The organism is Citrobacter sp. wls829 (assembly GCF_005280825.1).
GTDB lineage: Bacteria > Pseudomonadota > Gammaproteobacteria > Enterobacterales > Enterobacteriaceae > Citrobacter > Citrobacter gillenii.
The window spans coordinates 1-57671 of record NZ_SZWP01000050.1; the positions used below are offsets into that span (position 1 = coordinate 1).

General features: G+C 54.9%; 53 protein-coding genes and 1 pseudogene (1 of these 54 running past the window's edge). 22 read left to right on the forward strand and 32 right to left on the reverse strand.

The annotated features are described in order from the left end of the window. Window positions 1–1577 (forward strand): autotransporter outer membrane beta-barrel domain-containing protein (locus FDW88_RS07430; RefSeq protein ID WP_137362300.1); only part of this gene is annotated, 1577 nt, incomplete at its 5' end. Between the two features lie 81 nt (window positions 1578–1658). On the opposite strand, the gene FDW88_RS07435 is transcribed toward FDW88_RS07430, so the two are convergent. Next, complete coding sequence (locus FDW88_RS07435; protein ID WP_096758704.1) at window positions 1659–1940, reverse strand: YjcB family protein; 282 nt, start codon at window positions 1938–1940, stop codon at window positions 1659–1661. Window positions 1941–2488: 548 nt separating this feature from the next. On the opposite strand from FDW88_RS07435, the gene FDW88_RS07445 reads away from it, so the two are divergent. Then, window positions 2489–4075, forward strand: a complete 1587-nt coding sequence (locus tag FDW88_RS07445; protein ID WP_137362302.1) for an EAL domain-containing protein — start codon at window positions 2489–2491, stop codon at window positions 4073–4075. A 2-nt stretch (window positions 4076–4077) separates the two neighbouring features. Here FDW88_RS07445 and soxS read toward each other — a convergent pair whose 3' ends face one another. After that, entirely contained in the window at window positions 4078–4401 is a 324-nt protein-coding gene (soxS, locus tag FDW88_RS07450) for a superoxide response transcriptional regulator SoxS (protein WP_096758702.1), read from the reverse strand. Between the two features lie 86 nt (window positions 4402–4487). Between soxS and soxR the strand changes: the two genes are divergently transcribed. The 4 genes from soxR to FDW88_RS07470 all read left to right on the forward strand — a co-directional run bounded on the left by soxR (window position 4488) and on the right by FDW88_RS07470 (window position 9415). Continuing rightward, entirely contained in the window at window positions 4488–4946 is a 459-nt protein-coding gene (gene soxR, locus FDW88_RS07455; RefSeq protein WP_096758701.1) for a redox-sensitive transcriptional activator SoxR, read from the forward strand. A gap of 599 nt (window positions 4947–5545) precedes the next feature. After that, on the forward strand, window positions 5546–6895 hold the full coding sequence (gene ghxP, locus FDW88_RS07460; RefSeq protein ID WP_096758700.1) for a guanine/hypoxanthine transporter GhxP: 1350 nt from the start codon (window positions 5546–5548) through the stop codon (window positions 6893–6895). 158 nt (window positions 6896–7053) lie between these two features. After that, entirely contained in the window at window positions 7054–8700 is a 1647-nt protein-coding gene (locus tag FDW88_RS07465; protein WP_096758699.1) for a Na+/H+ antiporter, read from the forward strand. A 223-nt stretch (window positions 8701–8923) separates the two neighbouring features. Continuing rightward, on the forward strand, window positions 8924–9415 hold the full coding sequence (locus tag FDW88_RS07470) for a transposase (RefSeq protein WP_137362303.1): 492 nt from the start codon (window positions 8924–8926) through the stop codon (window positions 9413–9415). Window positions 9416–9483: 68 nt separating this feature from the next. On the opposite strand, the gene FDW88_RS07475 is transcribed toward FDW88_RS07470, so the two are convergent. Continuing rightward, complete coding sequence (locus tag FDW88_RS07475; RefSeq protein WP_115259695.1) at window positions 9484–10374, reverse strand: LysR family transcriptional regulator; 891 nt, start codon at window positions 10372–10374, stop codon at window positions 9484–9486. A gap of 101 nt (window positions 10375–10475) precedes the next feature. Here FDW88_RS07475 and FDW88_RS07480 point away from each other — a divergent pair, with 101 nt between their 5' ends. Continuing rightward, on the forward strand, window positions 10476–10886 hold the full coding sequence (locus FDW88_RS07480; RefSeq protein ID WP_117343598.1) for a CidA/LrgA family protein: 411 nt from the start codon (window positions 10476–10478) through the stop codon (window positions 10884–10886). Further along, window positions 10879–11568 (forward strand): LrgB family protein, encoded by a 690-nt coding sequence (locus FDW88_RS07485; RefSeq protein WP_115259693.1) that lies wholly within the window; start codon window positions 10879–10881, stop codon window positions 11566–11568. Before FDW88_RS07480 ends, FDW88_RS07485 begins: the two co-directional genes overlap by 8 nt. A gap of 45 nt (window positions 11569–11613) precedes the next feature. Here FDW88_RS07485 and actP read toward each other — a convergent pair whose 3' ends face one another. The 3 genes from actP to acs form a co-directional block, all read right to left on the reverse strand. Continuing rightward, complete coding sequence (actP, locus tag FDW88_RS07490; RefSeq protein ID WP_096758694.1) at window positions 11614–13263, reverse strand: cation/acetate symporter ActP; 1650 nt, start codon at window positions 13261–13263, stop codon at window positions 11614–11616. Next, window positions 13260–13574, reverse strand: coding sequence for a DUF485 domain-containing protein (locus FDW88_RS07495; protein WP_096758693.1), 315 nt, complete (start codon window positions 13572–13574; stop codon window positions 13260–13262). The genes actP and FDW88_RS07495 overlap by 4 nt, the downstream gene beginning before the upstream one ends. Before the next feature lie 238 nt (window positions 13575–13812). Continuing rightward, complete coding sequence (acs, locus tag FDW88_RS07500) at window positions 13813–15771, reverse strand: acetate--CoA ligase (RefSeq protein ID WP_115259691.1); 1959 nt, start codon at window positions 15769–15771, stop codon at window positions 13813–13815. 436 nt (window positions 15772–16207) lie between these two features. On the opposite strand from acs, the gene nrfA reads away from it, so the two are divergent. The 7 genes and pseudogenes from nrfA (at window position 16208) to gltP (ending at window position 24387) form a co-directional block, all read left to right on the forward strand. Continuing rightward, complete coding sequence (nrfA, locus tag FDW88_RS07505; protein WP_096758690.1) at window positions 16208–17644, forward strand: ammonia-forming nitrite reductase cytochrome c552 subunit; 1437 nt, start codon at window positions 16208–16210, stop codon at window positions 17642–17644. A gap of 44 nt (window positions 17645–17688) precedes the next feature. Next, window positions 17689–18255, forward strand: coding sequence for a cytochrome c nitrite reductase pentaheme subunit (gene nrfB, locus FDW88_RS07510; RefSeq protein ID WP_137362304.1), 567 nt, complete (start codon window positions 17689–17691; stop codon window positions 18253–18255). Then, a complete protein-coding gene (gene nrfC / locus FDW88_RS07515; RefSeq protein WP_096758688.1) occupies window positions 18252–18923 on the forward strand; it encodes a cytochrome c nitrite reductase Fe-S protein in 672 nt (223 codons plus the stop codon). Before nrfB ends, nrfC begins: the two co-directional genes overlap by 4 nt. Next, complete coding sequence (gene nrfD / locus FDW88_RS07520) at window positions 18920–19876, forward strand: cytochrome c nitrite reductase subunit NrfD (RefSeq protein WP_137362305.1); 957 nt, start codon at window positions 18920–18922, stop codon at window positions 19874–19876. Before nrfC ends, nrfD begins: the two co-directional genes overlap by 4 nt. A gap of 13 nt (window positions 19877–19889) precedes the next feature. Further along, window positions 19890–22119, forward strand: a pseudogene (nrfF, locus tag FDW88_RS07525) (heme lyase NrfEFG subunit NrfF). Beyond that, window positions 22116–22733, forward strand: coding sequence for a heme lyase NrfEFG subunit NrfG (nrfG, locus tag FDW88_RS07535; protein WP_096758684.1), 618 nt, complete (start codon window positions 22116–22118; stop codon window positions 22731–22733). Before nrfF ends, nrfG begins: the two are co-directional and overlap by 4 nt. Window positions 22734–23076: 343 nt before the next feature. Continuing rightward, window positions 23077–24387, forward strand: a complete 1311-nt coding sequence (gene gltP, locus FDW88_RS07540) for a glutamate/aspartate:proton symporter GltP (RefSeq protein WP_096758683.1) — start codon at window positions 23077–23079, stop codon at window positions 24385–24387. An 81-nt stretch (window positions 24388–24468) separates the two neighbouring features. On the opposite strand, the gene yjcO is transcribed toward gltP, so the two are convergent. Together yjcO and fdhF are read right to left on the reverse strand one after the other, a co-directional pair. Then, complete coding sequence (gene yjcO / locus FDW88_RS07545) at window positions 24469–25152, reverse strand: Sel1 family TPR-like repeat protein YjcO (protein ID WP_117343592.1); 684 nt, start codon at window positions 25150–25152, stop codon at window positions 24469–24471. 182 nt (window positions 25153–25334) lie between these two features. Further along, a complete protein-coding gene (fdhF, locus tag FDW88_RS07550) occupies window positions 25335–27482 on the reverse strand; it encodes a formate dehydrogenase subunit alpha (RefSeq protein ID WP_115259684.1) in 2148 nt (715 codons plus the stop codon). 288 nt (window positions 27483–27770) lie between these two features. On the opposite strand from fdhF, the gene FDW88_RS07555 reads away from it, so the two are divergent. Then, window positions 27771–28502, forward strand: a complete 732-nt coding sequence (locus FDW88_RS07555) for a response regulator (protein WP_115259683.1) — start codon at window positions 27771–27773, stop codon at window positions 28500–28502. Between the two features lie 87 nt (window positions 28503–28589). On the opposite strand, the gene FDW88_RS07560 is transcribed toward FDW88_RS07555, so the two are convergent. The 6 genes from FDW88_RS07560 to FDW88_RS07585 form a co-directional block, all read right to left on the reverse strand. Next, window positions 28590–29594, reverse strand: coding sequence for a carbohydrate kinase family protein (locus tag FDW88_RS07560; RefSeq protein ID WP_135912718.1), 1005 nt, complete (start codon window positions 29592–29594; stop codon window positions 28590–28592). Then, on the reverse strand, window positions 29591–30451 hold the full coding sequence (locus FDW88_RS07565; protein ID WP_117343589.1) for a ketose 1,6-bisphosphate aldolase: 861 nt from the start codon (window positions 30449–30451) through the stop codon (window positions 29591–29593). Before FDW88_RS07565 ends, FDW88_RS07560 begins: the two co-directional genes overlap by 4 nt. A gap of 14 nt (window positions 30452–30465) precedes the next feature. Further along, window positions 30466–31149, reverse strand: a complete 684-nt coding sequence (locus tag FDW88_RS07570; protein WP_137362308.1) for a D-lyxose/D-mannose family sugar isomerase — start codon at window positions 31147–31149, stop codon at window positions 30466–30468. Between the two features lie 120 nt (window positions 31150–31269). Continuing rightward, window positions 31270–32211: an ABC transporter substrate-binding protein gene (locus FDW88_RS07575; protein WP_096758671.1), complete on the reverse strand. Its 942-nt coding sequence runs from the start codon at window positions 32209–32211 to the stop codon at window positions 31270–31272. A gap of 32 nt (window positions 32212–32243) precedes the next feature. Further along, window positions 32244–33239, reverse strand: a complete 996-nt coding sequence (locus FDW88_RS07580) for a ribose ABC transporter permease (protein WP_115259679.1) — start codon at window positions 33237–33239, stop codon at window positions 32244–32246. Beyond that, complete coding sequence (locus FDW88_RS07585; protein WP_096758669.1) at window positions 33232–34755, reverse strand: sugar ABC transporter ATP-binding protein; 1524 nt, start codon at window positions 34753–34755, stop codon at window positions 33232–33234. Before FDW88_RS07585 ends, FDW88_RS07580 begins: the two co-directional genes overlap by 8 nt. 114 nt (window positions 34756–34869) lie before the next feature. Here FDW88_RS07585 and FDW88_RS07595 point away from each other — a divergent pair, with 114 nt between their 5' ends. Further along, window positions 34870–37134: a hybrid sensor histidine kinase/response regulator gene (locus tag FDW88_RS07595; protein WP_137362309.1), complete on the forward strand. Its 2265-nt coding sequence runs from the start codon at window positions 34870–34872 to the stop codon at window positions 37132–37134. Window positions 37135–37202: 68 nt separating this feature from the next. Beyond that, window positions 37203–37532 carry a DDRRRQL repeat protein YjdP gene (gene yjdP, locus FDW88_RS07600; protein WP_096758667.1) on the forward strand — a complete coding sequence of 110 codons (330 nt, stop codon included), beginning with the start codon at window positions 37203–37205 and terminating at the stop codon, window positions 37530–37532. On the opposite strand, the gene FDW88_RS07605 is transcribed toward yjdP, so the two are convergent. The 17 genes from FDW88_RS07605 to FDW88_RS07685 form a co-directional block, all read right to left on the reverse strand. Continuing rightward, a complete protein-coding gene (locus FDW88_RS07605) occupies window positions 37529–37816 on the reverse strand; it encodes a type II toxin-antitoxin system RelE/ParE family toxin (RefSeq protein ID WP_137362310.1) in 288 nt (95 codons plus the stop codon). The genes yjdP and FDW88_RS07605 overlap by 4 nt on opposite strands. Further along, window positions 37813–38064, reverse strand: coding sequence for a type II toxin-antitoxin system Phd/YefM family antitoxin (locus FDW88_RS07610; protein WP_006688247.1), 252 nt, complete (start codon window positions 38062–38064; stop codon window positions 37813–37815). The genes FDW88_RS07605 and FDW88_RS07610 overlap by 4 nt, the downstream gene beginning before the upstream one ends. 83 nt (window positions 38065–38147) lie before the next feature. Beyond that, complete coding sequence (gene phnP, locus FDW88_RS07615; protein WP_137362311.1) at window positions 38148–38906, reverse strand: phosphonate metabolism protein PhnP; 759 nt, start codon at window positions 38904–38906, stop codon at window positions 38148–38150. A gap of 72 nt (window positions 38907–38978) precedes the next feature. Continuing rightward, on the reverse strand, window positions 38979–39524 hold the full coding sequence (gene phnN, locus FDW88_RS07620) for a ribose 1,5-bisphosphokinase (protein ID WP_096758664.1): 546 nt from the start codon (window positions 39522–39524) through the stop codon (window positions 38979–38981). Between the two features lie 2 nt (window positions 39525–39526). Next, window positions 39527–40663: an alpha-D-ribose 1-methylphosphonate 5-triphosphate diphosphatase gene (gene phnM / locus FDW88_RS07625; RefSeq protein WP_096758663.1), complete on the reverse strand. Its 1137-nt coding sequence runs from the start codon at window positions 40661–40663 to the stop codon at window positions 39527–39529. Next, on the reverse strand, window positions 40660–41340 hold the full coding sequence (gene phnL, locus FDW88_RS07630; protein WP_117343579.1) for a phosphonate C-P lyase system protein PhnL: 681 nt from the start codon (window positions 41338–41340) through the stop codon (window positions 40660–40662). Before phnL ends, phnM begins: the two co-directional genes overlap by 4 nt. Before the next feature lie 107 nt (window positions 41341–41447). Beyond that, window positions 41448–42206: a phosphonate C-P lyase system protein PhnK gene (phnK, locus tag FDW88_RS07635; protein WP_115259672.1), complete on the reverse strand. Its 759-nt coding sequence runs from the start codon at window positions 42204–42206 to the stop codon at window positions 41448–41450. Further along, window positions 42203–42994: an alpha-D-ribose 1-methylphosphonate 5-phosphate C-P-lyase PhnJ gene (locus FDW88_RS07640; RefSeq protein ID WP_249354878.1), complete on the reverse strand. Its 792-nt coding sequence runs from the start codon at window positions 42992–42994 to the stop codon at window positions 42203–42205. The genes phnK and FDW88_RS07640 overlap by 4 nt, the downstream gene beginning before the upstream one ends. Window positions 42995–43040: 46 nt before the next feature. Further along, window positions 43041–44108 carry a carbon-phosphorus lyase complex subunit PhnI gene (locus FDW88_RS07645; RefSeq protein WP_096758659.1) on the reverse strand — a complete coding sequence of 356 codons (1068 nt, stop codon included), beginning with the start codon at window positions 44106–44108 and terminating at the stop codon, window positions 43041–43043. After that, window positions 44108–44704 carry a phosphonate C-P lyase system protein PhnH gene (gene phnH / locus FDW88_RS07650; RefSeq protein ID WP_137362313.1) on the reverse strand — a complete coding sequence of 199 codons (597 nt, stop codon included), beginning with the start codon at window positions 44702–44704 and terminating at the stop codon, window positions 44108–44110. The genes FDW88_RS07645 and phnH overlap by 1 nt, the downstream gene beginning before the upstream one ends. Then, entirely contained in the window at window positions 44701–45153 is a 453-nt protein-coding gene (gene phnG / locus FDW88_RS07655) for a phosphonate C-P lyase system protein PhnG (RefSeq protein ID WP_137362314.1), read from the reverse strand. Before phnG ends, phnH begins: the two co-directional genes overlap by 4 nt. After that, the gene (gene phnF / locus FDW88_RS07660) at window positions 45154–45879 is read right to left on the reverse strand and encodes a phosphonate metabolism transcriptional regulator PhnF (protein WP_115259669.1); all 726 of its coding nucleotides are present in this window, start codon (window positions 45877–45879) and stop codon (window positions 45154–45156) included. Between the two features lie 20 nt (window positions 45880–45899). Further along, window positions 45900–46679 (reverse strand): phosphonate ABC transporter, permease protein PhnE, encoded by a 780-nt coding sequence (phnE, locus tag FDW88_RS07665; RefSeq protein WP_137362315.1) that lies wholly within the window; start codon window positions 46677–46679, stop codon window positions 45900–45902. Window positions 46680–46790: 111 nt separating this feature from the next. Next, entirely contained in the window at window positions 46791–47807 is a 1017-nt protein-coding gene (phnD, locus tag FDW88_RS07670) for a phosphonate ABC transporter substrate-binding protein (protein ID WP_096758654.1), read from the reverse strand. Between the two features lie 23 nt (window positions 47808–47830). Next, complete coding sequence (gene phnC / locus FDW88_RS07675) at window positions 47831–48619, reverse strand: phosphonate ABC transporter ATP-binding protein (protein ID WP_137362316.1); 789 nt, start codon at window positions 48617–48619, stop codon at window positions 47831–47833. Window positions 48620–48751: 132 nt separating this feature from the next. Beyond that, on the reverse strand, window positions 48752–49201 hold the full coding sequence (yjdN, locus tag FDW88_RS07680) for a VOC family metalloprotein YjdN (protein ID WP_096758652.1): 450 nt from the start codon (window positions 49199–49201) through the stop codon (window positions 48752–48754). A gap of 117 nt (window positions 49202–49318) precedes the next feature. After that, window positions 49319–49654 carry a zinc ribbon domain-containing protein YjdM gene (locus tag FDW88_RS07685; RefSeq protein WP_117343575.1) on the reverse strand — a complete coding sequence of 112 codons (336 nt, stop codon included), beginning with the start codon at window positions 49652–49654 and terminating at the stop codon, window positions 49319–49321. Window positions 49655–50990: 1336 nt separating this feature from the next. Between FDW88_RS07685 and crfC the strand changes: the two genes are divergently transcribed. Together crfC and FDW88_RS07700 are read left to right on the forward strand one after the other, a co-directional pair. Continuing rightward, on the forward strand, window positions 50991–53345 hold the full coding sequence (crfC, locus tag FDW88_RS07695) for a clamp-binding protein CrfC (RefSeq protein WP_137362317.1): 2355 nt from the start codon (window positions 50991–50993) through the stop codon (window positions 53343–53345). Next, a complete protein-coding gene (locus FDW88_RS07700; RefSeq protein ID WP_137362318.1) occupies window positions 53342–54235 on the forward strand; it encodes a diguanylate cyclase regulator RdcB family protein in 894 nt (297 codons plus the stop codon). Before crfC ends, FDW88_RS07700 begins: the two co-directional genes overlap by 4 nt. A 26-nt stretch (window positions 54236–54261) precedes the next feature. On the opposite strand, the gene kdgT is transcribed toward FDW88_RS07700, so the two are convergent. After that, complete coding sequence (kdgT, locus tag FDW88_RS07705) at window positions 54262–55260, reverse strand: 2-keto-3-deoxygluconate transporter (RefSeq protein ID WP_096758648.1); 999 nt, start codon at window positions 55258–55260, stop codon at window positions 54262–54264. Window positions 55261–55959: 699 nt separating this feature from the next. On the opposite strand from kdgT, the gene proP reads away from it, so the two are divergent. Both proP and pmrR read left to right on the forward strand, forming a co-directional pair. Continuing rightward, on the forward strand, window positions 55960–57462 hold the full coding sequence (proP, locus tag FDW88_RS07710; RefSeq protein WP_096758647.1) for a glycine betaine/L-proline transporter ProP: 1503 nt from the start codon (window positions 55960–55962) through the stop codon (window positions 57460–57462). Between the two features lie 157 nt (window positions 57463–57619). Further along, a protein-coding gene (pmrR, locus tag FDW88_RS07715; protein WP_096758646.1) for an LpxT activity modulator PmrR crosses the window boundary here: on the forward strand, window positions 57620–57671 show its 5' portion. It continues 38 nt past the right edge of the window; only the first 52 of its 90 coding nucleotides appear in the window; the start codon lies at window positions 57620–57622; its stop codon lies off the right edge, out of view.

The window sequence follows — 57671 nt, forward strand, 5'->3', positions numbered from 1 at the left end:
TGACCTGCTTATTCGCACCTTCCTTAGGTAACCTAGACTTCGGTGATAAGCTTTATTCTAATACAAGTCAGATGAATATTACGCTTAATGGGGCAGATTCATACTGGCATGGTCATGAAGCAAACTTCTTTGACGCAACAACCGGAAAATGGAGCGGCGATCTCAACCTTACGCTGGCGAATAACGCCCACTGGATCCCCGATGGTAAAGATGCGGAAATCAGTGCCATCACCCTGAAAGACGGCGGTACGGTAAACCTGCATGGTTTTAACCTGCACACCAATCAGAGTATCAACGAAACCGTTAAAATTCATGATTTGAAAGGGAACAACGGTATTTTCCTGATTGATGTCAATACCAATAAAACGGATGAGCAGCGACGTAACGGCAGCGACTTCATTGAAGTTGTTAAAAGTAGTACCGGCGGTACACATGCGATTGAAGCGTTGAATATCAACAAGCTCACTGATTTGAAGGAAGATATCTGGGTTGCCGATGCGGCAAGTAATGTGACATTCGAAGCGTACGATAAAGTCGATATTACGAACGAGTATGTGTATGACTATAAACCACTGCTGCGTTCTGATATCCGTGAAGGCGATCCGCAAAGCCAGTACGGTACCAACTGGTATATCACGGGTGTTTCGACGAAAGCCAGCGCAGGTAGTAACACCGTGATCGCCAATGCTGGGCTGAACTACGCAATGGCGACCGCCCGTCTTGAAATCGACAGCCTGAATAAGCGTTTAGGCGAACTCCGCCAGGATCAGCAGCAAAATGGTCTGTGGATACGCTATAAAGGTGGTGAAATAGAGAGTGATACTGGGAGCTACTTCAAAAACCTGTATAGCTTCTGGCAACTCGGTTATGACAACAAAGACGAAGGCGAATCGTCTGTCTGGACGCGAGGGATTGCCGCGCATTACATGAGAGGCAATGCCGACTTCACTTATGGTACTGGCGATAACAAGAACTACGGTGGTTCACTTTATGCTGCATGGAATCGCCCAGAGAAACAAGATTACCTGGATCTGGTGTTGAAATATAGCCGCCATGAAAGTGACTTCAATTACAGGAACACATACGGCAACTCTGGCTTTGCAGATAGCAGCACATGGTCAATCAGTGCCAGCGCAGAATACGGTCGCGAGTTTAGCTTAGGAAACTCTACGTTTATCGAACCGCAAGGTCAGCTCGTGTATACCTATCTGGATGAGGCCAGTTACACCACCAGTAGTGGGTTGAAAGTCCGTCAAAACGATATAGACAGCGTTATTGGCCGTGTCGGATTGCGCGGAGGTTATCGGTTTGAATCGCGCCCGGATAGCGATATTTACGTGAAGCTGGATTTGCTGCATGAGTTTGCTGGCGATCGTGATGTCACCGTTTGGGGTAAAGATGCCGCACTGAAAGTGAGCGAAGGGGGAAGTGACTCCTGGATCAACTATGGTATAGGTACCAATATCCATCTCACTCAGAACAATAACTCCCGGTTGTATGTTGATCTGGAAAGATCGGCGGGAGGTGACATTGATATGAACTGGCAGGTTAACGCGGGTTTCCGTATGGAGTGGTAGTTCATAGCTTTGAATGGGTTCACTTAACCTAAAAATAAGCGTCCGATTGAAATTTTAGTTCAGTCGGACGCTTTCTTTTGATCAGTTTAATACCATCGGCCACTCTGGCGGCGTATGGCTCATCACTTCTACCATCACAGACTGGATGTTATTCCAGATAGCGGACACGTCCATCAGGGTGATGCCGAGCAATCCGGTTGCAAACCAGCAGGCGAAAACCAGCCCTAAACCGCTGCTGATAACGGCCAGGCCAATATAATCTGATTTACGAAAACGGATATTGAGCGTGCTGGCTAAAAACATCAGCACTGCGCTCAGCAGTTGCCACCGCAGAAGAACTACGCCAGTTGTTATTGTTGCCATGAAAAACGTCCTCAAAAAGTCTTGATGCCCAGGACAGCACGGGGTTGTTCACAACAGGTGTGGCACTCTGGCTATCGGCGGGCATGCACATCAATGAAACACTGTTTCTGTTACATGATTTTTGTGAACTATATCACATCTGTTCGTTTGTTCACCAGTGCGGGACGCTCTTTTTATTGGTTAATAACCTTTATTGAATTGTGGTTATAGGATGTGGTGAGCGAATGCATCATTCGTAATAGAAGGTGTATTTACGCTGCTTGTTATCTTTATCCTAAATTAATCTTTAAAAAAATTTATGTATTTTTTATGCGAAGCCCGTATAACGCGTATAAAACATTACGACTTTTACAGTGTGCTATTTTCAAATAAGCTTAACTTTAAGTTTGCCTTACGGAAAAAGAATATCATCATCCGCTATTATCAGACTTTTACATAGAGACGGCGGTTGCGAATGTTGATAGATTCATACAACTTAACTAGCCGGCGTTTATAGCATCCTGCCTTGATGGGTACTGGCATATACGATACAGGGAAATAGGGCTGACATGACTCACAGTGCGCGACGTAAGACGCTGAGGTTCCTTGGAACACTCACGGTGGTATTGCTCCCCGTGGTACTGGCGTTATGGTTTGCTCATGTCAGGGCGACGTCCGAAACCCGCAATCAACTCCGCACTTTTGCGCAGCTGGCCCTCCATAAAACGGAGCTGGTGATCCAGCAAGCCGATCTCGCGCGTGATATGGCACAACTGTATCAAGGGGAGATGTGTACCCCGGCGCATCAAAAAAGTATGCTGAATATTATTCGTGGGCGTTTATATATCAGCGATCTCATTTATGCGCAGGGCGATCATTTTTTGTGCTCAACGTCGATGGTGCCGCCAGCCTCATATATTATGCCCACCGCTGACTATAAGCGGACGCCGGACATCTCCATTTATTACTATCGCGATACGCCGTTTTTTTCTGGCTACAGAATGACGTATATGCAAAGAGGAAACTACGTTGTCGTTATCAATCCTTTATCCTACAGCGAGGTCATGTCTGATGATCCGGACCTCGCCTGGGGTGTCTATGATACGGTAACGGATAGCTTTTTCTCTGCCAGTGAAGGGTCAAACGTTGCGCAATTACTGCCGCTGGTACGCGGCGATGCCCCGACATTCCAGCAAGACGATCGTTTCTATACCATCGTGCATTCAGAAAAGCGGCCCATTGCGGTTATTGTGTCGACCACGGACGATCGCGTTGATCAGAATTTCTATCATGAAGCTGTATTAACGCTCCCTTTCGGCGTGATCTGTAGCATCCTGATCCTACTGATGTGGTGGCGTACGCGCCAACAATACTATTCTCCTCGCCGTCTGTTAAAACGCGCGCTCAAAAAACGCCAGCTTTGCCTGCATTACCAGCCGATCATTGATATCAAAAATGGTCAATGCGTTGGGGCCGAGGCGCTGTTGCGCTGGCCCGGTTGCAAAGGTGAGGTCATGAGTCCGACAGAATTCATTCCGCTGGCGGAAAAGGAAGGGATGATTGAGAAGATAACGGATTATGTGGTCGAAGAAGTGTTCAACGATTTGGGCTATTTTCTGTCAGCACACCCTCAGCTTTACATCTCAATAAATCTCTCTGCCTCCGACTTTCATTCATCCCGGCTGATCGCGCTGATTGCTGAAAAATCACGCGACTACTCTGTACGTTCGCAGCAAATTAAGGTTGAAGTCACCGAGCGCGGATTTATTGATTTGCAGAAGATGACCCCGGTTATTCAGGCATTTCGTCAGGCGGGTTATGAAGTCGCGTTTGATGATTTTGGGACTGGGTATTCCAATCTGCACAATCTGTCTTCGTTGAATGTGGATATTCTGAAGATCGATAAATCGTTTATCAGTACGCTGACCACCAACAGTACCAGCCATATGATTGCCGAACATATCATCGAAATGGCGCAAAGTTTACACCTGAAGACAATTGCAGAAGGGGTCGAAACAGCGGATCAAATCAGCTGGCTGCTGGAGCGCGGCGTACAGTTTTGTCAGGGATGGTACTTTGCGAAAGCATTGCCGCCGCAGGAGTTCATGCACTGGGTTAAGCGCTCGCCCGCCATACTGACGCAGGGCGGGCAATAATTCTACAAACGATGGCGATAGTCGCTGGGGGTTCGATCAAACTCGCGGCGGAACACACGTGAGAATGTTTGTTGCGATACATAGCCGAGATCCATCGCAATATCAAAAATAGGTCGCTCAGTATTGCGTAGCTCAACGGCGGCCAGCAGCAGTCGACGCTGACGAATATAGTCGCCTAACGTCTGGCGCATCACCGTACGGAACATTCGCTGTAAATACCACTTTGAATAACCTGATTTTTTCGCGACCGCTTCGATATTCAGCGGTTGGTCGATATGTTCATCAATCCATTCAATAAGTGTCTGAATAATTTGCTGATGGGACATATGGCAGCCTCTTTCTCAGTATTCGATTCGTCGTTTTGTCTGTCGGCGAGTATAATTCCTCAAGTTAACTTGAGGTAAAGCGATTTATGGAAAAGAAATTACCCCGGATTAAAGCGCTGCTCACCCCTGGTGAAGTGGCAAAGCGTAGCGGCGTGGCAGTATCGACCCTGCATTTCTATGAAAGCAAAGGGTTAATCAGCAGTATGCGCAATAGCGGTAATCAGCGTCGATACAAACGAGATGTGCTGCGTTATGTGGCCATCATCAAGATTGCTCAACGGATTGGTATTCCGCTGGCAACAATTGGTGATGCGTTGGGCGTATTACCCGAAGGCCACTCGCTCAGTGCGAAGGAGTGGAGGCAGCTTTCTTCACAATGGCGCGAAGAGCTTGACCGACGCATTCATACTCTGGTGGCACTACGCGATGAGCTGGACGGCTGTATTGGCTGCGGCTGTTTGTCACGCAGTGATTGTCCGTTGCGTAACCCAGGCGATCAGCTTGGTGAGCAGGGGACTGGGGCGCGATTGCTGGAAGATGATTGATGAGTTTGAAACCGGTGATGGGTATAAAACTAAAGCGCCACAACTGGGCGCTTTAGTTTGGTTCCGGTCTTTGTCTTTCACTCTATCCCGCTGGTTCACGGGAGGGTTTCCCCCGACATCAACACCCCTCAGTCGAGCACGTAGTGGAGGTTCCGGTCTGTGTTGATAAAGTAATTGTAAGTCACCCCAGGACAATTGCCAGTCAATTGGCGGTTTTTTAGCCGAAATTTTTCCTGCATCTTCACCTGTTTTCCTGTGCGACTTTGCGCCTGAAATAGTAGCGCATGTTGCAATAACACAGCGAAATTTGTTGCCAGATTGCGCATTAACGATAACGTTTGCGCATCGGTTGGCTATTTCTTGTGCGCTATAAGAAGAAATGCATAAAAAGCGGCAAAGTTCTGTTGAAAACCGCCGTATGATCGCAGGATAATCGTTTGCTTTTTTTTACCACCCGTTTTTTATGCGTGAAGCTAAACGTTTGCTTTTTTGCGACACCCCTTTTGGCGCAAACCTGGCACATGGAGAAAACGTTTAGCAGGCAGTGGATTGTCCATCACGCATATTGACGAAAAATAAACTCTCAGGGGATGTTTTCTATGTCTACGCCTTCAGCGCGTACCGGCGGCTCACTCGACGCTTGGTTTAAAATTTCGCACCGCGGCAGTACCGTTCGTCAGGAAGTCGTTGCCGGATTAACGACGTTTCTGGCAATGGTCTACTCCGTCATTGTGGTTCCGGGGATGTTGGGTAAAGCCGGGTTCCCACCGGCTGCAGTTTTCGTAGCGACCTGCCTGGTAGCAGGCGTGGGTTCTATTGTAATGGGCCTGTGGGCAAACCTGCCGCTGGCGATTGGTTGCGCTATCTCGCTGACGGCGTTTACCGCATTTAGCCTGGTGCTGGGGCAGCATATTAGCGTGCCAGTGGCGCTGGGTGCGGTGTTCCTGATGGGCGTCCTGTTTACCATTATTTCTGCGACCGGTATTCGTAGCTGGATCCTGCGCAACCTGCCGCAGGGCGTTGCGCACGGCACGGGGATTGGTATCGGCCTGTTCCTGCTGCTGATTGCGGCAAACGGCGTTGGGCTGGTGATTAAGAACCCACTGGACGGCCTGCCGGTTGCTCTGGGCGATTTCGATACCTTCCCGGTGATCATGTCGCTGATTGGCCTGGCGGTCATTATCGGCCTTGAAAAACTGAAAGTACCGGGCGGCATCCTGCTGACCATCATCGGTATTTCTGTTGTTGGCCTGATTTTCGACCCTACCGTGCATTTTTCCGGTATTTTTGCCATGCCTTCTCTGAGCGATGCGGAAGGGAATTCCCTGATCGGCAGCCTGGACATTATGGGGGCGTTGAACCCGATCGTCCTGCCGAGCGTATTGGCGCTGGTGATGACCGCCGTCTTCGATGCGACCGGGACTATCCGTGCCGTGGCGGGGCAGGCGAATCTGCTGGATAAAGACGGACAGATTATTGATGGCGGTAAAGCGTTAACCACCGACTCCCTGAGCAGCGTGTTCTCTGGTCTGGTAGGGGCGGCTCCTGCGGCAGTGTATATTGAGTCCGCAGCGGGTACGGCGGCGGGTGGTAAAACCGGTCTGACCGCGATCACCGTCGGCGTGCTGTTCCTGTTGATCCTGTTCCTCTCTCCGCTCTCTTATCTGGTTCCTGCTTACGCGACCGCACCGGCGCTGATGTATGTCGGCCTGCTGATGCTGAGCAACGTAGCGAAAATTGACTTCGCAGACTTTGTGGATGCGATGGCGGGTCTGGTGACTGCTGTGTTCATCGTGCTGACCTGTAACATCGTTACCGGCATTATGATCGGCTTTGCTACGCTGGTGATTGGACGCATTGTTTCCGGTGAATGGCGTAAACTGAACATCGGTACCGTGGTCATTTCTATCGCGCTGGTGGCCTTCTATGCCGGCGGCTGGGCAATCTGATTCTCACATCATGATGATCCTGAAAACGGGTGGCTTTTGCCGCCCGTTTTTATTTTCGGAACACATCCCGTTGTCTTTTGCGTTACTCTGAGGAAGATAGAATTGAGGCACGACGCCTCTCGTCGCATATCATAAGAAACATCGCAAACAGGGAACGCATGGAAATCTTTTTTACCATACTCATCATGACCCTTGTGGTCTCGCTGTCGGGGGTAGTGACTCGCGTATTGCCCTTCCAACTCCCTTTACCCCTTATGCAGATCGCCATCGGCGCCTTGCTGGCGTGGCCGACGTTTGGTTTGCATGTGGAGTTCGACCCTGAACTGTTTTTGGTTCTGTTTATCCCGCCGCTGCTGTTTGCCGATGGCTGGAAGACGCCAACGCGTGAGTTTCTCGAGCATGGGCGAGAGATTTTCGGCCTTGCGCTGGCGCTCGTGCTGGTCACGGTGGTCGGAATAGGCTTTATGATTTACTGGCTGGTGCCGGGCATTCCGCTGATCCCGGCTTTTGCGCTGGCCGCCGTGCTGTCGCCAACTGACGCCGTGGCACTTTCTGGCATTGTCGGTGAAGGCCGCATCCCGAAGAAAATCATGGGCATCCTGCAGGGCGAAGCGTTAATGAACGACGCCTCCGGCCTGGTTTCACTCAAGTTTGCTGTCGCGGTGGCGATGGGCACGATGGTGTTTACCGTCGGCGGCGCGACGGTTGAATTCTTCAAGGTTGCAATCGGCGGTATCCTGGCTGGGTTTGTTGTCAGCTGGCTGTACGGTCGCTCCCTGCGTTTTCTCAGCCGCTGGGGTGGCGATGAGCCAGCCACGCAAATCGTCCTGTTATTCCTGCTGCCGTTTGCCTCTTATCTGATTGCGGAACATATCGGTGTTTCCGGGATCCTCGCGGCGGTGGCGGCCGGGATGACGATTACCCGTTCAGGTGTCATGCGCCGTGCTCCGCTGGCGATGCGCTTACGTGCAAACAGTACCTGGGCCATGCTCGAGTTCGTGTTTAACGGCATGGTCTTCCTGCTGTTAGGGCTGCAGTTACCGGGTATTCTGGAGTCTTCGCTGGCGGCGGCAGACGCCGATCCGAATGTCGAAATGTGGATGCTGTTTACCGATATCGTGCTGATCTATGCGGCACTGATGCTGGTGCGTTTTGGCTGGCTGTGGACCATGAAAAACTTCAGCATGCGCTTTCTGAAGAAGAAGCCGATGGAGTTTGGCTCGTGGACCACGCGCGAAATCCTGATCGCATCCTTTGCAGGTGTGCGCGGGGCGATCACGCTGGCCGGTGTCCTTTCTATTCCGCTATTGTTGCCTGACGGCAGCGGCTTCCCTGCACGTTATGAGCTGATCTTCCTTGCCGCCGGTGTGATTCTGTTTTCGCTGTTTGTTGGCGTGGTGATGCTGCCGATCCTGCTGCAGCATCTTGAAGTGGCGGATCACTCGCAGCAGCAAAAAGAGATCCGCATTGCCCGCGCCGCGACGGCGGAAGTGGCGATTGTGGCCATCCAGAAAATGGAAGAGCGTCTGGCTGCGGATAGCGAAGAGAATATTGATAATCAGCTGCTGACCGAGGTGAGCTCGCGGGTGATTGGTAACCTGCGCCGTCGTGCCGATGGGCGAAACGACGTGGAAAGCTCGATGCAGGAAGAAAACCTCGAACGGCGTTTCCGTCTGGCGGCGCTGCGCTCGGAGCGTGCAGAGCTGTATCATCTGCGCGCCACCCGTGAAATCAGCAATGAAACGCTGCAGAAACTGCTGCACGATCTGGATTTGCTGGAAGCACTGCTGATAGAGAATCAATAAACGGTAGCGCCTGATGGCGCTACGCTTATCAGGCCTACGGAACGCAATTGTAGGCCGGATAAGGCGGTTACGCCGTATCCGGCGAAGGATGTACCCGATAGCGCACAGCTTTCCAGACCGAAAAAAATTATTCCTCGTGTAATTTGCGAGCGGCTTTCCTGAATGAATCCGTCCTTCTTGTTGATTCCCTCTTTTTTCCTTACGGTTGAGGAAAGGAGGCCACATGTCTGATTATCGGCGTAATTACATCAACGGTGGAACATGGTTTTTTACGGTGAATCTACAAGACCGCGGAAGCCATCTTCTGACATCAAAAATCTATCATCTTCGCAGTGCTATTTCCGAGGTAAACAAGGTTAAACCTTTTTATATCAATGCGTGGGGCGTTTTGCCTGAGCATATGCATTGTATCTGGACGTTGCCTGAAAATGACGCTGATTTTTCGTCCCGCTGGCGGGAAATTAAAAAGCATTTCACCCGATCGTTATCCGTCAGGCATATCTGGCAACCTCGCTTTTGGGAACATACCATTCGTGATGAGCGCGATTATTGCCAGCATGTGGATTACATTTATATTAATCCTGTGAAACATGGTTGGGCGCAGCAGGTGAAGTCATGGCCTTTTTCAACGTTTCATCGTGATGTTAAATTGGGGTTGTATCCGGAGAACTGGGCAGGTGAGATAACGGACCTCCGTGCTGGTGAACGTGCCTGATGGCGCTACGCTTATCAGGCCTACGGAACGCAATTGTAGGCCGGATAAGCGTAGCGCCATCCGGCAACTTACGTCTCCTGCGTTAACCAAAACCCTTCGCAGCATTTTAGCCATGCCTGTGCGCTGTGCGACAGATACACGCCTTCGCGCCAGATCATGCCCAACTGCCAGCGTAAATGGCTTTCCAGCGGGATCCAGCGTAGCGTCTGCTTATCCAGTTTTTCGCAAATGGGTTCTGGTAAAATGGCGATCCCAACCCCGGCTTGTACCATCGCAGCGAGGAAATCCCACTGTCCGCTGCGTACCGCAATGCGTGGCTTGACGTGGTGCTGGCTAAACAACTCCAGCAACTGACGGCTTAGGGCGAAATCTTCGTTGTAGATTAGCAGCGGGTGCTCGGCCAGCGCCTCGGGGGAAATAGAATCGCAGGTTGTCCACTGGCCGGAGCGCGGCACCAGCACGCAAAGTGGATGACTGAAAAGCGGCAAGGTCGCCAGACCGCTCTCTTCTTCGACCGGTAGCGCCGTCATCGCCACATCCAGATCGCCGTTCATCACTGCCTGCTGGACGGTTAAGCCACCAAATTCTGATATTTTCAGCTCAACGCCGGGATAACGCTGGCGAAACAGGCTGATGGGGCCGGCCATTAACATGCCGACCATCGGGGGGATACCGAGTCGCAGGATCCCCTTATTCAGATGGTTAATATCGCTCAGTTCTGCCTCAAGCTGGCGGAATTCGGCGAGGATTGCCAGGCCGCGTTCAAAGACGATACGTCCGGTATCGGTCAACAACAATCGCCGCCCGTCGCGGATTAGCAGCGTGCAGTTCAGCTCGTCTTCAAGGTTCTTCAACATTTTGCTGATGGTCGGCTGGGTGACAAACAGCTTCTCTGCCGCGCGGGTAAAGCTCTGCTGGCGAACCACCTCAACAAAATATCGCAGCGTTCTGATATCCATGATTATTCCTTAAGACTATGCCTGCAATGAGTTTAATTCATTTCAGTCCTTGGGGGAGGGTCTCTATACTGGCGCTCTCTCTTTTTTACGGACATTCCCTCATGGCTGTGGCGATTAGCCGCGTGACGCCTGCGGTTATTCATCGACTCCAGGTCCCCGTTCAGGTTCTGTTGTACGCAGGTTTATTTGTTTTTGCTCAATATCTTGTCTCCTGGCTACATCTGCCGCTTCCCGCCAACCTGGTCGGGATGGTACTGATGCTGGTGCTGATTGTGTGCAGGGTGATCCCGCTTAGCTGGATACGCGCAGGCGCCCGTTGGCTGCTGGCTGAAATGCTGCTGTTTTTTGTCCCGGCGGTTGTTGCCGTGGTGAACTATACGCACCTGTTGCTGGTGGATGGCTGGCGCATTTTTGCCGTTATTGCCATCAGCACGCTGATGGTGCTCGGTGCCACTGCGTGGGTGGTTGATAAAGTTTATCGCTATGAAATGAGCAGGTTAAACCGTGAGTAATTTCCAGTTAAGCGTATTGTGTCTGGTGATTACGCTGGGTATCTATTTTGCCAACAAGCGCCTGTATCGTCGTTTTCGGACATTGCCGCTGATGCCGCTGGTCCTCACGCCCGCGCTGCTGGTGCTGATGCTGGTGTTCGGGCATATCTCCTGGCAAAACTATATTGGTGAATCGCACTGGCTGATGTGGCTGCTGGGCCCGGCGACCATCGCATTTGCCGTGCCGGTTTACGATAATCTCGCGGTCATTAAGCGTCACTGGATGTCGCTGACGGCAGGCGTGGTGACGGCAACGCTGGTGGCCGTCACCAGTTCGGTATGGCTGGCGCGTCTGTTTATGTTACCCGATGAAATCCAGCGCAGCCTGGCGGTGCGCTCGGTGACCACGCCATTTGCACTGGCAGCGGCCGAGCCGCTGGGCGGGCAACCTGATCTGGTGGCGCTGTTTGTGGTGATCACCGGTGTATTCGGTATGGCGGTGGGCGACATGCTGTTTTTGCGCCTTTCCATCCGTGAAGGGATGGCGAAAGGGGCCGGATTTGGGGCGGCGTCGCACGGTGCAGGCACCGCGCGCTCCTATGAGCTTGGCCAACAGGAAGGGGTGATTGCCAGCCTGGTAATGATGCTTTCCGGCGTGGTGATGGTGCTGGTGGCACCGCTGGTCGCGAGGCTGATGTTCTGAGATAAGATGGAACCCTCCAGCCTGAAAGCTGGAGGGAAGACGAGATTAGTGCGCGCGACCTTGTTCTACGCCGTACCCGGTCTGGGAACGGATGAACTGAGCACGGAACTGCTCACGCTCGCGATTACCTTCTGCGGAATTATCGGTGGCAGAGAAGAACCAAATACCGAGGAACGCCACGCTAATGGAGAACAGCGCCGGGTATTCATACGGGAAAATGGCTTTTTCGTGACCGAGAATTTGCACCCATACCGTTGGGCCAAGCACCATCAGCACCACTGCCGTTATCAGACCTAACCAGCCGCCCAGCATGGCACCACGCGTGGTCAGTCGTGACCAGTACATGGAAAGCAGAATGATCGGGAAGTTACAGCTTGCCGCGATAGCGAACGCCAGGCCGACCATAAAGGCGATGTTCTGGTTTTCAAACAGCACGCCGAGCAGGATGGCAATCACGCCCAGTACCAGTACGGTGATTTTCGACACGCGCAGTTCTTCACGCTCGGTAGCACCTTTACGGAACACGTTAGCGTACAGATCGTGAGAGACCGCCGAGGCACCCGCCAGCGTCAGACCAGCAACCACGGCCAGAATGGTGGCAAAGGCCACTGCGGAGATAAAGCCGAGGAACAGGTTACCGCCCACCGCGTTGGCCAGATGCACCGCCGCCATGTTATTGCCGCCAATCAGCGCGCCAGCCGCGTCTTTATATGCCGGGTTTGCACCGACCAGCATGATTGCGCCAAAACCGATGATAAAGGTCAGGATGTAGAAATAACCCATAAAGCCGGTGGCGTAGAACACACTCTTACGCGCTTCGCGGGCATCGCTGACCGTGAAGAAACGCATCAGAATGTGCGGCAGACCCGCGGTTCCGAACATCAGTCCGAGGCCTAACGATAGCGCCGATATTGGGTCTTTCACCAATCCGCCAGGACTCATAATCGCCGAGCCTTTCGGGTGTACCGCCATCGCTTCGGTGAACAGGTTGTTGAAGCTGAAGCCGACGTGCTTCATGACCATGAAGGCCATAAAGCTGGCGCCGAACAGCAGCAGCACGGCTTTGATGATTTGCACCCACGTAGTGGCCAGCATGCCGCCGAACAGCACGTACATCATCATCAGTACGCCAACCAGCACCACAGCAATGTGATAGTTCAGACCGAACAGCAGTTGGATAAGCTTCCCGGCACCCACCATCTGGGCGATCAGGTACAGCGCGACCACCACCAGTGAACCACAGGCCGACAGAATACGGATAGGCCCCTGCTTCAGACGGTAAGAGGCGACGTCCGCAAAGGTGTAGCGACCGAGGTTACGCAGACGTTCGGCAATCAGGAACAGAATGATTGGCCAGCCGACCAGGAAGCCGAGTGAGTAAATCAGCCCGTCATAGCCAGAGGTAAAGACCAGCGCGGAAATCCCGAGGAACGACGCCGCCGACATATAGTCGCCCGCAATCGCCAGCCCATTCTGGAAACCGGTGATGTTACCGCCCGCGGTGTAATAGTCGTTACGCGAACGCACGCGCTTAGACGCCCAGTAGGTAATGCCGAGCGTAAAGATGACGAAAATCAGGAACATAACAATCGCCTGCCAGTTGGTTGGCTGGCGTTGGACTGCACCGCTAATAGCATCCGCCGCATTTGCGGCGAAGGGCAGCGTGGCGGCTAGCGCCGTCAGGACTCTCTTCATGATGCTTTAACCTCGTGCAGAACCGCATTGTTAAGACGATCGAATTCACCGTTGGCCCGCCAGATATAGATTCCGGTCAGGAGGAAGGAGATGAGGATCACGCCCACCCCAATTGGAATACCTCGGGTGACGCTGGTTCCCGCATGTAGCGGCGTCCCCAGCCAGCCAGGCGCAAAGGCAATCAGTAAAATAAAGCTGATATAAACCACCAGCATGATGATGGATAGTACAGCGGCAAACCGTTGCCTTTTTTCAACTAACTCCCTGAAACGCGCACTGTCTTCTATCCGCTGATAAATATTGTCATTCATCGCAGAGCTCTCCAGAGGTCCCCTTTGTCTTTCACGCTGCAGGCATGACCTGTTAGCTGTCGCAGTCCGGCAACACGAAATCCTTTGGGGGAGGTTTTATAATTTCCCTCCCGATGAAGAGAGGGTAGGGGGATTTTTTATTTTGCCGGATGGCGGCTAACGCCTTATCCGGCCTACAAGGGATGCTGAACCTGTAGGCCCGATAAGCAGCGCGCCATCGGGCATTTCACGGTTAGGGTTATGATGGCATCGCGATAGCCTGCTTCTCTTCGAGCAGTTTCTCTACCACGCCAGGATCGGCGAGGGTCGAGGTATCGCCCAGATTGCTGGTATCGCCCGCCGCAATTTTGCGCAGAATACGGCGCATAATTTTGCCGGAGCGGGTTTTTGGCAGTGAGTCGGTCCAGTGCAGCACGTCTGGCGTTGCCAGCGGGCCAATTTCTTTACGCACCCAGTTGCGTACTTCAGCGTACAGCTCAGGTGTCGGCTCTTCACCGTGGTTCAGCGTGACGTAGGCGTAGATGGCCTGGCCTTTAATATTATGCGGAATACCCACTACCGCGGCTTCGGCAATCTTCGGATGCGACACCAGCGCCGACTCGATTTCAGCCGTCCCCAGACGGTGGCCGGAAACGTTCAGCACGTCGTCCACGCGTCCTGTTATCCAGTAGTAGCCGTCTTCGTCACGACGCGCGCCGTCGCCGCTGAAGTACATATTCTTGAAGGTGGAGAAGTAGGTCTGCTCAAAACGATCGTGATCGCCAAACAGGGTTCTCGCCTGACCCGGCCAGGAATCGGTGATCACCAGGTTGCCTTCGGTCGCGCCTTCCAGCGGGTTGCCTTCGTTATCGACAATCGCCGGCTGCACGCCGAAGAACGGACGTGTTGCCGAACCGGCTTTCAGTTCGGTAGCGCCCGGCAGTGGGGTGATCATGAAACCGCCGGTTTCGGTCTGCCACCAGGTATCGACGACCGGGCATTTTTCGTTGCCAATCTTCTTCCAGTACCATTCCCAGGCTTCCGGGTTAATCGGCTCGCCGACAGAGCCCAGAATACGCAGTGACGAACGGTCGGTGCCTTCAATCGCTTTATCGCCTTCTGCCATCAGGGCGCGGATCGCGGTGGGTGCGGTATAGAGAATATTAACCTGATGCTTATCCACGACCTGCGACATACGCGCAGGCGTTGGCCAGTTGGGTACGCCTTCGAACATCAGCGTGGTAGCGCCGCAGGCCAGCGGGCCGTACAGCAAATAGCTGTGCCCGGTTACCCAGCCGACGTCAGCGGTACACCAGTAGATATCGCCCTGATGATAATCAAACACGTATTTGAAGGTGGTCGCCGCGTAAACCAGATACCCGCCGGTGGTGTGCAGCACGCCTTTTGGCTTACCGGTTGAACCGGAGGTATACAGAATAAACAGCGGATCTTCCGCGTTCATCTCTTCCGGTTGATGCTCAGGACTCGCTTTCTCAATAAGGTCGGACCACCACAGGTCGCGGCCTTCCTGCCAGTCTGTTTTTCCGCCGGTACGTTTGAGGACCACCACGTGCTCAACGGTCTTCACGTTCGGGTTTTTCAGCGCATCATCCACGTTCTTTTTCAGCGGGATGCCGCGTCCAGCACGCACACCTTCATCGGCGGTGATCACCAGGCGCGAGTTTGAGTCGATGATACGTCCGGCAACGGCTTCCGGCGAGAACCCGCCAAAGATCACCGAATGCACCGCACCAATACGGGCGCAGGCCAGCATCGCCACCGCAGCTTCCGGGACCATTGGCATATAGATCGCCACCACATCGCCTTTTTTAATGCCTAAATCCAGCAATGTATTGGCAAAACGGCAAACGTCGCGATGCAGTTCGCGATAGGTAATATGTTTACTTTGAGTTGCGTCATCGCCTTCCCAGATGATGGCGGTGCGATCGCCGTTTTCCTGTAGATGACGGTCAAGGCAGTTCGCTGCCAGATTCAGCGTGCCGTCTTCGTACCATTTAATGGACACATTGCCGGGTGCAAAAGAGGTGTTCTTTACCAGGCTATAAGGTTGCATCCAATCGAGAATTTTTCCCTGCTCGCCCCAAAATGTGTCGGGGTCGGTAATAGATTGTTGGTATTTCGCGTCGTACTGCTCCGGGTTTATCAGGCAACGATCCGCAATATTTGCGGGAATAGCGTGTTTATGTATTTGGCTCATGGCTTTTGTTCTCCTTGTAGGATGTTAATAATATGTCTCATAAACGTTAAATGTAGGGGCATTTGGAGTTTTGTTTGGGATTTGAGCGGCAGATCACGCAATAAGCGAATTGTGCAAATTAGCGGCAAACTGATTTTTGAAGAGAACTAGCAAAAATTGATTAAATCTCGCGATAACATGCAGTTATATGAAGAAGTTTGAAAAAGGTGATCGGTGTCGGGAATAGACCAAAGAGTGAGAGGCTGGAGGGGGTTGCTAACTCTAAAGTGGTATTTTACATGCACTTACAATTGATTAAAAACAACATTCTAAGTGTGGTTTTTTGTTAAAAAGAGGGTGGAGCAATGTCATGACAGTATACGTGTGGTTGCTGTTATGGAAAACAATAAAAGAATCGCCATTGCAGACAATGGCGTCATCTGGATGAGACCCCCCTATGGCAAGGACAAAATCACCCGTACTCCGTTTCTTCAGCCTGATATTACCGTTTTTATTTATCTCTGCCGTTCACGCTGAACAAACCCCAGTACCCGCAAAAACCGTCACCGTTGAAGCGAAGAATGAAACCTTCGCCCCTCAGCATCCCGATCAATACCTCTCATGGAAAGCCACGTCGGAGCAGTCCGCACGTGAAGATGCGCTGGCAGAGGATCCACGACTGGTGATTCTGTGGGCGGGATATCCTTTCTCGCGTGATTACAACAAACCGCGTGGGCATGCCTACGCGGTGACCGATGTCCGTGAAACATTACGTACCGGCGCGCCAAAAACTGCAGAAGATGGTCCGCTGCCGATGGCCTGCTGGAGCTGTAAAAGCCCTGACGTGGCGCGTCTGATCCAGAAAGACGGCGAAGACGGTTATTTCCACGGTAAATGGGCGCGCGGCGGCCCGGAAATTGTTAACAATTTAGGCTGTGCGGATTGCCATAACACCGCCTCGGCAGATTTCGCCAAAGGGAAGCCTGAGCTGACGTTGTCCCGTCCTTATGCAGAACGCGCGATGGAAAGCATCGGTAAACCGTTTGATAAAGCCGGTCGCTTTGACCAGCAGTCCATGGTCTGCGGCCAGTGTCACGTGGAGTACTACTTCGACGGTAAAAACAAAGCCGTTAAGTTCCCGTGGGACGAGGGGATGAAAGTTGAGAACATGGAGAAATACTACGACGCCATTGCGTTCTCCGACTGGACCAACTCCCTGTCTAAAACGCCGATGCTGAAAGCGCAGCACCCGGAATATGAAACCTGGACTGCGGGAATTCACGGCAAGAATAATGTGACCTGCATCGACTGTCATATGCCGAAAGTGCAAAACGCTGAAGGCAAGATCTACACCGACCATAAAATTGGTAACCCGTTCGATAACTTCCCTCAGACCTGCGCCAACTGCCACACCCAGGACAAAGCGTCCCTGCAAAAAGTGGTTGCCGAGCGTAAACAAGCGATTCATGACCTGAAAATCAAGGTTGAAGATCAGCTGGTACATGCCCACTTCGAAGCGAAGGCTGCATGGGATGCGGGTGCAACGGAAGCTGAAATGAAGCCGATTCTGGAAGATATTCGCCATGCGCAATGGCGCTGGGATCTGTCTATCGCCTCGCACGGGATTCACATGCATGCGCCGGAAGAAGGTCTGCGTATGTTGGGTAGCGCGATGGATAAAGCGGCCGATGCCCGTACCAAACTGGTCCGTCTGCTGGCGACCAAAGGCATCACCCATGAAATTCCGCTGCCGGATATCTCGACGAAAGAGAAAGCCCAGAAGGCGATCGGTTTGAACATGCAGCAAATCAATGCTGAGAAGCAGGACTTCATCAAAACGGTGATTCCGCAGTGGGAAGACCAGGCGCGTAAAAACGGTCTGTTAAGCCAATAACCCCTTTCCGCCTCGCAAGGGGCGGATAACTCAACGGAGTGAATATGAGCGTATTACGTTCGTTATTAACTGCTGGGGTGCTGGCGTCAGGCCTGTTCTGGAGCCTGTGCGGGAATGCCGCGACCCCCACGCCACAGGAATCGGATCAACGCTTTACGGTCACCCAACAGCGTAATCCGGATGCCGCCTGTCTGGATTGTCACAAGCCGGACACCGAAGGCATGCATGGTAAACATGCCGAAGTCATCAACCCAAATAATAAACTGCCGGTTACCTGCACCAACTGTCACGGCCAGCCGTCACCCAATCACCGCGAAGGGGTGAAGGATGTGATGCGCTTTAATGAGCCGATGTACAACGTGGAGCAGCAGAACAGCGTCTGTATGTCCTGTCACCTGCCTGAGCAGTTGCAAAAAGCGTTCTGGCCGCACGATGCCCACGTGACGAAAGTAGCGTGTGCCAGCTGTCACTCACTGCATCCGAAGCAAGACACGATGCAGACGCTAAGCGATAAAGGACGGATTAAGATTTGCGTCGATTGCCACAGCGATCAGCGTAACAATCCAAACTTTAATCCGGCGTCGATTCCCTTGCTTAAGGAGCATCCATGAGTTGCTCTCGTCGCCAGTTTATCACCGGCGTCGGCGCGCTGGTGGCTGTTAGCGGGACGGCGGGACGCGTCGTGGCGAAGACGTTAAACATTAACGGCGTGCGTTACGGCATGATACATGATGAATCATTATGCATCGGCTGTACCGCCTGCATGGATGCCTGTCGGGAAGTGAACAGCGTGCCGGAAGGCGTATCGCGTCTGACGATTATTCGCAGCGAGCCGCTGGGGACGTTTCCTGATGTGAAGTACCGCTTCTTCCGCCATTCGTGCCAGCACTGCGATCACGCCCCCTGTGTTGACGTCTGCCCGACGGGGGCATCGTATCGCGATGCTGCCACCGGCATTGTGGATGTGAACCCGGATCTGTGCGTCGGTTGCCAGTATTGCATCGCCGCCTGCCCGTATCGCGTGCGCTTTATTCATCCGGTCAACAAGACGGCAGATAAGTGCGACTTCTGCCGTAAAACCAACCTGAAAGCGGGCAAGCAGCCTGCTTGCGTTGAGTCATGTCCGACGAAAGCGCTGACGTTTGGTAATCTGGACGATCCCAACAGCGAGATCTCTCGTCTGTTGCACCAGAAAAATACCTACCGTTACAAGCTGGCGTTAGGCACCAAACCGAAGGTCTACCGCGTTCCCTTTAAATACGGGGAGGTGAGCCAATGACACCCGCTTCTGCATTCCATTTTGAATCACTGGTGTGGGACTGGCCCATCGCCATCTATCTGTTCCTGATCGGTATTTCCGCCGGACTGGTGACGCTGTCGGTATTGCTTCGACGGCTGCATCCGGAAGCGGGCGGTTCAGACAGTACGTTACTGCGTACCACGCTGGTACTCGGGCCGGGAGCGATTATTCTCGGCCTGCTGATCCTGGTCTTGCACCTGACGCGTCCATGGACCTTCTGGAAACTGATGTTCCACTACAGCTTCACCTCGGTGATGTCGATGGGGGTCATGCTATTCCAGTTGTATATGGTGGTGCTGGTGCTGTGGCTGGCAAAAATCTTTGATAAAGAGGTTATTGCCCTGCAACAGCGCTTCGTGCCTCGTCTGACGATCGTGCCAAAACTGCTGGCGCTGATCGCGCCGTTCCATCGTCTACTAGAAACTGTGATGCTGGTGCTGGCGGTGCTGCTCGGGGCCTACACCGGGTTCCTGCTGTCGGCGCTGAAATCCTATCCGTTCCTGAATAACCCGATCTTGCCAGTGCTGTTCCTGTTTTCCGGGATCTCGTCCGGTGCGGCGGTGGCGCTGATCGCCATGGCATTGCGCCATCGCGGTAACCCGCACACCACCGAGGCACATTTTGTACACCGCATGGAAACCCCGGTAGTGTGGCTGGAAATCTTCCTGCTGGCGGCGTTCTTTATCGGGCTGGCGCTGGGCGATGACGGCAAAATGCGCGCGCTGGTTGCGGCATTGGGCGGTGGTTTCTGGACCTGGTGGTTCTGGCTGGGCGTGGCCGGGTTGGGGCTGATCCTGCCGATGCTGCTGAAACCGTGGGCGAATCGCCGCCCGACGTTTCACGGTGTGCTGGCAGTGTGTGGTGCCAGCCTGACCGGCGTGCTGCTGCTGCGCTTTTTCATTCTGTATGCAGGGCAACTGACGGTTGCGTAGGGCAAGGTGATTTCTGGACGTACTCCTTCCTGAAGCCGGTTTTCTGGCATTGTTGTTAAGTCTCGGGGTCAACGTGTTGACCCCGCTTGCCGTGCTGACGGGCGTACGTCAGCGCTGGCAGGGCGTTATGCGTCTGGCCTGCGTGGGCGTGTGGACGCAGTTTGCGCTGCTGTTGCTGGCCTTTGCCATTCTGGTGTTCTGTTTCCTGACCAGTGATTTCTCCGTTGTTTACGTAGCTCAGCACAGCTATAGCCTGCTGCCGTGGGGATTAAAGCTGGCGGCGGTGTGGGGTGGTCATGAAGGATCGCTGCTACTGTGGGTGCTGTTTCTTTCTGCCTGGAGCGCACTGTTCGCCTGGCGCTCCAGGCGTGAGCCGGACGCGCTATTTCCGTTAACCCTCAGCGTCCTGACAATGATGACCGCGTCATTGCTGCTGTTCGTGGTGGTGTGGTCCGATCCGTTCGTACGCATCTTCCCGCCGGCAATTGAAGGGCGCGACCTGAACCCGATGCTGCAACACCTGGGGCTGATTCTGCATCCACCGCTGCTGTATCTGGGCTACGGTGGGCTGATGGTGGCGGCCGGCGTGGCGCTGGCTTCGCTGCTGTGCGGCGGCTTTAACGCACGGACTGCCTGGGTGTGCTGGCGCTGGGCGCTGCCCGGCTGGTGCGCCCTGACGCTTGGGATCATCCTTGGTTCCTGGTGGGCTTATTGTGAACTGGGCTGGGGCGGCTGGTGGTTCTGGGACCCGGTAGAAAACGCTTCCTTATTACCCTGGCTTTCCGCCAGTGCGTTACTGCATAGCCTGTATGTCTCACGGCAGCGTGGAGGCTTCCCGCACTGGTCGCTGCTGCTGGCGATTGTCACGCTGATTTTATCGCTGTTGGGCACGCTGATTGTGCGTTCCGGCATACTGGTTTCTGTTCATGCCTTTGCGCTGGACAACGTCCGCGCTGCGCCGCTGTTTGCGCTGTTTACCGTGTTAAGCCTGGCATCGCTCGGTCTGTATGCCTGGCGGGCGCGGGACGTCGGTCACACGGTACGTTTTGGCGGCTGGTCGCGTGAGATGATGATTCTGGTCGCGCTGCTGCTGTTTTGCGCGGTGCTGCTTATCGTGTTGATTGGCACGCTGTATCCGATGATTTACGGCCTGTTTGGTTGGGGACGACTCTCCGTTGGCGCGCCTTACTTCAACCGTGCAACGCTTCCGTTTGGCCTGCTGATGCTGGTGGTCATCGTGATAGCGACGATCAGAAGCCGGAAGGTGCCGCTGCGAAGCCAGCTTCCGGCGCTGCTGGCGCATGCTGGCGTGCTGGTTTTTGCTGCAGGGATCGTGTTCTCCAGCGGGAGCCGCCAGGAAGTGAGCCTAAATCTGAGTCCTGGGCAGCAGGTTGAACTGGCAGGCTATGTTTTCCGCTTTGAGCACCTCTCTCTGGAAGCAAAAGGAAACTACACCAGTGAAAAGGCGCTGATTACGCTCTGGCAGGATGAGAAACGCATCGGCAGCCTGCAGCCCGAAAGACGCTTCTATTCCGCGCGTCGCCAGCAAATGATGGAGCCGGGTATCCGTTGGAACCTGCTGCACGACTGGTACGCGGTGATCGGCGAAAAAACCGGACCGGAGCGCTATGCCATGCGCTTGTACGTGCAAAGTGGTGTGCGTTGGGTTTGGGGCGGAGGGCTGCTGATGGTATTCGGCGCGCTGCTCAGCGGCTGGCGAGGGAGAAAGCGCGATGCGTAAATTAATCACAGCGTTGCCGGATGGCGGCGTAAACGCCTTATCCGGCCTACAGGGTACGCAAACCGTAGGCCGGATAAGCGCAGCGCCATCCGGCAGAAAGTTTTTACTCTTAACGATCGTCTTGTTTTTCATCACTTTCGCTACGCATGCCCAGGTTGTCGACACCTGGCGTTTTGACAACCCGCAACAGCAGGAAAAAGCGCTGTCTATTGCCAGCCAGTTGCGCTGCCCACAGTGCCAGAATCAAAACTTACTGGAATCCAATGCGCCGGTGGCGGTCAGTATGCGTCATCAGGTGTATAGCATGGTGGCAGAGGGCAAAAGTGAACATGAGATCACCACGTGGATGACCGATCGTTACGGTGATTTCGTCCGCTATAACCCGCAGCTCAATGAGCAGACGCTGTTGTTGTGGGCACTGCCGTGCCTGTTATTGCTGCTGGTGGGCGTGATTATCTGGCGGGTGAGAACGCGTCAGCGCGTAGAAGAGGATGAACGATGAGTCAGCCTGAATGTTGTGCACCGTTACGTCCTATGCCGGTAAAACGCCTGGCCGCTATAGCTGTGCTGATGGTGATTGCCTGCACGGGAGGGTATTTGTTGTCGCCTAAATGGCAGGCGGTCCAGCAGGAGCAGGCGCGACTGGCTGACCCGCTACATGCGTTTTCTGATGAAAATATGCAGGAAAAACAGCTGCTTTCGCTGCAGTCAAAAATACGTGCCAACCCGCAAGACAGCACGCAATGGGCGCAACTGGGTGAGTATTATCTTTGGCAAAACGCGTATCATAATGCGCTACTGGCCTATGAGCAGGCGCTGCGTTTGCGCGGTGAAAACGCCGAGATCTATTCGGCACTGGCGACGGTGCTGTACTATCAGTCCGGGCAGCATATGACGCCGCAAACCCGTGAGATGATTGAGAAATCGCTGGCGCTGGACCCGACAGAAGTTACCGCGCTAATGCTGCTGGCTGCTGATGCGTTTATGCAGGCCGACTATGCACAGGCTATTTTGCAGTGGCAAAAAGTTCTCGATTTAAACTCGCCGAGGGTGGATCGTGCTCAGTTGATTGACTCAATCAATATGGCGAAATTGCTGCAGAATCGACAAAAATAATTTTTGTTTTTTTGTGATTTGCGTCGTTTTCGCTGTGCAAAAAAACAGCAGTTGAACAAATTGGCGAAAAAACGCACAGTCATAATTCTTCATTTTTTATCAAATGAATATTCTTTTATAACAAAAAGTTATTCATGATGACCCGCATAAACTCGCGTTTTTATGCATAAAATCAGCTAAAGGCCCTGTTCTTAAAGGGTTGCGCTGAATGCCATGCAAATGATAATGATAATAAGCGTTAAAAAATTCCATAAACGAACGCAACACAATTCATACCCTTTCAGTATGTACTATTCCCATAGGTTATATGTGAAATAGCGCTCCATCGAGGAAGTCCGTTGTTATGAAAAATTTGAAAGTCAGCCTGGCCTGGCAGATTTTGATCGCCATGGTGCTGGGCATTTTGCTGGGGAGTTACCTGCATTATCACAGTGACAGCCGCGAATGGCTGGTAGTTAACCTGCTGTCTCCGGCAGGGGATATCTTTATCCACCTGATCAAAATGATTGTTGTGCCGATAGTTATCTCCACGTTGATCGTCGGTATTGCCGGGGTCGGTGATGCCAAACAGCTGGGCCGTATTGGCGCCAAAACCATTATCTATTTCGAAGTGATCACCACCGTGGCAATTATCCTCGGCATCACGCTGGCGAATGTGTTCCAGCCTGGTACCGGTGTCGATATGTCGCAGCTGGCGACCGTGGATATTTCGAAATATCAAAGTACAACCGCAGAAGTGCAGAGCCACGCGCATGGCCTGATGGGTACGATTTTGTCACTGGTGCCGACCAACATCGTTGCGTCGATGGCGAAAGGCGACATGCTGCCGATTATCTTCTTCTCGGTGCTGTTTGGTCTGGGCCTGTCTTCACTGCCGGCCACTCACCGCGAACCGCTGGTGACCGTGTTCCGTTCCATCTCTGAAACGATGTTTAAAGTGACGCACATGGTGATGCGTTATGCGCCGGTCGGTGTCTTTGCGCTGATCGCCGTCACCGTGGCGAACTTCGGTTTTGCCTCCCTGTGGCCGCTGGCGAAGCTGGTGCTGCTGGTGCATTTCGCCATCCTGTTCTTCGCGCTGGTGGTGCTCGGTATCGTGGCGCGCGTGTGCGGTTTGAGCATCTGGATCCTGATTCGTATCCTGAAAGACGAACTGATTCTGGCCTACTCTACCGCCAGCTCTGAGAGCGTGCTGCCGCGTATTATTGAGAAGATGGAAGCCTATGGCGCACCGGCCTCCATCACCAGTTTTGTGGTGCCGACCGGGTATTCGTTCAACCTTGACGGTTCGACGCTGTACCAGAGTATCGCCGCGATTTTTATCGCCCAGCTGTACGGCATTGACCTGTCGTTGTGGCAGGAAATCGTACTGGTGCTGACGCTGATGGTGACCTCGAAAGGGATCGCGGGTGTGCCGGGCGTGTCGTTTGTGGTGTTGTTGGCTACGCTGGGTAGCGTGGGTATTCCGCTGGAAGGTCTGGCATTTATCGCCGGTGTTGACCGTATCCTCGACATGGCGCGTACTGCGCTGAACGTGGTGGGTAACGCGTTGGCGGTACTGGTTATCGCCAAGTGGGAACACAAATTTGACCGTAAAAAAGCGCTGGCCTATGAGCGCGAAGTATTGGGCAAATTTGATAAGACCGCCGTGTAGGCCGGATAAGGCAACGCCGCCATCCGGCAACCCGCTCTGGATTGCCGGATGGCGCTATGCTTATCAGGCAATCCACCTTCACTACCCGTTCGTTAACTTATCAAACTCTTCGCAGCCGGTATCAAACCCTTCCGTACAGCTCAGATTCAACCAGTGCAGTGCCTTCTGTTTATTCTTTTCAATAAAACCCTGCTCACCGTTTAAGAACATCATCCCGGCCCAGTACTCGGAATACCCGGTACGCGAAATGGCCGAGCTGCGTTTGAAATACCAGGTGGCTTTGTCATCGTCTGCGGGAATGCCTACGCCGTTGGCGTAAATCAGGCCGAGCAGCATCTGCGCATCAACGGCTGAGTCGCTCTCCAGATTCTCCGAGGCGTTTTGTAACAGCGTAATGGCTTTGGGGTAATCGGTATGCCCCGCCTGGGTATTGACCAGGATACGTGCCAGTGTAATTTCGCCGCTCTTACTGCCCGCCTGGGCCGCTTTTTCAGCCAGCGTTTTGGCTTGCGGATAATCCAGACTGACTGGATTGGTAATTTTAATTTGTGCCAACAGAGCCCAGGCGTCCGAATCGCCATTGTCGGCAGCCTTTTGCGCCCAGTATTCGGCTTTACTCAAATCGCCTGAACTAAACCAGGTATCGGCGAGAAAGTATTGTGCGCGTCGGTCTCCAGCCTCGGCGGCCTTCAGGAACTGGCTACCTGGTTCTTCGGCATGGGCAAAACATGTCAATAACACCATCAAGGCGAAAAGTCGTTTCATCTTATTTTTAGATTTAGAGTAGGGAACGAACAGTATAGAGAGATTATTTGCATAAAAAAACGGCCTCCGAATGGAGACCGTTGTAAGGAAAATGCCTGATGGCGATGCCAACGCATCTTATCAGGCCTACAGTGGAAACAGGTCGTAGGCCGGATAAGGCATTCATGCCGCCATCCGGCAGATCAGCCCATCGCGCTTTCGCGCAGACTGGCTTTCAGCTTGGTGTACTCATCAATCACATACTGCTCGGCAGCACGCTGATCGGCAATGCGCTCAACGTTGACGGCACAGTACTTGTACTCTGGCGTTTTGGTAATCGGACTCAGGTTCTCTGTGACCAGTTCATTACAGGCCCCAATCCACCACTGGTAGGTCATGTAAATCGCGCCTTTGTTCGGACGATCGCTGACTGCTGCACGCGTGATGACACGACCTTTACGCGAGTTAACCCACACCAGCTCTTCATCCTGAATGCCCAGACGTTCAGCATCGGCGGTGTTGATCTGGGCGTAGCCCGGTTCATCCGCTAATGCCGCCAGCGCCGCACAGTTGCCGGTCATTGAACGGCAAGAGTAGTGGCCGACTTCGCGCACCGTCGACAGGACCATCGGGTACTCGTCGGTCAGCTTGTCGATTGGCGCAACCCAGTCGCAGGTAAAGAACTGTGCCAGACCGTTCGGGGTGTCAAACTTCTCTTTGAAGAGGTAAGACGTGCCCTGATCGGCATCCGAGGTGTCGCGACAAGGCCACTGGATATAGCCCAGTTCGCCCATCTTCTCGTAGGTGGCGCCGTAGAAATCCGGGCACAGGCCGCGCAACTCATCCCAGATTTCCTGGGTGTTGTTGTAGTGCATCGGGTAGCCCATACGGGTAGCAATTTCACTGATAATCTGCCAGTCCGTTTTCAGATCCCACTTCGGCTCAACTGCTTTAAAGAAGCGCTGGAAGCCACGATCAGCCGCAGAGTAGACGCCTTCATGCTCACCCCATGACGTAGACGGTAAAATAACGTCTGCGGCAGCGGCGGTTTTGGTCATGAAGATATCCTGCACGATGACCAGTTCCAGATCCGCAAAACCTTTGCGCACTGCGGACAGTTCAGCATCGGTCTGTAATGGATCTTCACCCATAATGTACGCCGCGCGCACTTCGCCATGCGCCGCACGGTGCGGCAGCTCGCTGATGCGATAGCCGGTATGGGCAGGCAGGCTTTCTACTCCCCAGGCTTTAGCAAACTTCTCGCGGTTTTCCGGGAACTTAACGTACTGATAGCCCGGATAGGTATCCGGCAGCGCACCCATGTCGCACGCGCCCTGAACGTTGTTCTGGCCACGAACCGGGTTAACGCCCACGCTTGGCTTTCCGAGGTTGCCGGTCAGCATGGCGAGGCTGGTCAGTGAACGCACGGTTTCCACGCCCTGATAGAACTGGGTCACGCCCATGCCCCACAGGATAGCCGCGCTTTTTGCCGATGCATACATACGCGCAGCCTGACGAATTTCCTGTGCGCTCACGCCAGTAATGTCTTCGACGGACTCCGGCGTATAGCCTTCGACAATCTTGCTGTACTCTTCGAAGCCTTCCGTACGTGAGGCCACGAACGCCTGGTCGTACAGTTTTTCTTCGATGATGACATGACCCATAGCGTTGAGCAGCGCGATATTCGAGCCGTTTCTTAACGCGATGTGCATGTCGGCAATGCGCGCGGTTTCAATTTTGCGCGGATCGCAGACGATAATTTTCGCCCCGTTACGTTTAGCGTTAATCACGTGATTCGCCACGATAGGGTGGGAATCCGCCGGGTTGTACCCGAAAATAAACACTAAATCGGTGTTATCAATTTCGTTAATCGCATTACTCATTGCGCCGTTACCGACCGATTGGTGCAGACCTGCAACCGAAGGGCCGTGTCAGACGCGAGCGCAGCAGTCAACGTTATTGGTACCAATAACGGCGCGTGCGAATTTTTGCATTACATAGTTGGTTTCATTACCCGTTCCGCGAGATGAACCGGTCGTCTGAATAGCATCCGGGCCATACTTCGCTTTGATGGCGCTCAGGCGAGTTGCCACGTAATCCAGCGCTTCATCCCAGGAAACAGATTCCAGTTTGCCGCCACGTTGGCGACGGATCATTGGGGTTTTCAGGCGAGGGGTTAGGATCTGGGTATCGTTGATAAAATCCCAGCCATAATAGCCCTTCAGACACAGGGTACCCTGGTTGGTTTTCCCCTGCGCCGCCTCAGCCCGGACGATTTTGCCGTTATCGACCACCAGGTTGATTTTGCAACCTGATGCGCAATATGGGCAAACCGTGACGACTTTTTTCATCGGTCTCGCTCCAGTTAATCAAATCGCGCATACGCGCTTGTCGTTTTTGTTATGCATCTTTTATGCCATGTTTTTAGCAGGGGCATTGGCCGATAATACGGGCATCATTTGAGCAAAACCCTGACGAAAAACAGGCTGTCGTCATATTTGACGTGACGAATCCTACAAGTGTGACGGCCCGGCAGTGTGACCGGGGCTATGTTTCCCGCACGTCCTTGTGCCTTATCGCTGTCACTCTGTGCAGAATCATTCACACTCATTTGAGTTGGCGCGAGATGGGGAAAAACAATGAAGCCGGCGATACTGGTTGTGGATGATGACGTAACAATCTGCGCACTCCTGGAGGATGTGCTGAGCGAACACGTCTTTGCCGTGACGACCTGTCATACCGGACAGGCGGCGTTGCGCTGCATTGAGACTCAGCCGGATATTGCGCTGGTTTTACTGGATATGGTGCTGCCCGACACCAACGGCCTGATGGTGCTGCAACAGGTGCAAAAGATGAGGCCGGGCCTGCCGGTAGTGATGCTCACAGGAATGGGCAGTGAGTCGGATGTGGTGGTCGGGCTGGAAATGGGCGCTGATGATTACATCGGTAAACCGTTCAATGCGCGGGTGCTGGTGGCGCGGGTGAAGGCGGTGCTCAGACGCGTAGGCGTGCTCACGCCTGAAGGCTCGGGTGCGCAAACCACCGGGCTTTCCTTTAATGGCTGGCATCTGGATACCGCGGGCTGCCAGTTGCGTAATCCCCAGCAGTTGAAAGTCGACCTGACGCAGGGTGAATACAGCCTGCTGCTGGCGTTGGCACAAAATGCCCGGCGGGTGCTGAGCCGCGAGCAGCTGCTGGAACTGACGCGCAGCGATAGCGTCGAGGTGTTTGATCGCACCATCGACGTGTTAATCATGCGACTGCGGCGCAAAATAGAAGCCAACCCGCATCAGCCTATGCTGATTAAAACCCTGCGCGGGTTGGGATACGTGTTTGCCGCTGACGTCCAGCATCACGAAAAAGCGGCGTGATCGTGTGCAGTTGCCGGATGCGGCGTAAACGCCTTATCCAGCCTACAAAAGCGATAATGGCTACGTAGGCCTGATAAGCGCAGCGCATCAGGCATCAGCCATCCCAGCTTTTAACTCTGCCAGCGTTTTCGCGCCGTCGATGGCATTGGCGCACAGCAAACTGGCCCGCGCGCAGGCGTGCGCCAGCCGGATACTCTCTTCCAGCGACCAGTGCTCATGGCAGCCGTACAAAAATCCGGCGCAAAATGCATCCCCCGCACCGACGCTGCCGACGATCTCCTCCTGCGCCAGATACTGCGAAGGGATCCATGTGCCGTCTCGATCCGGCGTTTCGCCCCAGGCGCCTTCCGGGCAGTGGATCACCACCCGCTGGCGCACGCCCGCGTCCAGCAGCTCACGTGCAGCGCTGGCGATGTGCGGGATATGCAGCTCACCGTTAGGCTGGCGGATCGCCAGCCCGCTGAATTCCCCGGCCTCCAGCTCGTTGATCACCAGATAATCGAGATGACGGAGCGCTGGCATTACCAGCGGCTGATAGCGCGGATCGCCCTTGCGCGACACCAGGTCCAGCGATGTTTCAAACCCGTTATCGCGCATTTGCGCCAGTAGCCGAGCGCTGCGCGTGCCAAAGGTATCATCCGGCTTGTCCAGGCTGTCGAGCAGCAGCAGATAGCCGAGATGGAAAATTTTCATCGTGCTATCAAGCTGCTCAAAGGCGGGAAGATCCAGCAGCCGGTTTGCGCCGGGAGAATGAAAAAAAGTGCGCTGGCCGCTCGGGTCGGTCATCACCTGCGACATCGAGGTGGGGGCGGACGTGGTGCGCTGCACGTGCTGGCGATTCACGTGATACTGCTCGAGCATCGCCATAATGTAGTCGCCATCGCTGTCCTGACCGATCAATCCCACCGCCTGCAGCGGCAGCCCGGTGTGCATTTTCGCCAGCGTCAGCAGCACGTTCAGAGGCGCACCGCCGGTAGCGCGTTCGCTGTGGGTGATCTCCGCCAGCCAACCGCATTCCGGCCACTGCACAATTTGATGCACATGATCGACCAGCATGTTGCCTGCGGCGATAATGCCTCTGCGTTCCATCAGGCCTGCCCCGCGCTGCCAAAGATGCGCATCTGTTCGGAGACGGTATCGGTAATGGCCTCTTCGATACCCAGCAGCAGCTCAGCAAATTCGTCGTACAGCGGCTGGCGGTTGTTCATCCGCGACTCCACCGCCGCCAGCGCCGCCTGTGACATACCGGTATAGAAGTTGATTTTGTGGATGCCAAGCTCGATGGCGCGACGGAAATCGTCGTCGCTAATGCCGGAGCCGCCGTGCAGTACCAGCGGGATTGCCGCCTGCTGTCGAATGGCGTCCAGCCGCGGGAAGTCGAGTTTGGGGTCGCCTTTGTACTTGCCGTGGGCATTGCCAATGGCGACGGCTAAGGCATCAATGCCGGTTCTGTCGACGAAATCCCGTGCCAGCATCGGGTCGGTAAACAGCGACTCGTCGGCATGGCCGTACAGCGCTCCGCCTTCATCGCCGCCGACGGCCCCCAGCTCTGCTTCCACCGACACGCCGACGGCGTGGCACATCTTCACCACCTCGCGGGTCTGGCGAATATTCTCCTCGTACTCCAGCGTAGAACCATCGAACATCACCGAGCTGAAGCCTAAGCGCAGCGCCCGCACCACCGACTCAAAATGCAGGCCGTGATCGAGGTTAAGCACCACCGGAATGTCATGGCGTGCGGCTTCGAACTTTACCGCTTCGACCAGAGAATCCAGCGAGATATATTTAAAATGCACTTCGGCAATGTTGATAATAAATGGCGATCGTTCCTGCTTCGCGGCGGCAAACAGCGCACGCAGGAAGTGCGAATCCAGAACGTTAAACGCGCCTAAGGCATAGCGGTGCTCGCGAGCATGGGCGAGGCCATCGGCGAGGGAAATCAACGGCATAATGCGCTCCTTGGTTAGCGGAACAGGCGATATTCGTTACACAACACCAGCAGCGCCGGTTCGTCTTCTTCAATGTCGTTATAGCGGGCGATGGGTTGCAGGAAATGGTTATCGTGATCGTCGTCGTTAACCGAAGAAACTTCGCCAACCAGCACGTCGCCAAACCCTTCTTCGGCCCAGAAGCTATGATACAGACCGGGCGTCAGGCAGATGCTTTCCCCTGGCGTCAGGCGCAGCTGGCTGCCCGCTGCGTGCGTTTGCCGGCAGCCGTCAATCACTACGCTGACGTCGCTGTCTTCCGTTTGTTCTCTGACTCCGGCGTTCCACAGTTCCACAATCAAATTACCGCCACCGCGATTGATAATGTCTTCGCGTTTGCGCCAGTGAAAATGCATGGGTGTCACCTGGCCATCGCGGACGTGCATGATTTTTTCGGCGTAGCATTTCTCATAGGGCATGCCTTTTGGTGAACCATTACGCAGGGTAAACAGCGTTAAGCCCAGGACGGCAAAGTTATCACCGCCGAATGCGGTGACGTCCCAGCCGAGTTTGAGGTCAAAGACTTCACTCCAGGCTCCGGCGTCGAGTTTGCGCCATTGGGTGGGTGGGAAGCTGGCGAAGGGTGGGAGATGCACGTCGTGCAAGGAAAAAAACTGGCGCGTGTGACCCAGAATCTCATTTATTGCGGAGCGTTTCATGGACAGAATTCTCCTTAATATAATGCCGGATGGCGCTGCGCTTATCCGGCCTACAAATTCATAGCGATCTTGTAGGCCGGATAAGGCATTTTTGCCGCCATCCGGCGTTGTTGTGGCGACTTATTTCACCGTCCAACCCTTATAGCTGCCGACGTTGTTCTTATCGATCATCGTCACCGGGATCAGCACGGGCTCTTTCGGCGCGGGTTTACCCTGCAATATGTCATAGCCGATTTCGACCGCTTTGGCTGCCATCACCTGCGGATCTTGTGCCGGGGTCGCCACAAATAATGAGTTTTCCCGCTTCAGCGCCTCTTCGCCGTCCGGCGATCCGTCGACGCCGACAATAAAGAATTCACTACGCTGCGCCTGTTTTGCAGCCAGATCGGCCCCGATCGCTGTCGGATCGTTAATGGCGAACACGCCGTCGATCTTCGGATTGGCCGCCAGCAGAGCGGTCATGATCTCCAACCCGCCTTCACGGCTGCCCTTCGCGTTCTGATTATGCGACAGCACCTTGATGTCCGGGTGGCGTTTGAACTCGGTCTGGCAGCCTTCTACGCGGTTCTGCACGGCGGAAACCGGCGGCCCGTTGATGATAACGACGTTGCCTTTCCCTTTCAGGCGGTCGGTGATGTATTTACAGGCCATTTCGCCGGCCTGGGTGTTGTCGGAGGTGATGGTGGCGTCAGCGCCTTCCGCTGCCACGTCAACGGCGACGACCACAATCCCCGCGTCTTTCGCCCGTTTTACCGCCGGGCCGATGCCTTTGGAATCTGCCGCGTTAAGAATGATCATGTCGACTTTAGCGGCAATAAAGTTGTCTATCTGCGACACCTGTTGACCGAGATCGTAGCCGCTGGACACCAGCGTCACTTTGACGTTATCCCCCGCCAGCTTGCGCGCTTCCAGTTCTGCACCTTTGGTTATCTGCACGAAGAACGGGTTGGCAAGATCGCCGACCGTTACGCCGATGGATTTCAGTTCTTTTGCCTGCACATACGGCGTCGCGGCAAGCAGTGCGCCAGCACAGAGCGCGGTAACTAATGGCTTCAAACGCATGTTGTGTTCCTCGTAGCTGTAGGGTTTTGTTGTTATGCACTTTGATGGTGTCGGGTACGGTATTTGTCGATTAGCACCGCTATGATGATCACCGCCCCTTTGATCACCAGTTGCCAGAAATAAGACACGCCCATTAGCGTCATCCCGTTATTGAGCGTAGCGATAATCAACGCCCCCACCAGCGTGCCGGTGATGGTGCCGATCCCGCCGACAAAACTGGTGCCGCCGAGGATCACCGCGGCGATGGCGTCCAGCTCATAGCCCATGCCCAAGTTGCCGTTGGCGCTGTACAGTCGCGAGGCGCTCATCACCCCGCCGAGGCCGGAAAGCAGCCCGCTCATGCCGTAGACGAACAGCAGCACCAGCCACACTTTGATACCGGTTAACCGTGCGGCCTGCATGTTGCCGCCCACCGCGTAAATATGAACGCCCAACGTGGTGCGACGCAGAATGAACCAGCACACCGCAATGACCGCCAACGCAATCACCACCAGCCACGGGATCGGCCCGAGGTAGTTGTTACCGATCCACTCGAAGCTGATATTGGAGTTGATAACCGTGGTGCCGTCCGCCAGCAGGTAAGCCGCGCCGCGCAGCGCGGTATAGGTGCCAAGGGTGACGATAAACGGTGGCAGTCCGGCAAAGGCGACCAGTGCGCCGTTAAATAGCCCCAGTGCCAGGCCAAGCATCAATGCCGCCGGAATCGACAACAGTGCCAGCTCCGGGATCAGCGACACGACCATCGCCGCCACCGCGGTGGTGCCGAGAATGGAACCGACGGAAAGGTCGATCCCACCGGTGAGAATGATGAAGGTCATCCCCGCTGCCAGCACGATGTTGATCGACGCCTGACGGGTGATGTTGAGCAGGTTACTTTCGGTAAAAAAGTTGGGTGCGATAAAACCAAATACCGCCACAATCAGGATTAAAATGGGCAAGATACCGACCGTTTGCATCAGATCGCCCATCAACATTTTTTTCGCCGAGGCGGATTTGGCCACCGGCTGGGAAGGGGTTGGATTATTCATGGGACACCGCCTGATGATGGGAGTCGTTCACGCCGGTTGCCAGCGTCATAATATTTTCCTGAGTAATGCTTTGTCCGTTCAGCTCACCGGCAATACTGCCTTCGCGCATCACGTACACCCGGTCACTCATGCCGACCACTTCCGGCAGTTCGCTGGAGATCATTAAGATCGCCACACCTTTGCGCGCCATCTCGTTCATGATCCGGTAGATCTCGCTTTTGGCGCCGACGTCCACGCCGCGCGTGGGTTCGTCGAGGATCAAAATGCGTGGGCCAATCGCGACCCAGCGAGAGATAAGTAATTTTTGCTGATTGCCGCCGGACAGTCCGCCCGCGCGGACCTGCGCGTGGGGTACGCGGATGTTGAGCAACTGAATGGCGTCATCGGAGATGGTCTGCGCTTTTTTGCGGTTCAGCATGCCCCAGTTGGCGTCACGCTCCAGCGTGGCCATGGTGATGTTTTCAGCCGCCGCCAGCTCTAAAAACAGCCCCTGTTCTTTGCGGTTCTCGGTCAGAAAGCCGATACCGTGATCGATGGCCTCACGCGGGGAGTGGATCACCACCGGCTCGCCGTCGACTTCAATCATGCCGCTGATGGCTTTGCGCACGCCAAATATCAGCTGCGCCAGCTCGGAGCGACCGGCGCCGACCAGCCCGGCCAGGCCGACAATCTCCCCGGAACGCACCAGTAAACTGCACGGCTGGACTTTGTTGCCATCGGTCAGGTGATGCACGTTCAGGCGCGCCTTGCCTAAAGGGATATCGCGTTCTTTGTTGAACAGATCGCTTAACGGGCGGCCGACCATCATGCGCACCAGTTCAGAGGCGTTAAGCTTGTCGCGGGTCAGGCTGCCGACGTACTGCCCGTCGCGCAACACGCTGACGCGATCCGAAAGTTCATATACTTCCGCCATGCGGTGGCTGATGTAGATAATTGCCATCCCTTCATCACGCAGGCGCATGATCAGCTCAAACAGGCGGTGGGTTTCACGTGAAGAGAGGGCGGCGGTGGGTTCATCCATGACCAGGATGCGGCTGTTACGGTGCAGGGCGCGGGCGATTTCGACCTGCTGCTGCTCGGCGATGGTCAGCGTCATGACCCGATCGCTGGCCTTAAACTGCGCCCCGAGCCGGTCGATGACCTTTTGCGCCTGCATCACCATCTCTTTGCGCTGTACCAGACCACCGCGCGACAGTTCGCTGCCAAGAAAGATATTTTCCGCTACCGTCAGATTTGGCGCGAGCTGCATCTCCTGATAAATCAGCGTGATGCCAGCGCTCAGCGCATCCTTGGGTCCGCGAATATGAAAGGGCTGACCGTCAATTAAGATCTCACCGCTGGTGGCGGTATAGGCCCCGGCGAGGATCTTCATCAGGGTGCTTTTCCCGGCGCCGTTTTCACCCATCAGGGCGTGGATTTCGCCGGACCACACCGTTAAATCGACCCCTTTCAGCGCGTAAAATTTGCCGAATGCTTTGGCAATGTTGCGCATCTCCAGAACCGGTGTCTTGCTCATAACGGATCTCCTGCGGGGTGGCCGATATCAGCAGTCCATCACAGGAATGTAAATGCAAAATGTCAGAAGCCGTTCATATTTGTCATATTGCGATTTTTCTTCATGGAGCGTGATATGCCGCAACCCGGACGTCACTTTTTCGCCAGTGCGCGCGGGCGATTGCTGTTCTTCAATCTGCTGGTGGTGGCGGTCACGCTGATGGTCAGCGGGGTGGCGGTGCTGGGCTTTCAGCACGCCAGCCAGATCCAGGAACAGGTGCAACAGCAAACCGTTGATGACATGACCGGCAGCATGAATCTGGCGCGCGACACGGCGAACGTCGCGACGGCGGCGGTGCGACTCTCACAGGTCGTGGGGGCGCTGGAATACAAAGGTGAAGCGGAACGGCTACAGGAGACCCAGCGCGCGCTCAAGCATTCGCTGGAACAGCTGGCCAGCGCCCCGCTGGCGCAGCAGGAACCGGGGCTGGTCGAGCGCATTATCCAGCGCAGTAACGAACTGCAAAGCAGTGTGGAAGGCATGCTGCAGCGCGGGCAGTTGCGGCATCTGGAACGTAATGCTCTGCTCAGTTCGCTGTACCAGAATCAAAGTTATTTACGCCATCTGCAAAAACTCACCGGCGCGCAGGATGACGCGCTGCTGAGGCAGATGGACCGCCTGATCGTTGCCGCTATTGAAACGCCGACGCCGCGTTCGGTAATTAAACAGTTGGGCGGCGTGATGCCCGCGCTTGTTCTGCAAAACCCCAGCCAGTTGGTGAGTCGTATTCTTAGCGACTTCAACCTGGAACTGCATAAGCTGGAGCCGCTTTCGTCCGCGCTGGAGCAGAGTGACCTGGCGATCAGCTGGTATATGTTCCATATCAAAGCGCTGGTGGCGATCCTCAACAGCGATATCAACCAGTATGTCTCACAGGTGGCGAGTATCTCCGAGCAGCGGGTGGCGCAAAGCCATCAGGAACTGCAGTCCGGCGTGCTGTTTATCATGATTTTTGCGCTGCTGGCGGTGGTGATCACCGGCTTTGCCGGCTGGTATATCTACCGCAACTTAGGCTCGAACCTGACGGCTATCTCGCGGGCGATGACCCGGCTGGCGCATGGCGAATCGGACGTCAGCGTGCCGGCCCTGCAGCGGCGCGATGAGCTGGGAGAGCTGGCGCGCGCCTTTAGCGTGTTTGCCCGCAATACGGCGTCGCTTGAACACACCACTCGGCTGCTGAAAGAAAAAACAACGCAGATGGAAATCGACCGCACCGAGCGTCAGGGGCTGGAAGAAGCGTTACTGCACAGCCAAAAGCTGAAGGCGGTGGGGCAGTTAACGGGTGGATTAGCGCATGATTTCAATAACCTGCTGGCAGTGATTATTGGCAGTCTGGATTTGGTCAGTCCGGACTCGCCCGATGCGCCGCGTATCAACCGGGCGCTAAAAGCCGCCGAGCGCGGGGCGCTACTGACCCAGCGACTGCTGGCTTTTTCGCGCAAGCAATCGCTGCACCCACATGCGGTGGAGTTGAAAACGTTGCTGGAGAACTTGGGGGAGCTGATGCGCCATTCGCTACCGGCGACGCTGACGCTGGAGATTGAAGCGCAGTCACCCGCCTGGCCGGCGTGGATCGACGTCAGCCAGCTGGAAAACGCCATTATTAATCTGGTGATGAACGCCCGTGATGCGATGGACGGGCAGGCGGGTACGATTAAAATTCGCAGCTGGAATCAGCGGGTCACGCGCAGCGACGGACGCAAGCAGGACATGGTGATGCTGGAGGTGGCCGACCAGGGCTGTGGGATGTCGCAGGAGATCAAAGCGCAGGTCTTTGAACCGTTCTTCACCACCAAACAGACCGGCAGCGGCAGCGGACTGGGGCTGTCGATGGTGTACGGTTTTGTGCGTCAGTCCGGTGGTCGGGTGGAAATTGAGAGCGCGCCGGGGCAAGGGACCACGGTCCGGTTACAGCTTCCGCGCGCCATTGTGCCGGTGCAGCCTCAGGACATCCCTGTGGTGGAACACGCGGCGAACAGCGGTGAGAAACTGGTGTTGGTGCTCGAAGATGAGGCCGATGTGCGCCAGACGTTGTGTGAGCAGCTCCACCTGCTGGGTTATCTGACGCTGGAGGCCGCCAACGGCGAGCAGGCGATGCACTTGCTTGCCGCATCTTCAGAGATCGACATTCTGATCAGCGACCTCATGCTGCCCGGTGGATTAAGCGGCGTGGATGTGGTTAACCATGCGCTAAAGCATTACCCGCAGTTGAGTATCCTTCTGATCAGCGGTCAGGATTTGCGTCCGGCACACAACCCGGCACTGCCGGAGGTGGCGCTACTGCGAAAACCGTTTACCCGCGGGGAGCTGGCGCAGGCGCTGCGTCATCCGCGCAATTGAGATTCCTCCGCTACTCGTGAGCAAGCGCTTTGATTACCGTGGGGCGAGTTTCTTTTTGAGGCTGGTTTATGACACGCTCCCCGACGATCTTTTTTTTCAGTTTGCTGATGCTGACTACCGTGTCGGCGCAGGCGGATATTATTGATGACGCCATTGGCAATATTCAACGCGCCGTCAGCGATGCCTATAAGCCTGATAATAATCGGGATTACGACGACTCGCGCGACGAAAGCTGGCAACGCCAGGTAAGCGACGATCGCCGCAGGCAATATGACGATCGTCGCCGCCAGTTTGAAGACCGCCGTCGGCAGCTGGATGACCGCCAGCGTCGGCTCGATCAGGAACGGCGTCAGCTGGAAGATGAAGAACGTAGAATGGAAGACGATTACGATCGTTAACGTAGTCTTTCGCTGGCAAGATTATAAACTTCACTACGCTCGCGTTTACCGACGGCAACGACAGCGATGACCAGGGTGTCGTCAATAACTTGATAAACAAGACGGAACCTTGAAGTGCGTAGTTGGATTTTATAGCAATCTTTTATTCCCCTGAGCTTCGCGGAGGGGACATGCGGATTTTCACCGCATTTCTTGAGTTCTCTGGCAAACTGCTGCTGAATGGTTTTATCCAATTTTTGCCATTCTTTCAGCGCATCTTCCCTGAATTTTACCGTATAACTCATAAATAGCTGTCCAGATCAACATCCACCAGTGGCTGTTGGCTCCGTTCATGGACTAATTTAACCAGTTGCTGATCGTCCAGCGCATCAAGCATTTTTTCGTAAAGCTCAGCGGGAACACAATAAAAGGCGGGCTGGTTACGGTTCAGGATTGCGACCGGAAACCCATCCCCTGCGCTAACAGTCGCCATCGGGTTCTTTTTTAGCTCACTCACGCTGGCGGTGGTGTCGCTTAAAATGATATGTGGCATAATCGCTCCTTAAGACCATTTAACTGGTCTTAATATAGGATGAGAAAGACCTGTTAACAAGTCTTATTATGAAGTGTCTCCGCTTAATCCAGCACAATCTCCATGCCGTCATACCCGGCTTCGATGCCTGTCGGTAGCGGATTATGCATTAGCCACTCGTCGAACTGATGGCTGATGTGGGTCAGAATCACCCGTGGGCAGCGGATAATGTCATTGAGCGCAATCACGGTATTTACATCGCAGTGATTGCGCGGTGGTTGCGTGCGCGGGGCATGGCTACAGTCGATGATCATCGCCTGCGGCTGATTGTTGCCCAGAAACGTCAGCGTTTTGTCGGGCAGCCCGGCGGTATCAGAAAGCCACGCCACGCGGCTGTACGCGGTTTCCAGCAGATAGCCAAACGTCAGCTTTGAGTGGTTGAGCGGCAGCGGTGTCACCTGCAACCCCTGCAAATTAAACACCACAAACGGTTCGACGGTGTGGCTGAAGTCGAGAATGCCGGGATGCTTAAACAGATCGTCGCAACCCTGTTCATCCGGCGGCCCGTATACCGGGATCGTTTTCCCCACGCCCCAGCGCAGCGGAAACAGTCCCTGCACATGATCCATATGGTAGTGGGTGAGCAGAAACTGGCGGAAGCTGCCGGCGGGCCAGTCGTCCATCAGATGCGGGATCCCCGCGTCGAGCAGCGTCACGGCATGGTTGAATTTGACCACGCCGCTGCAGGGGCGGCGGCGATATTGCGACTGTAAACGCGCCCGCTGGCAGGCGCGGCAGTCGCAGCCAAAAACCGGCACCAGCTGCGCGCCGCCAGTGCCGCTTAAAGTGATCGTTAAGCTCATTGTTGCTCCCCTGGTCATGTATAGCCGGATGGCGACGCAGGCGTCTTATCCGGCCTACGGGTCCGTGCGCTCTCAGGCATAAGAATGCTTACGTCCCATCAGTGTGAGCAATGTATTCACTGACTGTAGCAGACTACCGTCATTGTTTAGCGTATGGCAGTCCTCTGGCGCATAGCGGGCTGCACGTTCAAGACGGGCGACAATCTCCGTTTCATTTTCTCGCCCGCGCGCCAGTAAGCGCTGGCGCAACACGTCTTGTGATACCTGCAAACAGACCGGCAGCAGCGCCGCGCCGTAGCGTGATTTTGCCTGTGGCAGATGGGCGCGGGAGCCGTTTACCACCACATCAAACCCGGCGTGTAGCCAGAGGTCAATCTCCACGCCGACGCCGTAGTACAAGCCGTTGGCATGCCAGCTCAGCGCCAGCAGGTTCTGTCCGGCGCGGGTAAAAAACTCCTGTTCGCTCAGCGCAATATGGTTTTCATTCCCGGCGTTGGCGGCCCGGGTAATGTAACGATGCGCCACCAGCAGTTGCGCCTGTTCCTGCTGGCGGAGTTCGGCCAGCAGGCTGTCCTTACCGGAGCCGGACGGCCCCATCAGCCAGATCAGTTTTCCCATAGTCAGAACACCCTTTTTCCCTGCCGCCAGACGTGGTCGATATGCACGTGATCGCCTTTGCGGTGCGCCAGCACCAGATCCGCGCGTTTACCTTCGGCGATAACACCGCGATCGTCGAGATTCAGCGCCCGCGCCGGATTACGGGTCACCAGATGAATCGCCTGCGCCAGCGTGAAGCGGTTGGCATCGTCGTCCGCTACACGAAACGCGGCGTCGAGCAGGCTGGCGGGGTAGTAATCAGAGGAGAGAATATCCAACAGCCCCAGTTCAGCCAGCTTATGCGCCGCGACGTTGCCGGAGTGCGAGCCGCCGCGCACGATATTGGGTGCGCCCATCAGCACATTCATGCCGTGCTGGCGTGAAGCCTCTGCGGCTGCAAAGGTGGTGGGAAACTCGGCGATCACGCTGCCAAGTTGATGTGATTCGAGAACATGGTCATGGGTAGCGTCGTCGTGGCTTGCCAGCGCAATATGGCGTTCGCGACACATCTGCGCGATGGCGGTCCGGTTGGGCTGTGACCAGCGCGCCGCGAGGGCTAACTGCTCCTCTTCGTAGCGGGCCATCTGCTCATCGGTGAGTGAATACTTGCCCTGATAATATTCCCGGTATTTTTCGCGGTTGGCGAACTGGCGCTGGCCCGGCGAGTGATCCATCAGTGAAACCAGCGTCACTGGTTCGCGCCCGACCAGTTTTTCAAACAGCGGCAGGGTGGTGTGGTGCGGCAGTTCGCAGCGCAGATGCAGACGATGCTCGGCGCGGTTGACCCCGCGCTTCTGCGTTTCTTCCACCGCATTGATCATCTTTTCCAGATTTTCCAGGCGATCGCCGCCGTCGCGAACATCGCCAATCGCCACTGCATCCAGCACGGTGGTGATGCCGCTGGCGACCATCAGCGCGTCATGGCTGCTCATCGCCGAATGCGCGGGCCAATCCACCTTCGGGCGCGGGGTGAAGAATTTGTCGAGATTATCGGTGTGCAGTTCGATAAGCCCCGGCAGCAGCCAGCCACCTTCACCGTCCAGCGCTTCGGGCAGACGGCTCTGGCTTTCGGTAAAGGCGCGAATCACGCCGCCCTCCATTTCCAGCGATCCCTGTACCACTTCGTCTTCCAGCACCAGCTTTACGTTATTGATAATCATGCTGTGGTTCCCATCAGGTGCAAACGGTCCGCCACGCGGTCGCGAACGGTTTGATCGTGAAAAATACCGACAATTGCCGCGCCGCGCGCTTTGGCTTCTTCTATCAGTGCCACTACGGCGGCGCTGTTTTTGGCATCCAGCGACGCGGTGGGCTCATCGAGCAGTAAAATTGGGTAATCGACGATAAACCCGCGCGCAATGTTGACGCGCTGCTGCTCACCGCCGGAAAAGGTCGATGGGGCGAGATGCCACAGCGTTTCCGGGACGTTCAGACGTTCCAGCAGGCGCGCCGCTTTGGCCGCACACACGTCGCGGGAGACGCCCAGATCCAGCAGCGGTTGCATCACCACGTCCAGCGCCGAGACCCTGGGGATCACGCGCAGGAACTGGCTGACCCAGCCGATGGTGGAACGGCGCACTTCCAGCACTTTCCGCGCCGGAGCCTGCACCAGATCCACCCACTCGTCGCCGTGCTGAATATGAATATGGCCGGTGTCCGGCAGATAGTTGGCGTACAGCGAACGCAGCAGCGTTGATTTCCCACTGCCCGAGTGACCGTGCAGCACCACGCACTCACCGCTTTTTACGTCCAGAGTGGCGTTGTGCAACACCGGCAGGCGTACGCCGTTTTGCTGGTGCAGTACAAAGGTTTTACTGACATTTTCTACGCGGATCATTTGAGCCTCATGGTTCTTATTGCCGGATGGCGCTGCGCTTATCCGGCCTACAAAAAACGCACCTGTAGGCCGGATAAGGCGCAGCCGCCATCCGGCACAACAAAAAATCAGTTCTGCAACACCGACGACACCAGCAATTGGGTGTACGGATGATGCGGATCGTCGAGCACGCGGTCGGTTAATCCACTTTCCACCACCTGACCCTGTTTCATCACCAGTAAACGGTCTGCCAGCAGGCGCGCCACGCCCAAATCATGGGTGACAATCACCACGGCCAGATCCAGTTCCACCACCAGGCCGCGCAGCAGGTCCAGCAGTTTGGCCTGTACCGAGACGTCCAGCCCACCGGTGGGTTCATCCATAAATACCAGCCTGGGATGGGTGACGAGGTTGCGGGCAATCTGTAAACGTTGCTGCATGCCGCCGGAGAAGGTGGTGGGCAGATCGTCGATGCGCGAGGCGGGAATTTCGACGTCGGTCAGCCAGCGCTGCGCGGTAGCGCGAATGTCGCCATAGTGGCGTGCGCCGGTGGCCATCAGGCGTTCGCCGATATTACCGCCCGCCGAAACCTGACGGCGCAGGCCGTCCATCGGGTGCTGATGTACTACGCCCCATTCGGTGCGCAGCAGGCGGCGACGGTCGGCTTCGCTCATGCCGTACAGCGAACGGTTCTGATACACAATTTCGCCAGACTGCGGCGTCAGGCGCGAGGAAATCGACTTCAGCAGGGTTGTTTTGCCGGAACCGGACTCGCCCACAATGCCCAGCACTTCGCCAGGCCACAGGTCAAAAGAGACATCGCTGAAGCCTTTGCCCGGCGCGTAGAGATGGGTCAGGTTATTGACGGAAAGCAGCGGTTGCGTCATTGGCTAAGGGCCTCGCTCTGTTGGCGGCAGTAATCGGTGTCGGAGCAGACAAACATCCGTTTGCCGCTGTCGTCGAGCACCACTTCGTCGAGATAGCTGTGGGTGGAACCGCAGATGGCGCAGGGTTCATCCCAGCTCTGCACGGTAAACGGGTGATCGTCGAAATCGAGGCTCTCGACTCGGGTATACGGCGGTACGGCGTAGATGCGTTTTTCACGCCCGGCACCGAACAGCTGCAGCGCGGGCATCCTGTCCATTTTCGGGTTGTCGAATTTTGGGATGGGTGACGGATCCATCACGTAGCGCCCGTTGACCTTGACCGGATAGGCGTAGGTGGTGGCGATATGGCCGAAGCGGGCGATATCCTCATACAGCTTCACCTGCATCACGCCGTACTCTTCCAGCGCGTGCATGGTGCGGGTTTCCGTCTCGCGTGGCTCGATAAAGCGCAGCGGTTCGGGGATCGGCACCTGGAAAATAATAATCTGATCTTCCGTGAGCGGCGTTTCCGGGATGCGGTGACGGGTCTGAATAAGCGTCGCGTCGCAGGTCGCGTCGGTGGTGTTTACCCCGGTTACGTGCCTGAAGAAGTTGCGAATGGACACCGCGTTGGTGGTGTCATCCGCGCCCTGGTCGATGACCTTCAGCACGTCAGCTTCACCTATCACGCTGGCGGTAAGCTGAATACCGCCGGTGCCCCAGCCGTAGGGCATGGGCATTTCACGCCCGCCGAACGGTACCTGATACCCCGGAATGGCGACCGCTTTCAGCAGTGTCCGGCGGATCATGCGTTTCGTTTGTTCATCGAGATAAGCAAAATTGTAGCCGGAAAGATTAGCGGTCACGGACGGCCTCCTGTTGCAGGCGTTTGAGCAGTTCCAGCTCGGCCTGGAAATCGACGTAGTGGGGGAGTTTGAGGTGGGAAACAAAACCCGCCGCCTCGACGTTATCCGCATGCGCCAGCACGAACTCTTCGTCCTGCGCCGGTCCCGTGACCGTTTCATCGTAGTCGGGTGCCTGTAGGGCGCGGTCTACCAGCGCCATTGCCATCGCTTTGCGTTCGCTCATGCCGAACACCAGCCCGTAGCCGCGGGTAAAATGGGGAGAGTCATTTTCTGGCGCGACAAAGCCGTTCACCATTTCGCATTCGGTCATCAGCAGTTCGCCGACGTTTACCGCAAATCCTAGCTCTTCCGCTACTATTTCCAGCGCCACATAGCCGCTGCGGATCTCGGCGGCAAACGGGTGATTGCGCCCGTAGCCGCGCTGGGTGGAGTAAGCCAGCGCCAGCAGATACCCTTCGTCGCCGCGCATTAGCTGTTGCAGGCGCGAGGCGCGCGAGCAGGGGTACACCGGCGGCGTGCGGGTGATGTCATCGGGCTGAGCGCCGTCGTCCTCTTCGTGCTTCGCCAGCCCCTGATTTGCCAGCAGGGAGAAGACATGCGGGGCGGCATCCTGTTCACTCTCCGCGGCGCGCAGCGGCGGCGTCTCGCCGTTGGCCAGCAGAGTGAAATCAAGCAGGCGGTGGGTATAGTCGTAAGTTGAACCCAGCAACTGCCCGCCGGGAATATCCTTGTAGACGGCGGAAATACGCCGTTCCAGGCGCATCTCTGCGCTGTTGACCGGCTCGCTCACCGCCAGTTTTGCCAGCGTCGTGCGGTAAGCGCGTAGCAAAAAGATGGCTTCAATGTTGTCGCCGCTGGCCTGCTTGAGCGCCAGTGCCGCCAGTTCACGGTCGGCGATACCGCCTTCAGTCATGACCCGGTCAACGGCGAGGTTCATCTGCTGTTCGATTTGCGCCACGCTCAGTTCGGCAATGTGCGCATCGCCCCGGCGTCGGTTCTCCTGCAGCGCGTGGGCGTTGGCTATTGCCTTCTCGCCCCCTTTGACGGCAACGTACATCAGCACACCTCCACGTGGGTGGTTCGCGGAATAGCCAGCAGCCGTTCGCCGCAGGTGAGGATCAGATCAATCCCCAGCGGGAACGGATGCGGGCGCTCGGTCAGTTCATGAATCAGGCATTCCGGTAATTGCGGGGCGATCATCCGTTCTTCGGCGATACCTGCCCCGGTCAGGCGCAGCATGCGTCCGCCGCTTAAGCCCGCGATCTGCACAATCAGGGTCGCGCTGGTCTCTGGTGCTACGGCGGAACCGGAAGAGAGGGCGTTGAGCTGTTCGCTGCTAATACGATTGTCGGCGATGGCAAAGGCTGCCTGCTGCGGTTGTTCTACCAGTGGGGCATTGGTGTGAAAACGCAGGTTCTGTCGGGCAATGTCGTTATCCATGGCTGGAGCCAGCCACACCGGGGTGTCACCGTCGACCAGGGTCAGCAGCACGCTGGTGGTCGCCAGACCCAGCGGCTGCCAGCCGTGTTTCAGCTGATGCAGGGCGACAATCACCCCCGGTTCGCTCATGGCTTTCAGCAGGTGACGAAAGCACTGCTGCGCATCCTGGACGGGTAAATTAAAGGCGCTCTGTAGTGCCGTAGATCGTGTCATGCGTTATCTCCGCGTACCAGTGTGAAGAAGTCGACCCGGCTGGCGTTGACTTCGGCACGGCGAGCGTTAATTAGCGCATCGCGTTCCGCTTCCAGCGGGGTAATTAAGGTTTCCATTACGCTCTGGAAATACGTATGTTCCTGCAGCAGTGCGTCAATCACGGCGCACTGCTCGGCGTGGGGTTTGTTGCGTCCCAGCAGGTAGCTATAACCCAGCGTGCCGCTCTTCAGGCGTACGACGGCGCGCGTTATCGTGGTATCACCGGCAAAAAAACGGTTGCCGGTGCCGCCCATGCGGGCCTGGATCTGCATCAGCCCGCTTTCCGGTGCGCGGATAAGTTCATATTCTGGTGTCAGTTTCAGCGCGTTGACGCGCGCATTCAGGTCTTCAGCGTTGCTGTAAGCCAGCGCGCGCATCCAGCGCTGGCGGGTGGCGGTATCAAGGTGCATTCAGTGCTCCATGGTGAATTCGATCATGTCGGCGCGGGTCAGGCTGACGGAGTATTCCGTCGCGTGTTCTTCGCCTTCACGGTGGTTCAGGGTGCGCACGCACAGCAGCGGCGCCATGTTGGGGATTTCCAGTACCTTGCTCTCTTTGGCCTGCGCGCGGCGGGCGCTGATGCGTGTTTGCGTGCGCAGCAACATCAGACCCAACTGCTCGCGCAGGTAGTCGTGCAGTGAGCCGTGGTTAAAGCCCTGCAACAGCGGCCAGAGGGTGAGGTCGGAAAAATAGTGGTCGATAAGACAGAGCGCGATGCCGTTCACCCGGCGCAGGGTGCGCAAATGGATGACGTTGTCGCCCTCGGTGACGCTGAGCGCGTCGGCAATATGGCTCGAGGCCGGGCGCAGCACCGCCAGCAACTTCTCGCTGGTGGGATGGCTGCCCTGGTCCAGCAGGTTCTGACTGAAGCGCGCCTGGGCATTCAGTGGGTAATCGAACGGGCGCATCAGCACCAGCACGCCGACGCCCTGACGACGCTGCACCCAGCCGCGTTCGACCAACTGGTCAATGGCGCGGCGCAACGTGTGGCGGTTGACCGCGTAGCGGGCGGCAAGCTGATGCTCGGCCGGAAGGTAGTCACCGCAGCGATAATGTTGACGAAGCTCCTGCTCAAGTCTGGCGGCAATTTCCTGATAACGCGTCGGATAACTGGTCGGATGTGTAGACAAGTGCATAGCAATCAATGCCTCGCTGATTAGATGAAGTGCTTACGCAAACGCTGAGAGAGGAAATCCAGCAGGCTGACGGTGACGATGATTAACACCATCAGGGCGCAGGTTTGCTGGAACTGAAAGCCGCGAATCGCCTCCCATAACGTCACGCCGATGCCGCCTGCGCCAACCATGCCGACCACCGTGGCGGAGCGGACGTTAGACTCAAAGCGGTACAGCGAGTAGGAGATGAGCAGCGGCATGACCTGCGGCAGTACGCCGTAGAGGATCTCTTCAATCTTGTTAGCACCCGTGGCGCGAATGCCTTCGACCGGGCCCGGCTCAATGGCTTCTACCGCCTCGGAAAGCAGTTTGGAGAGCACCCCGGTGGTGTGGATAAACAGCGCCATCACCCCGGCGAATGGCCCGAGACCGACCGCAACCACAAACAGCATGGCGAAGACCATTTCGTTGATGGCGCGGCAGGCGTCCATCAGGCGACGCATCGGCTGGTAAATCCACCACGGCACCAGGTTGTCGGCGCACATCAGGCCGAAAGGAATCGACAGCACCACGGCGAGGGCGGTCCCCCAGACGGCGATTTGCAGGGTGATGGCCATTTCGCTGAGATAGTCCTGCCACTGGCTGAAGTCCGGCGGGAAGAAGTCAGCGGCGAAGGCCGCCATATTGCCGGAATCCTCGATCAGCGTGAGTGGAGCCATTTCGGCCCCTTTCCACGAGACGACCAGCACGGCGAGAAGAATGGCCCAGCTCAGCAGCGAGAACCAGCTACGCTTGGGCGGGGCGACGGTGATGGTTTGCATATTTGGCTCCGTTGGAACAGGTGTTTGCGTTGTAGGCCGGATAAGGTGTTTGCACCGCCATCCGGCATTTACGCGATTGCCTGATGGCGCTGCGCTTATCAGGCCTACAAATCACTGCACCGCTTTATTTACGCTGGTCATGGCACCCAGCGCGGCGGTCAGGCGGTCGAGATCATCCAGTTGTGCTTTAATCACCGAGGTTTTGCTGGTTTTCTCTTCCGCGTTCAGGCCCTTGTTGTCCTTCACGCCCTGCATCTCTTTAAACAGCGCCAGCTGGCGAATCGGTACCAGTTGCAGATCGCTGGAGGCACGGAACGGCGCCCAGCCCAGGCGTTCCAACGTGGCTTTCTCTTCCGGCGTTTTGCCATAGCTCATGAAGAAGTCGTACACCTTGTCCTTGGTGGTTTCGGAGAGGTTTTTGCGCCAGACGATCGGATCGCCTGGGATCAGCGGCGATTTCCAGATCACCTTCAGCGCTTTCAATTTTTCCGGTGCAGAGGTTTTTAACTTGTCGAGGTTTTCGGTGTTGTTGGTGGCAACATCCACCTGCTTGTTGGCGACGGCCAGGGCGTTAGTTTCATGCCCGGCGTTAACGGTGCGCTTGAAGTCGCTGGCAGCAATGTTGTTTTTCGCGAAGACGTAGTAACCAGGGACGAGGTAGCCCGAGGTGGAGTTTGGATCGCCGTTGCCGAAGGTTAGATCCTTACGTTTGGCGATCAGATCGTTCAGATTGTTGATCGGACTGTCTTTATTGACGATCAATACGCTCCAGTAACCCGGCGATCCGTCTGCCGCGACGGTTTGGGCGAAGACCTGTCCATTGGCGCGATCCACCGCTTCCATCGCCGAGAGGTTGCCGTACCAGGCGATATCGACTTTGTTAAAGCGCATGCCCTGGATGATCCCGGCGTAGTCCGGGGCGAAGAAGGCATTCACTTTTACGCCCAGCGATTTTTCCATGTCCTTCAGGAACGGTTCCCACTGTGGCTTCAGGTTTTGCTGTGATTCGGTCGAAATAATGCCAAAGTTCAGCGCTTTTTCCTGTTCTTCGGCATATGCCGGGCTTAAGAAGGTGCTGAGACTAAACATGCTGGTGAAGGCCAGCGCGGCAACTGTCTTATAACTCATTTCCATTCCTCATTGTGGGGATGTCAGGCAGCCTGTGCGTTCTGGTCGACGCGGTTCATGCTGCGGTAGAGATGGTCAAAACGTTCGTTATCAAACAGCTGGCTGCTGCCGTCGTAGAAGACGTGTCCCTGGCGCAGCGCAACAATGCGTTCGCAGTAGCGCAGGGCGTAATCCACCTGATGCAGCGTGACCACGACGGTGATGCCGTCGGTCTGGTTAATGTCGCGCAGGGTGTCCATCACGATGCGTGCAGATTCCGGGTCCAGCGAGGCAATCGGCTCATCGGCGAGGATCACTTTTGCCTGTTGCATCAGGGCGCGGGCGATGGCGACGCGCTGCTGCTGTCCGCCGGAGAGCGTAGAAACGCGCTGGTAGGCAAAGTGCGCCATGCCAACGCGGGTCAGCGCCTGTAACGCCCGTTGCTTCTGCTGTGGCGTAAACCAGCTAAAACAGGTGCGCCAGAACGGCGTGCTGCCGAGCGCGCCAATCAGCACGTTCTCCAGCACGGTGAGACGGTTCACCAGATTGAACTGTTGGAAGATATAGCCCGTATGGGCACGGCTTTTGCGGATGTCACGCGCCAGTCGGCCTTCACGTTGTACCGTGCGGCCTAATAGCTCGACGTGGCTACCTGGCGATTTATCACCGGTAATCAACCCGCTTAAATGACGTAAAAGGGTGGATTTGCCGGAACCTGATGGCCCAAGCAGAGCCACCATCTCACCGGAATGGATAGTCAGATCAACCGCATTCAGCGCCTGATGATGATTGAATGATTTGGAGAGTTTCTCGACGCGAATAACCGTTTGCATGATGCGGCCTCCCTAAAAAAGTGGCCCCATCGTGGCGGATTAATGTGACATTTTCGTTAAGGGATGGTTACTCGAAGATGAAGAGTTGAGCGATATTTGATGACAGTACGGGAGGACAAGCCTCCCGTAGGATTACTCCGTGGGGGGCTGCTGTTGTTTGACGACGTTGATCATCCACGGCACACCGTACTGGTCGGTGACTTTACCGAAACCGTGCGCCCAGAATGTTTCCTGCCAGTCCATTTCGATTTGACCTGTTGCTGCCAGGTTGTCAAACCAGCGCTTCCCTTCGTTGACATCCTGCGTGTCGAGGACCAGCGTGAAGCCGGAGTAATGGGCTTTTCCCGTCGCGACGCCGTCGCTCATCATGATGTCGCTGCCCGCAACGCGCAGGTTGGCGTGGGCGATGGCGGTATCAGGGAATTTCATTCCAGAAGGGCAACCCTCTTCACTGTCCTGCGCCGACTGGGGCATTTCACCGAAGTTGATTTTGTAGAGCAGTTCTGCGCCCAGCGTCTGTTGGTAGTACGCAATGGCGTCAGCGCAGTTGCCTGCAAAAGAGATGTAGGGACTTAACGACATGATCTTTACCTCAGGTAAAAGAAGCCCGTTAAGTGTAGTTAGCGTAGGCCTGGTAAGCGAAGCGCCACCGGGCAATAAAAGCCGGATGGCGACTAACGCCTTATCCGGCCAACAAAATTAGTTCTTTTTCACAAACTCGGATTTCAGTTTCATCGGTCCGAATCCATCAATCTTGCAATCGATGTTGTGGTCGCCTTCCACCAGGCGGATGTTTTTCACTTTGGTACCGATCTTCAGCATGGAAGAGCTACCTTTGACCTTCAGATCTTTCACGACGGTTACGCTGTCGCCGTCGGCCAGCAGGTTACCGTTAGCGTCTTTCACGATCAGTTCGTCGCCGTCATGCGCGGGTTCAGCATCGTTCCATTCGTGAGCGCATTCCGGGCAGATGAACATGCCGTTATCTTCGTAGGTGTATTCGGAGTTGCATTGTGGGCAGTGTGGTAATGACATGTGGATTTCCTCAAAAGTCAGCAGGGGCAAAAGCGCCCAAAAAATGGCAGATTGCCGAAAAAGGCCGCAATTATACATAAAATCCCTGCGGTTGTCGGGACTACTGTCTGATTAAGCGCTGAGGCACGGCGCAGATAAAGGTCTCAATACCTGCAACACCGTTCAGTTAAGCATGGATGGAGATCGTTTTGCCCTGAATATGTTTCCGTTCACTTTATGTGCGTTGCTTTTCTGATACCGCTATACCCGTGAACGTGCAAGGGAGGCTCACGCCGCATCCCTGCGGACATACCCGGTCAGCCGTCAACGTCTCATCGATTTCAGCCGGACCAGGGTGTCGCTTCAGAGTTCTGACTTTCAGCTATATCCGTTTTGCTGTTTAGATATATTCAAATAAAAGCGCAGATGGTGAGGTGTGGCTGGTCCGGCTGAAAATTGCCGACGTGTTTCCGTAAGGCCGGGAGAGCCAGCATGGATGCTGGCTCAGGGCGCGTTTTACAGGGAGGTTTCCTCGCGCCCGATCCGGTAGCCTGGAGGAATAAGCGGAGGGGATTGCGAAGCAACAATTTTCCGTGCCGGGAGCCGGGATTGTTAAGGGTGCGGCGTTGCACCCTTAACACGTTCACAGGAATTGATGTTTCAGAGAAACGATGAACATGAGGTGAACGGACAGGGAGGTTTCCTCGCGCCCGATCCGGTAGCCTGGAGGAATAAGCGGAGGGGATTGCGAAGCAACAATTTTCCGTGCCGGGAGCCGGGATTGTTAAGGGTGCGGCGTTGCACCCTTAACACGTTCACAGGAATTGATGTTTCAGAGAAACGATGAACATGAGGTGAACGGAACCCTTTCTCTGGGATAGCATGTTCATTACCTCCGGCAGCATGTCTTGATGCTTTCTGAAAACGAGTCGTTAACTGAATGGCATTGGCAATACCTGTACTTTCCACTACTTGCACGTTTGGCGGAATATTTTTTAAGGGAAATTGCTCCGCTTTGTTATTTAAGTTAAGGTGAGGCGAACCACCTGATATTCATTGATAACATGGCTCTCAGAATGGCTTAGTTATTGTAAGTGGATATCGCATCCCCCTTAATTTAGGTAGGGGAATTAAACTGGCATTTTTCAAAACTGAACTACTCTGTTTATCTTTCTTACTTATTACAGTAAGGGAGAGGCATCGGGCCAGCGGTTATAAAATAAATTTAATTTAATAATATCAATTAGTTGTTTTGATTTTAATTATTTCCACACGTAATGATAAAAGCCGAAAATTCATAAATAAAAAGATTTGGCTGAATAAAAGTAAGATTATTTGCGTTAAGGAAAAATTTTCCATGTACACACAGACAATATATGAATTAAGTCAGGAAGCTGAACGCTTGCTGATGCTCTCTCTTGACCATCTCAGGCAGTTGAAAAAATTGCCGACGACGTCGTTGGATGATGTCGCGTTGAAAAAAGGTGAGCATAGCGGGCACGTACAGCCCCTGCATTTCACTGCGCGTGGCATGGATGTCCAGCAAGCAACGCTCAATAATGAGCTACGGAAGGTCACGCGTCTGGAAATGGTACTGGCCATTGTCGGCACGATGAAAGCGGGAAAGTCGACGACGATTAATGCGATTGTGGGGACGGAAGTGTTACCCAATCGTAATCGTCCGATGACGGCCCTGCCGACGCTGATCCGCCATACGCCAGGCCAGAAAGATCCGGTGTTGTATTTTTCTCATGTCGCGCCGATTGATGCCTTAATGAAAACCTTGCAGCAGCGTGTGCGCGAGTGCGATCGCCAGTCTCTTAGCCATGAGCTGGAAATTGATAAAGATATGAATACGCTGCTGCTGCGTATTGAAAACGGTGTGGCGTTCGAGCGCACCTATTTAGGTGCCGAACCTATTTTCCAGTGCCTCAAGAGCCTGAACGATCTGGTGCGTCTGTCAAAAGCGCTGGAGGTTGATTTTCCTTTTTCTGCGTACGCCGCCATTGAGCATATTCCGGTGATTGAGGTTGAGTTTGTGCATTTGGCCGGGCAGGCAAATTATCCGGGGCAGTTAACCCTGCTGGATACGCCGGGGCCGAATGAAGCCGGACAGCCGCACTTACAAAAGATGCTGAAGGAACAGCTGGCGCGGGCGTCTGCGGTACTGGCGGTGATGGACTATACCCAACTGAAGTCGATTTCGGATGAGGAAGTGCGCCAGGCGATCACCGCGGTGGGTAAATCGGTACCGCTGTATGCCCTGGTCAATAAATTCGATCAAAAAGACCGTAATAGCGATGATGAAGAGCAGGTGCGGGCGCTGATTTCTGGCACGTTGATGAAGGGCGGTATTACGCCTGAGCGTATTTATCCGGTGTCTTCCATGTGGGGGTATCTGGCGAACCGCGCACGTCATGAACTGATGACTCACGGGCGGCTGCCGGATCACCAGCAACAACGTTGGGTACAGGATTTTGCCGAAGCGGCGCTGGGTCGGCGTTGGCGTACCGCCGATCTGGATGATACCGAGCATATTCGGCATGCTGCCGATTTACTGTGGCAAGACTCGCTGTTTGAGCAGCCGATTCAGAATGTTATTTATGCCGCCTACGCGAATGCCTCGCTCTATGCGCTCCGCTCCGCGTCCCATAAGCTGTTGAACTATGCGCAAAGCGCACACGAATACCTTGAGTTTCGCTATCACGGATTAACGGTCGCGTGTGACAAGCTGCAGCTGAACATCGACCATATTGAAGAGGATATGCAGCAGATCCTGGTGGGTCAGGAGCAGGTCAGCGATGAGGTTAAACACGAAGTTGATCTGGCACTGGAGGCGACCACCGCGTTTCTCAATCAGCAGCAGGCTGAGATCCTGGGCAGTATCGATAGGCTGTTTGAAAAAGAAAGCGTGCTGAGGATGTCACGATACGGTACGGGGTCGGGCGTTGCGGCGGCGGAAATGGCCGGAGAAATGCTGGTGCTGCATGATGAAGGGCAAGCAAAAATTGTGTTAGATAAAATTCGTTCCGCCTGTGAAGTCGTCCTGCTGGCGGCCCAGGAGAGTATCAGCCGCGATTTAGCTCTGCGCTTTGAGCAACTTGAGTCGACGTTGTCGCGGGCGTTAAATGACGCCATAAGACCCATTGAGCAGCGGGTGAAAGAGGAGTTAAGCCATGCCGGATTCCGTGCCCGGATCCGCTTTCCGGCGTTTCATTCGGCGATGTTTAACTTCAATACCCGCCAGTTGTTTAACGAAGCGATTGAGCAGGATACGCCGTTGGATGAAGGCACATCCTCCGCAGGCGGAGTGCGGGATACGTTCTCACGTTGGCTGAATCAGCCGAACTGGGGATGGAATGATGATGTCGCCGCAAAAACGCGGTACCTGATTGATATCAACGCACTGCACAACAGCCTTGGGCAGTACGTTACGCTGTTTTGCCAACAAATTCGTAAAGCTTTAGTGGCGCAGGTCGATATTTCTGTTACGGCTGGCATGGCGACGTTTTTTGCCGATTTTTCGCTGTGTCTGACGCAATTGCAGGCGAGCCTGCGTGAGAGTCTGATCCTGCGTCAGCAAAATGAATCTGCTGTGAGCGCATTGAGTGAACAACTGCAGCACCGTATTACGATTGCGTCATGGATTTATGAAGACTCCCGCTTGCTACGTGATGATATCCATACCCTTTTTGCAGCTGAGCATACATGACTAACGTGTTACTGGAAGGCCCCGGGCGGGCGCTGGAGTGCGTCTACCCAAAGTTTATGGTCGATCTGGTTCAGGGAGATGAAACCAAACGTTCCGGCGGTTTTCTGCAACAGCAGCAGCGTCTGCGCGCGCGCCTGACGCAGGAAGTGTTATCCCAGACACAGCTGCGGGCGTGGGTTCTGGCGGGCGTCTCCAGCGAGAATCTGATGATGCGCCTGAAGCTGGTGGAAAAACTGGCGAGCATGATTGACCCCGGTCATCTGGCGCTGGTGCGTATTACCGAAGGATTGGCGTTCCTGCAAGAGACGGAACGTCCGCGCGGGCAATCCACGCCCGGCATTATGCAGCAGATCAATACGCTCTCCAGCTGGTTTAGCCAACGCAGTGCTTATAAAGAGAAGGCGCTGACGCAGCGCGGGCTGACCGTTCAGGCAGGTGAACACAGCGAACAAATTTTTACCCGTTGGCGGGCAGGGGCGTATGACGGCTGGTCGCTGCCGGGGCGTTGTTTTGTCGCGCTGGAAGAGCTGCACTGGGGCGCGTTTGGTGATGCTTGTCGGCTGGGCAATACCGATGTGGTGGCGATGCTCAAAGATAATCTACGCATTATGGCGACCCAGGCGCTGGCGCACAGTGTGAATGCCGCACCCACCACGCGTCATTATTATCATCAATGGCTCAGTTCACCTACCGCAGGGGGATCACGCGAGCATAACGATATGCTGAGTTGGTTGGGCGACTGGTGTGATATGGAGCAGCATCCGGTGAGCGGGTCGGTGACGCAGCGTTGGCAAAATGTGGCGCTGGGGATGCCGCGACTGTGTTCGGCGAAGCGACTGGTGGATGCGATGGTTGAGGAGATTTTTGCACCGTCCCCTCGCAGAGGCTGAGAAGGGACGGTGAGTACGCAGCGGACTTAGTGGTGTAACGAGTCTGCCGGCGCGGTTGTCGATTCTGTGACAACCGGTGTTTTGTTAAAACGTTTGGCGTACAGGGCGGTGATAATCGGGACCAGAATCGCCGTGACAATCACGCTGGCGGCAACCAACGCGGTAGCGGAGGCGGCAACCGGTTCAAATGCCGGGTTAATCTGGGCAATAATGACCGGGTTTGCTACTGCAGCACCGGCTGCAGAAGAAGCCGCCACGCCCGCCGTACCGTTCCCGCCACCAATCACACGGTCAGCAATAATCAGCGGGATACCGGTAATCACGATGACCGCGACACCCAGCAGGATACCCAGCAGACCGGTATCAACGATAACGCTCAGGTTAATGGTGTTCCCCAGTGCGAAACCGAAGAACGGAATCAGTACCGGCGTCGCTTTGCTGAAGAAAGTACGCAGGTCGTGATCCAGGTTACCCAACGTAAAACCAATCAGGAACGGTAATACGGCGCCAACGAAATGGTGTGGCTCAAAGGAGGCGAGACCTGCAGAACCCAGAATGACCATGGTCATCAGCGGGCCGGATTCCAGAGACATCAGGACAAATGCGCCGGACTCTTCTTTAGTACCGTACTGGTTCATCAGGCTGGCGTACAGACCGCCGTTGGTCATGTCCATTGCAGAGACAATTGCCAGGACGGAAAGACCCGCAAAGAATCCTGTTTGAATACCGGTATCAGGAATGAATGATGCGGCGATCATTGCCACTGCCCAGGCCACGGCGATTTTGGTTAATACCAGCGTACCGGACTTGCGTAATACCGTGCCGGTTGCCCGTAAATCAATAGAAGCACCAATACAAAAGAACCACACGGCCAGAATGGGAACGGTGCCGCTAATCATCCCTTTAGTAAATGAACCGAAATACGCACCGGTATCGGGAGCTAACGTATTTAACACCGCACCTAATAACAGAGGAATCAACATCATTCCGCCGGGGATGCGTTCAATCGTGGCCTTAATTTTCATAAACGTCCTCATATCTTATCGCCGATGATAAATGCGCAATAAAACAAAATATTATTTAAATTCAACAAGTTATTCGTAAGTCTTAACAAAGAAAAAAAGCTATCTCTTTGTTTTTTAAAATCTAACGCGGCATACGTTGAGCATGTCATTGCCCCCAGGGATAGTGCGTCTGGAATTAGTGTGCATTCATAAGAACGATGATTCAATCAAAATAAAACAGCGTTTTAGTTATCTTCATCACATATTTCACGCAAAAATTCCTAAAGCTTCCGATTATTAAAAAACCTGTGAATAAGTTGTAACGGGATTAGGTGTTTTTTTGCCTGGCAGGGTAATAATGACGTTCGTGATTGTTGATGCTGAAAAGCGATTTTTACTTGTAGTAAATAGGGAATTAATCGCAACCCTGGTGTGTAAAAAAGTTGACTAAGAATGACCTTATTTACGCAGGTTGACGAAATGAAATACTATGTGTGAAGTTGATCACAGATTTAAACACTGTTAGGGTAAAGAGGTCATTAACCGCCCAATCAGGCGTCAACAGGTTCGGTTGTACTGCGCATTGCCGTTCAGTGTAAGTAAACCTGCTACGCTTGTTACAGGGATTGCGCCTGTGCATTCCCCGCTCGGCGATGACCTTAGCGCATGCTGCGTTGGGAGAGTCTCGTGCGCGACAGGGCTAAGTCTATGAGGACTGGTATGCTAAAAAGGAAAAAAATAAAACCCATTACGCTTCGCGACGTCACCATTATTGATGACGGTAAACTGCGAAAAGCCATTACCGCAGCGTCGCTGGGTAATGCGATGGAATGGTTCGATTTTGGCGTTTATGGATTTGTTGCTTACGCATTAGGTAAAGTGTTCTTTCCGGGGGCTGACCCCAGCGTGCAGATGGTTGCTGCACTCGCCACCTTCTCCGTTCCCTTTCTGATTCGACCGCTTGGCGGACTGTTCTTCGGTATGCTCGGCGATAAATACGGTCGCCAGAAGATCCTCGCTATCACCATTGTCATTATGTCGATAAGCACCTTCTGTATTGGGCTTATCCCGTCGTATGCCTCGATTGGTATCTGGGCGCCAATATTGCTGTTGCTGTGTAAGATGGCGCAGGGATTCTCGGTGGGCGGGGAATACACCGGTGCTTCGATTTTCGTCGCGGAATATTCCCCGGACCGTAAGCGCGGATTTATGGGCAGCTGGCTGGACTTTGGCTCGATTGCCGGGTTTGTGCTGGGTGCGGGCGTAGTCGTGCTGATCTCGACCGTCGTCGGTGAGGAAAACTTCCTTGAGTGGGGCTGGCGTATTCCGTTCTTTATCGCGCTGCCGTTAGGACTGATTGGTCTGTATCTGCGCCACGCGCTGGAAGAAACCCCGGCGTTTCAGCAGCATGTCGATAAGCTGGAACAGGGCGATCGCCAGGGGCTGCAGGAAGGGCCGAAGGTTTCGTTTAAAGAAATCGCCACTAAACACTGGCGTAGTCTGCTGGCGTGTACCGGTCTGGTGATTGCCACCAACGTCACCTATTACATGCTGCTCACCTACATGCCGAGCTATCTGTCGCATAACCTGCATTACTCTGAAGATCACGGTGTGCTGATTATTATCGCCATTATGATTGGTATGCTGTTTGTGCAACCGATAATGGGGCTGCTCAGTGACCGTTTCGGGCGTCGACCGTTTGTGATCATGGGCAGTATTGCGCTGTTTGTGCTGGCCATCCCGGCTTTCATCCTGATTAACAGTAACGTCATCGGCCTGATTTTTGCCGGTTTACTGATGCTGGCGGTGATCCTCAACTGCTTTACCGGGGTGATGGCGTCAACGTTACCGGCAATGTTCCCGACGCACATTCGTTACAGTGCGCTGGCTGCGGCATTTAATATTTCGGTACTGATTGCTGGTCTGACACCGACGCTGGCCGCCTGGCTGGTGGAAAGTTCGCAGAACCTGATGATGCCGGCTTACTATCTGATGGTGGTTGCGGTGGTCGGTTTAATTACCGGTATAACCATGAAAGAGACCGCTAACCAGCCGCTGAAAGGGGCGACGCCTGCCGCTTCGGATATTCAGGAAGCGAAAGAAATCCTCGGCGAGCACTACGATAATATCGAGCAGAAGATTGAAGATATCGATCAGGAAATTGCGGATTTGCAGGTTAAGCGTTCACGCCTGGTCCAGCAGCATCCGCGTATTGATGAGTAATCGTGTTATTGCCTGATGGCGCGCAGCTTTCAGGCCTACGGGTAGCGTTGTACTCAGTAGGCCGGATAAGGCGTTAGCCGCCATCCGGCGCGTGGCCTTAAGGTTGGCTTAATCTCTGTCAGGCAAACTCTCCTCCATACTATCGGAGGAGAGTGTCATGAAAACCCGTATCTATGAAAGTTTAACCACCGTGTGCAGCCTGCTGATTG

Excerpts from the sequence above, each read along its gene's own strand:
- ghxP (WP_096758700.1), top strand. The coding sequence starts at position 5,546 with ATGTCTACGCCTTCAGCGCGTACCGGCGGCTCACTCGACGCTTGGTTT.
- yjdP (WP_096758667.1), top strand. The coding sequence starts at position 37,203 with ATGACACGCTCCCCGACGATCTTTTTTTTCAGTTTGCTGATGCTGACT.
- phnN (WP_096758664.1), bottom strand. The coding sequence starts at position 39,524 with ATGGGAAAACTGATCTGGCTGATGGGGCCGTCCGGCTCCGGTAAGGAC.
- FDW88_RS07580 (WP_115259679.1), bottom strand. The coding sequence starts at position 33,239 with ATGAATAATCCAACCCCTTCCCAGCCGGTGGCCAAATCCGCCTCGGCG.
- nrfG (WP_096758684.1), top strand. The coding sequence starts at position 22,116 with ATGAGTCAGCCTGAATGTTGTGCACCGTTACGTCCTATGCCGGTAAAA.
- yjdN (WP_096758652.1), bottom strand. The coding sequence starts at position 49,201 with ATGTCGTTAAGTCCCTACATCTCTTTTGCAGGCAACTGCGCTGACGCC.
- FDW88_RS07640 (WP_249354878.1), bottom strand. The coding sequence starts at position 42,994 with ATGATCCGCCGGACACTGCTGAAAGCGGTCGCCATTCCGGGGTATCAG.
- FDW88_RS07575 (WP_096758671.1), bottom strand. The coding sequence starts at position 32,211 with ATGCGTTTGAAGCCATTAGTTACCGCGCTCTGTGCTGGCGCACTGCTT.
- phnC (WP_137362316.1), bottom strand. The coding sequence starts at position 48,619 with ATGCAAACGGTTATTCGCGTCGAGAAACTCTCCAAATCATTCAATCAT.
- FDW88_RS07700 (WP_137362318.1), top strand. The coding sequence starts at position 53,342 with ATGACTAACGTGTTACTGGAAGGCCCCGGGCGGGCGCTGGAGTGCGTC.
- yjcO (WP_117343592.1), bottom strand. The coding sequence starts at position 25,152 with ATGAAACGACTTTTCGCCTTGATGGTGTTATTGACATGTTTTGCCCAT.
- phnM (WP_096758663.1), bottom strand. The coding sequence starts at position 40,663 with ATGATTATCAATAACGTAAAGCTGGTGCTGGAAGACGAAGTGGTACAG.
- kdgT (WP_096758648.1), bottom strand. The coding sequence starts at position 55,260 with ATGAAAATTAAGGCCACGATTGAACGCATCCCCGGCGGAATGATGTTG.
- actP (WP_096758694.1), bottom strand. The coding sequence starts at position 13,263 with ATGAAGAGAGTCCTGACGGCGCTAGCCGCCACGCTGCCCTTCGCCGCA.
- phnP (WP_137362311.1), bottom strand. The coding sequence starts at position 38,906 with ATGAGCTTAACGATCACTTTAAGCGGCACTGGCGGCGCGCAGCTGGTG.
- FDW88_RS07555 (WP_115259683.1), top strand. The coding sequence starts at position 27,771 with ATGAAGCCGGCGATACTGGTTGTGGATGATGACGTAACAATCTGCGCA.
- nrfC (WP_096758688.1), top strand. The coding sequence starts at position 18,252 with ATGAGTTGCTCTCGTCGCCAGTTTATCACCGGCGTCGGCGCGCTGGTG.
- FDW88_RS07570 (WP_137362308.1), bottom strand. The coding sequence starts at position 31,149 with ATGAAACGCTCCGCAATAAATGAGATTCTGGGTCACACGCGCCAGTTT.
- phnD (WP_096758654.1), bottom strand. The coding sequence starts at position 47,807 with ATGAGTTATAAGACAGTTGCCGCGCTGGCCTTCACCAGCATGTTTAGT.
- nrfB (WP_137362304.1), top strand. The coding sequence starts at position 17,689 with ATGAGCGTATTACGTTCGTTATTAACTGCTGGGGTGCTGGCGTCAGGC.
- FDW88_RS07435 (WP_096758704.1), bottom strand. The coding sequence starts at position 1,940 with ATGGCAACAATAACAACTGGCGTAGTTCTTCTGCGGTGGCAACTGCTG.
- FDW88_RS07595 (WP_137362309.1), top strand. The coding sequence starts at position 34,870 with ATGCCGCAACCCGGACGTCACTTTTTCGCCAGTGCGCGCGGGCGATTG.
- FDW88_RS07475 (WP_115259695.1), bottom strand. The coding sequence starts at position 10,374 with ATGGATATCAGAACGCTGCGATATTTTGTTGAGGTGGTTCGCCAGCAG.
- phnE (WP_137362315.1), bottom strand. The coding sequence starts at position 46,679 with ATGCAAACCATCACCGTCGCCCCGCCCAAGCGTAGCTGGTTCTCGCTG.
- phnL (WP_117343579.1), bottom strand. The coding sequence starts at position 41,340 with ATGATCCGCGTAGAAAATGTCAGTAAAACCTTTGTACTGCACCAGCAA.
- phnF (WP_115259669.1), bottom strand. The coding sequence starts at position 45,879 with ATGCACTTGTCTACACATCCGACCAGTTATCCGACGCGTTATCAGGAA.
- phnK (WP_115259672.1), bottom strand. The coding sequence starts at position 42,206 with ATGACGCAACCGCTGCTTTCCGTCAATAACCTGACCCATCTCTACGCG.
- FDW88_RS07495 (WP_096758693.1), bottom strand. The coding sequence starts at position 13,574 with ATGAATGACAATATTTATCAGCGGATAGAAGACAGTGCGCGTTTCAGG.
- FDW88_RS07480 (WP_117343598.1), top strand. The coding sequence starts at position 10,476 with ATGGCTGTGGCGATTAGCCGCGTGACGCCTGCGGTTATTCATCGACTC.
- soxS (WP_096758702.1), bottom strand. The coding sequence starts at position 4,401 with ATGTCCCATCAGCAAATTATTCAGACACTTATTGAATGGATTGATGAA.
- FDW88_RS07645 (WP_096758659.1), bottom strand. The coding sequence starts at position 44,108 with ATGTACGTTGCCGTCAAAGGGGGCGAGAAGGCAATAGCCAACGCCCAC.
- acs (WP_115259691.1), bottom strand. The coding sequence starts at position 15,771 with ATGAGCCAAATACATAAACACGCTATTCCCGCAAATATTGCGGATCGT.
- soxR (WP_096758701.1), top strand. The coding sequence starts at position 4,488 with ATGGAAAAGAAATTACCCCGGATTAAAGCGCTGCTCACCCCTGGTGAA.
- proP (WP_096758647.1), top strand. The coding sequence starts at position 55,960 with ATGCTAAAAAGGAAAAAAATAAAACCCATTACGCTTCGCGACGTCACC.
- FDW88_RS07605 (WP_137362310.1), bottom strand. The coding sequence starts at position 37,816 with ATGAGTTATACGGTAAAATTCAGGGAAGATGCGCTGAAAGAATGGCAA.
- FDW88_RS07470 (WP_137362303.1), top strand. The coding sequence starts at position 8,924 with ATGTCTGATTATCGGCGTAATTACATCAACGGTGGAACATGGTTTTTT.
- FDW88_RS07585 (WP_096758669.1), bottom strand. The coding sequence starts at position 34,755 with ATGAGCAAGACACCGGTTCTGGAGATGCGCAACATTGCCAAAGCATTC.
- phnH (WP_137362313.1), bottom strand. The coding sequence starts at position 44,704 with ATGACACGATCTACGGCACTACAGAGCGCCTTTAATTTACCCGTCCAG.
- FDW88_RS07465 (WP_096758699.1), top strand. The coding sequence starts at position 7,054 with ATGGAAATCTTTTTTACCATACTCATCATGACCCTTGTGGTCTCGCTG.
- nrfA (WP_096758690.1), top strand. The coding sequence starts at position 16,208 with ATGGCAAGGACAAAATCACCCGTACTCCGTTTCTTCAGCCTGATATTA.
- phnG (WP_137362314.1), bottom strand. The coding sequence starts at position 45,153 with ATGCACCTTGATACCGCCACCCGCCAGCGCTGGATGCGCGCGCTGGCT.
- gltP (WP_096758683.1), top strand. The coding sequence starts at position 23,077 with ATGAAAAATTTGAAAGTCAGCCTGGCCTGGCAGATTTTGATCGCCATG.
- FDW88_RS07445 (WP_137362302.1), top strand. The coding sequence starts at position 2,489 with ATGACTCACAGTGCGCGACGTAAGACGCTGAGGTTCCTTGGAACACTC.
- crfC (WP_137362317.1), top strand. The coding sequence starts at position 50,991 with ATGTACACACAGACAATATATGAATTAAGTCAGGAAGCTGAACGCTTG.
- FDW88_RS07610 (WP_006688247.1), bottom strand. The coding sequence starts at position 38,064 with ATGCCACATATCATTTTAAGCGACACCACCGCCAGCGTGAGTGAGCTA.
- FDW88_RS07565 (WP_117343589.1), bottom strand. The coding sequence starts at position 30,451 with ATGCCGTTGATTTCCCTCGCCGATGGCCTCGCCCATGCTCGCGAGCAC.
- FDW88_RS07685 (WP_117343575.1), bottom strand. The coding sequence starts at position 49,654 with ATGTCATTACCACACTGCCCACAATGCAACTCCGAATACACCTACGAA.
- nrfD (WP_137362305.1), top strand. The coding sequence starts at position 18,920 with ATGACACCCGCTTCTGCATTCCATTTTGAATCACTGGTGTGGGACTGG.